General features: G+C 27.1%; 46 protein-coding genes, 4 tRNA genes and 1 pseudogene (2 of these 51 cut by a window edge). 22 read left to right on the top strand and 29 right to left on the bottom strand.

Annotated features, from left to right (window positions below):
- A protein-coding gene (gene lolA, locus VOI34_RS01910; protein ID WP_331828190.1) for an outer membrane lipoprotein chaperone LolA crosses the window boundary here: on the bottom strand, positions 1-143 show its 5' portion. 475 nt of this gene lie to the left of the window's left edge; the window shows 143 of its 618 coding nt (coding positions 1-143); the start codon lies at positions 141-143; the stop codon falls past the left edge of the window.
- A gap of 142 nt (positions 144-285) precedes the next feature.
- Positions 286-2,664, bottom strand: a complete 2,379-nt coding sequence (locus VOI34_RS03320; RefSeq protein ID WP_443092740.1) for a DNA translocase FtsK 4TM domain-containing protein — start codon at positions 2,662-2,664, stop codon at positions 286-288.
- Between the two features lie 520 nt (positions 2,665-3,184).
- Here VOI34_RS03320 and trxB point away from each other — a divergent pair.
- Both trxB and infA read left to right on the top strand, forming a co-directional pair.
- Positions 3,185-4,147, top strand: a complete 963-nt coding sequence (gene trxB, locus VOI34_RS01895; protein WP_331828189.1) for a thioredoxin-disulfide reductase — start codon at positions 3,185-3,187, stop codon at positions 4,145-4,147.
- 349 nt (positions 4,148-4,496) lie between these two features.
- The gene (gene infA / locus VOI34_RS01890) at positions 4,497-4,715 is read left to right on the top strand and encodes a translation initiation factor IF-1 (protein ID WP_331828188.1); all 219 of its coding nucleotides are present in this window, start codon (positions 4,497-4,499) and stop codon (positions 4,713-4,715) included.
- Between the two features lie 138 nt (positions 4,716-4,853).
- Here infA and VOI34_RS01885 read toward each other — a convergent pair whose 3' ends face one another.
- Positions 4,854-7,016 carry a TonB-dependent receptor domain-containing protein gene (locus tag VOI34_RS01885; RefSeq protein ID WP_331828187.1) on the bottom strand — a complete coding sequence of 721 codons (2,163 nt, stop codon included), beginning with the start codon at positions 7,014-7,016 and terminating at the stop codon, positions 4,854-4,856.
- Positions 7,017-7,666: 650 nt separating this feature from the next.
- Here VOI34_RS01885 and VOI34_RS01880 point away from each other — a divergent pair.
- The gene (locus VOI34_RS01880) at positions 7,667-8,302 is read left to right on the top strand and encodes a winged helix-turn-helix domain-containing protein (protein ID WP_331828186.1); all 636 of its coding nucleotides are present in this window, start codon (positions 7,667-7,669) and stop codon (positions 8,300-8,302) included.
- An 822-nt stretch (positions 8,303-9,124) separates the two neighbouring features.
- Here the strand turns inward: VOI34_RS01880 and VOI34_RS01875 are convergent.
- A complete protein-coding gene (locus VOI34_RS01875) occupies positions 9,125-9,769 on the bottom strand; it encodes a transglycosylase SLT domain-containing protein (RefSeq protein ID WP_331828185.1) in 645 nt (214 codons plus the stop codon).
- 379 nt (positions 9,770-10,148) lie between these two features.
- Positions 10,149-10,568: a manganese-binding transcriptional regulator MntR gene (gene mntR, locus VOI34_RS01870; RefSeq protein WP_331828184.1), complete on the bottom strand. Its 420-nt coding sequence runs from the start codon at positions 10,566-10,568 to the stop codon at positions 10,149-10,151.
- 795 nt (positions 10,569-11,363) lie between these two features.
- Between mntR and mnmA the strand changes: the two genes are divergently transcribed.
- Together mnmA and purB are read left to right on the top strand one after the other, a co-directional pair.
- Positions 11,364-12,524, top strand: coding sequence for a tRNA 2-thiouridine(34) synthase MnmA (gene mnmA, locus VOI34_RS01865; RefSeq protein ID WP_331828183.1), 1,161 nt, complete (start codon positions 11,364-11,366; stop codon positions 12,522-12,524).
- Positions 12,525-12,945: 421 nt separating this feature from the next.
- Positions 12,946-14,325 carry an adenylosuccinate lyase gene (gene purB, locus VOI34_RS01860; RefSeq protein WP_331828726.1) on the top strand — a complete coding sequence of 460 codons (1,380 nt, stop codon included), beginning with the start codon at positions 12,946-12,948 and terminating at the stop codon, positions 14,323-14,325.
- 96 nt (positions 14,326-14,421) lie between these two features.
- On the opposite strand, the gene VOI34_RS01855 is transcribed toward purB, so the two are convergent.
- The 17 genes from VOI34_RS01855 to rluC form a co-directional block, all read right to left on the bottom strand.
- Positions 14,422-14,547 (bottom strand): hypothetical protein, encoded by a 126-nt coding sequence (locus VOI34_RS01855; RefSeq protein ID WP_331828182.1) that lies wholly within the window; start codon positions 14,545-14,547, stop codon positions 14,422-14,424.
- A gap of 248 nt (positions 14,548-14,795) precedes the next feature.
- The gene (locus VOI34_RS01850) at positions 14,796-16,037 is read right to left on the bottom strand and encodes an ABC transporter permease (RefSeq protein ID WP_331828181.1); all 1,242 of its coding nucleotides are present in this window, start codon (positions 16,035-16,037) and stop codon (positions 14,796-14,798) included.
- A 27-nt stretch (positions 16,038-16,064) separates the two neighbouring features.
- Positions 16,065-16,748 carry a lipoprotein-releasing ABC transporter ATP-binding protein LolD gene (gene lolD, locus VOI34_RS01845; RefSeq protein ID WP_331828180.1) on the bottom strand — a complete coding sequence of 228 codons (684 nt, stop codon included), beginning with the start codon at positions 16,746-16,748 and terminating at the stop codon, positions 16,065-16,067.
- Positions 16,741-17,952, bottom strand: coding sequence for a lipoprotein-releasing ABC transporter permease subunit LolC (gene lolC / locus VOI34_RS01840; protein WP_331828725.1), 1,212 nt, complete (start codon positions 17,950-17,952; stop codon positions 16,741-16,743). The genes lolD and lolC overlap by 8 nt, the downstream gene beginning before the upstream one ends.
- Before the next feature lie 234 nt (positions 17,953-18,186).
- Positions 18,187-18,768, bottom strand: coding sequence for a penicillin-binding protein activator LpoB (locus VOI34_RS01835; protein WP_331828179.1), 582 nt, complete (start codon positions 18,766-18,768; stop codon positions 18,187-18,189).
- A gap of 170 nt (positions 18,769-18,938) precedes the next feature.
- Positions 18,939-19,295 (bottom strand): HIT domain-containing protein, encoded by a 357-nt coding sequence (locus tag VOI34_RS01830; RefSeq protein ID WP_331828178.1) that lies wholly within the window; start codon positions 19,293-19,295, stop codon positions 18,939-18,941.
- Between the two features lie 276 nt (positions 19,296-19,571).
- Entirely contained in the window at positions 19,572-20,354 is a 783-nt protein-coding gene (locus VOI34_RS01825; protein WP_331828724.1) for a YchF/TatD family DNA exonuclease, read from the bottom strand.
- Between the two features lie 4 nt (positions 20,355-20,358).
- The gene (locus VOI34_RS01820) at positions 20,359-21,375 is read right to left on the bottom strand and encodes a DNA polymerase III subunit delta' C-terminal domain-containing protein (RefSeq protein WP_331828177.1); all 1,017 of its coding nucleotides are present in this window, start codon (positions 21,373-21,375) and stop codon (positions 20,359-20,361) included.
- 9 nt (positions 21,376-21,384) lie between these two features.
- The gene (gene tmk / locus VOI34_RS01815) at positions 21,385-22,017 is read right to left on the bottom strand and encodes a dTMP kinase (RefSeq protein WP_331828176.1); all 633 of its coding nucleotides are present in this window, start codon (positions 22,015-22,017) and stop codon (positions 21,385-21,387) included.
- A 387-nt stretch (positions 22,018-22,404) separates the two neighbouring features.
- The gene (pabC, locus tag VOI34_RS01810) at positions 22,405-23,232 is read right to left on the bottom strand and encodes an aminodeoxychorismate lyase (protein WP_331828175.1); all 828 of its coding nucleotides are present in this window, start codon (positions 23,230-23,232) and stop codon (positions 22,405-22,407) included.
- A 630-nt stretch (positions 23,233-23,862) separates the two neighbouring features.
- The gene (gene acpP, locus VOI34_RS01805) at positions 23,863-24,102 is read right to left on the bottom strand and encodes an acyl carrier protein (RefSeq protein WP_331828174.1); all 240 of its coding nucleotides are present in this window, start codon (positions 24,100-24,102) and stop codon (positions 23,863-23,865) included.
- A 134-nt stretch (positions 24,103-24,236) separates the two neighbouring features.
- Complete coding sequence (gene fabG, locus VOI34_RS01800; protein WP_331828173.1) at positions 24,237-24,971, bottom strand: 3-oxoacyl-ACP reductase FabG; 735 nt, start codon at positions 24,969-24,971, stop codon at positions 24,237-24,239.
- 26 nt (positions 24,972-24,997) lie between these two features.
- A complete protein-coding gene (gene fabD / locus VOI34_RS01795; protein WP_331828172.1) occupies positions 24,998-25,939 on the bottom strand; it encodes an ACP S-malonyltransferase in 942 nt (313 codons plus the stop codon).
- 17 nt (positions 25,940-25,956) lie between these two features.
- The gene (locus VOI34_RS01790) at positions 25,957-26,910 is read right to left on the bottom strand and encodes a beta-ketoacyl-ACP synthase III (RefSeq protein WP_331828171.1); all 954 of its coding nucleotides are present in this window, start codon (positions 26,908-26,910) and stop codon (positions 25,957-25,959) included.
- A gap of 13 nt (positions 26,911-26,923) precedes the next feature.
- Positions 26,924-27,925 (bottom strand): phosphate acyltransferase PlsX, encoded by a 1,002-nt coding sequence (plsX, locus tag VOI34_RS01785; protein ID WP_443092753.1) that lies wholly within the window; start codon positions 27,923-27,925, stop codon positions 26,924-26,926.
- Positions 27,926-27,976: 51 nt separating this feature from the next.
- On the bottom strand, positions 27,977-28,147 hold the full coding sequence (gene rpmF, locus VOI34_RS01780; protein WP_331828169.1) for a 50S ribosomal protein L32: 171 nt from the start codon (positions 28,145-28,147) through the stop codon (positions 27,977-27,979).
- Between the two features lie 1,003 nt (positions 28,148-29,150).
- A complete protein-coding gene (gene rluC, locus VOI34_RS01775; protein WP_331828168.1) occupies positions 29,151-30,161 on the bottom strand; it encodes a 23S rRNA pseudouridine(955/2504/2580) synthase RluC in 1,011 nt (336 codons plus the stop codon).
- Between the two features lie 510 nt (positions 30,162-30,671).
- Between rluC and rne the strand changes: the two genes are divergently transcribed.
- From rne to VOI34_RS03315, 3 genes and pseudogenes are all read left to right on the top strand, one after another.
- On the top strand, positions 30,672-33,236 hold the full coding sequence (gene rne, locus VOI34_RS01770) for a ribonuclease E (RefSeq protein WP_331828167.1): 2,565 nt from the start codon (positions 30,672-30,674) through the stop codon (positions 33,234-33,236).
- Between the two features lie 318 nt (positions 33,237-33,554).
- Complete coding sequence (gene lpxL, locus VOI34_RS01765; RefSeq protein WP_331828166.1) at positions 33,555-34,478, top strand: LpxL/LpxP family Kdo(2)-lipid IV(A) lauroyl/palmitoleoyl acyltransferase; 924 nt, start codon at positions 33,555-33,557, stop codon at positions 34,476-34,478.
- Positions 34,479-34,868: 390 nt separating this feature from the next.
- Positions 34,869-35,811: pseudogene (locus VOI34_RS03315) on the top strand (L,D-transpeptidase family protein).
- Between the two features lie 156 nt (positions 35,812-35,967).
- Here VOI34_RS03315 and VOI34_RS01750 read toward each other — a convergent pair.
- The 3 genes from VOI34_RS01750 to pgsA all read right to left on the bottom strand — a co-directional run bounded on the left by VOI34_RS01750 (position 35,968) and on the right by pgsA (position 36,860).
- Positions 35,968-36,049, bottom strand: a tRNA-Leu gene (locus VOI34_RS01750).
- Positions 36,050-36,063: 14 nt separating this feature from the next.
- Positions 36,064-36,134 (bottom strand) — tRNA-Cys (locus VOI34_RS01745).
- 171 nt (positions 36,135-36,305) lie between these two features.
- Positions 36,306-36,860, bottom strand: a complete 555-nt coding sequence (gene pgsA / locus VOI34_RS01740; protein WP_331828723.1) for a CDP-diacylglycerol--glycerol-3-phosphate 3-phosphatidyltransferase — start codon at positions 36,858-36,860, stop codon at positions 36,306-36,308.
- Between the two features lie 306 nt (positions 36,861-37,166).
- Here pgsA and VOI34_RS01735 point away from each other — a divergent pair.
- Positions 37,167-37,240, top strand: a tRNA-Lys gene (locus VOI34_RS01735).
- 300 nt (positions 37,241-37,540) lie between these two features.
- On the opposite strand, the gene VOI34_RS01730 is transcribed toward VOI34_RS01735, so the two are convergent.
- Positions 37,541-37,624 (bottom strand) — tRNA-Ser (locus tag VOI34_RS01730).
- Between the two features lie 370 nt (positions 37,625-37,994).
- Here VOI34_RS01730 and VOI34_RS01725 point away from each other — a divergent pair.
- The 5 genes from VOI34_RS01725 (at position 37,995) to VOI34_RS01705 (ending at position 43,134) form a co-directional block, all read left to right on the top strand.
- Positions 37,995-38,324 (top strand): TusE/DsrC/DsvC family sulfur relay protein, encoded by a 330-nt coding sequence (locus VOI34_RS01725; protein ID WP_331828163.1) that lies wholly within the window; start codon positions 37,995-37,997, stop codon positions 38,322-38,324.
- A 208-nt stretch (positions 38,325-38,532) separates the two neighbouring features.
- Positions 38,533-38,850 (top strand): heat shock protein HspQ, encoded by a 318-nt coding sequence (hspQ, locus tag VOI34_RS01720; RefSeq protein WP_331828162.1) that lies wholly within the window; start codon positions 38,533-38,535, stop codon positions 38,848-38,850.
- Between the two features lie 725 nt (positions 38,851-39,575).
- Positions 39,576-40,094 carry a bifunctional 3-hydroxydecanoyl-ACP dehydratase/trans-2-decenoyl-ACP isomerase gene (fabA, locus tag VOI34_RS01715; protein WP_331828161.1) on the top strand — a complete coding sequence of 173 codons (519 nt, stop codon included), beginning with the start codon at positions 39,576-39,578 and terminating at the stop codon, positions 40,092-40,094.
- Positions 40,095-40,294: 200 nt separating this feature from the next.
- Entirely contained in the window at positions 40,295-41,701 is a 1,407-nt protein-coding gene (asnS, locus tag VOI34_RS01710; protein ID WP_331828160.1) for an asparagine--tRNA ligase, read from the top strand.
- 218 nt (positions 41,702-41,919) lie between these two features.
- On the top strand, positions 41,920-43,134 hold the full coding sequence (locus tag VOI34_RS01705) for an amino acid aminotransferase (protein WP_331828159.1): 1,215 nt from the start codon (positions 41,920-41,922) through the stop codon (positions 43,132-43,134).
- 124 nt (positions 43,135-43,258) lie between these two features.
- Here the strand turns inward: VOI34_RS01705 and VOI34_RS01700 are convergent, their stop codons facing one another.
- The gene (locus tag VOI34_RS01700) at positions 43,259-43,906 is read right to left on the bottom strand and encodes an MBL fold metallo-hydrolase (protein ID WP_331828158.1); all 648 of its coding nucleotides are present in this window, start codon (positions 43,904-43,906) and stop codon (positions 43,259-43,261) included.
- Positions 43,907-44,135: 229 nt separating this feature from the next.
- Entirely contained in the window at positions 44,136-44,921 is a 786-nt protein-coding gene (locus tag VOI34_RS01695) for an enoyl-ACP reductase FabI (RefSeq protein ID WP_331828157.1), read from the bottom strand.
- A gap of 1,685 nt (positions 44,922-46,606) precedes the next feature.
- On the opposite strand from VOI34_RS01695, the gene ribA reads away from it, so the two are divergent.
- The 8 genes from ribA (at position 46,607) to VOI34_RS01655 (ending at position 57,391) form a co-directional block, all read left to right on the top strand.
- Positions 46,607-47,206, top strand: coding sequence for a GTP cyclohydrolase II (gene ribA, locus VOI34_RS01690; protein ID WP_331828156.1), 600 nt, complete (start codon positions 46,607-46,609; stop codon positions 47,204-47,206).
- Between the two features lie 2,554 nt (positions 47,207-49,760).
- Positions 49,761-51,326: an anthranilate synthase component 1 gene (locus VOI34_RS01685; RefSeq protein WP_331828155.1), complete on the top strand. Its 1,566-nt coding sequence runs from the start codon at positions 49,761-49,763 to the stop codon at positions 51,324-51,326.
- Positions 51,327-51,329: 3 nt separating this feature from the next.
- On the top strand, positions 51,330-51,932 hold the full coding sequence (locus VOI34_RS01680; RefSeq protein WP_331828154.1) for an aminodeoxychorismate/anthranilate synthase component II: 603 nt from the start codon (positions 51,330-51,332) through the stop codon (positions 51,930-51,932).
- Position 51,933: 1 nt separating this feature from the next.
- Positions 51,934-52,935, top strand: coding sequence for an anthranilate phosphoribosyltransferase (gene trpD / locus VOI34_RS01675; RefSeq protein WP_331828153.1), 1,002 nt, complete (start codon positions 51,934-51,936; stop codon positions 52,933-52,935).
- A 4-nt stretch (positions 52,936-52,939) separates the two neighbouring features.
- Positions 52,940-54,307: a bifunctional indole-3-glycerol-phosphate synthase TrpC/phosphoribosylanthranilate isomerase TrpF gene (gene trpCF / locus VOI34_RS01670; RefSeq protein ID WP_331828152.1), complete on the top strand. Its 1,368-nt coding sequence runs from the start codon at positions 52,940-52,942 to the stop codon at positions 54,305-54,307.
- Positions 54,308-54,353: 46 nt separating this feature from the next.
- Positions 54,354-55,544: a tryptophan synthase subunit beta gene (gene trpB, locus VOI34_RS01665; protein WP_331828151.1), complete on the top strand. Its 1,191-nt coding sequence runs from the start codon at positions 54,354-54,356 to the stop codon at positions 55,542-55,544.
- A 1-nt stretch (position 55,545) separates the two neighbouring features.
- Complete coding sequence (trpA, locus tag VOI34_RS01660) at positions 55,546-56,376, top strand: tryptophan synthase subunit alpha (protein ID WP_331828150.1); 831 nt, start codon at positions 55,546-55,548, stop codon at positions 56,374-56,376.
- Between the two features lie 277 nt (positions 56,377-56,653).
- Positions 56,654-57,391: a YciC family protein gene (locus VOI34_RS01655; protein ID WP_331828149.1), complete on the top strand. Its 738-nt coding sequence runs from the start codon at positions 56,654-56,656 to the stop codon at positions 57,389-57,391.
- A 159-nt stretch (positions 57,392-57,550) separates the two neighbouring features.
- Here the strand turns inward: VOI34_RS01655 and VOI34_RS01650 are convergent, their stop codons facing one another.
- Positions 57,551-57,671, bottom strand: the 3' portion of a protein-coding gene (locus VOI34_RS01650) for a TonB family protein (protein WP_331828148.1). The gene runs 491 nt beyond the window's last position; 121 of the gene's 612 nt are visible here — the last part of the coding sequence; the start codon falls outside the window, past its right edge; its stop codon occupies positions 57,551-57,553.

Genomic DNA, 57,671 nt, shown 5'->3' with positions numbered 1-57,671 from the left:
ATAACTTTTTGAGTAAACCGTGCATAAAAATCATTTATTTTTTTCAGACGATTTCTCAATGTAATAACAGATGTATCGTCAGCTATTGCTGAAATAATTACAGCAATACTTAAAAAAATGGCATATATTACTTGATTAATCATATTTAATTAAACATATATCCATGATTAATATACACTACGTATATTACAGCTATAATAACAACGACAACATGTATATGTTTACATACACTCATATAACAATTCTGAACGCGTAAAACATGGTCTTTTATTAGTATATCCAAAATTATAAATTAGCCGTCTGGCTTTTCCAAAAATTAGCTACCGCATATATTTCTTGATCTTCTATAAATGCACCATGCACTCGGGTAGGTACAGAGGAATTAGGTCCTAAATACAACATATCACCCATACCTAATAATGATTCTGATCCAGATTGACCAAGAATAGTATGAGAATCTATTTTGCTTGATACAGTAAAAGCTATACGTGCTGGAATATTTGCTTTAATTAATCCAGTAATCACATCTACTGACGGCCTTTGTGTTGCCAATATTACATGAATTCCAGCAGCACGAGCTTTTTGTGTTAAACGAATTACTAACTCTTCTACTTTTTTTGTTGTTACTATCAAATCTGAAAATTCATCTACAATAACTACAATATAAGGCAATTTTTCTAAAATATCAGAAAAAGTTACTGTTTTATCATTAATAAATTTGCTTGCAGTATCATGTTTCATATATTTTTTAGAATAAAACTGCTCTATACATTTATTATAATTTTCCAAATTCCGTACTCCAAGCATAGCCATCAGCTTATAACGGCGCTCCATTTCTTTTATACACCATTGTAACGCTTCATAAACTTCTTTCATATCAGTAATAACTTGCTTTAACAGATGAGGAATACCTGAATATATTGATAATTCTAAAATTTTAGGATCAATCATAATAAAACATACTTCTTCTGGCGTTGCCTTATATAAAATACTAACAATCATGGCATTAATTCCTACAGACTTACCTGATCCAGTAGTTCCAGCAACTAATAAATGGGGCATAGATTTCAAATCTACAATCAGAGGATGTCCAGATATATCTTTACCCAAAACTAACGGTAATGGAGTGTTAGTATTCCTAAATTGCTCTGAACTTATTATATCGCCTAGATATACTATACTACGCTTTTTATTAGGGATTTCTAATCCTACATATGGGGTACCAGGAATTACCTCTACCACCCTAACAGAAGCTGTATATAAAACACGTGCTAAATCACGTGACAAATTAGTAATTCTTGAAGATTTTATACCTGGTGATAAATTTAATTCAAATCGAGTAATTACTGGACCAGGAATAATATTAGCTACATTTGCTGTAATATGATATTCTGCTAATTTGGATTCCAGTAACTGAGAAATTTTTTTTAATTCCAATAAGTTCGTATTTTTTTTTGATTTAGATATAGTTAATAAATTTATATCCGGTAACATAAAAACTTTCTTATTATAACAAGACTTTCTCTGTGCCATTGGAGCCCTTGTATGCTTAAGTAAAGGTACACGTCGCATTGTGTCTTTATTAATAAACATAGGTGGTTTTATATTCTGATTATTTTTTATATCAACACGTGCCACACCCAAATCTTGTACCAATACAACGCTACTTTTTTCTCCTTTTTCTTCAATACAACACATTTTAAAATTATTAAAAACCTTCTTATTATATTTATTAATTCTTACAGAACAACTTTCTCGCGCAAAAAAAACACTATTCATATATTTTTTTATATAGTACTTGCACTTTGCTTTATTTATACATAATTTAGAGCAAGATAACAGATTCTCAATAAAATTAAAAATTTTTATAAATATTTTCATCAGTACAATATATTGTTTTTTGAAAAAATTATTTTTTATAATAGGATTAAACTGTTTAGTAGATCTATTAATATTTTCAGATACGTTAGGAATGATATGTATATTTAATAAATTATTTACCAATTTTTTTTTAAAGAAATTAGATTCTTGTATAGAAAAAACTGATGGATATACGCGCTTGTTAACACAAGATTGTCGATAATTAAGTTTATGTCTAAATTTTTCATCATAAAAAACCAATACTCTTAAATAAGCTACAAAAAAAGATAATTGATTTTTAATAGTTTTTACAATCATATTAAAAAATCGATTAAAAAAAACTATAAGATCAATAATTACGATCAAAAAAAGCAAAATAAAACTAATATGATAAGTTATTTTTTCGTAAGATAAAATAAAATCACATAATATACTTCCTATTATACCTCCAGAAGAAAAATAAAAAAGATCATCAATAATTAAATGAGTTAATCCACAACACACAAATAATAATATTAATATTCCTATTAATTTAAAAAAAAACTCAAAAATTGTATTACAATTTCCCTGTGCATAAACCTTGAAAATATAAAACAATATAAAAAATGGAATTATATAAGCTGGAACACCAAAAACAAAAAACAAAAAATCAGAAAGTTTTGCCCCTAATATACCTCCAAGATTATGTATTGGTCCATGCCACTTAATCTGTAACCATCCAGGGTCTGCCGGATCGAAACTAATTAATATGATAATTAAGTATAATAAAATTATACTTATACTAATGAATATAAAATTAATCACTAAAATATCTCTTCTTTTACTTAAGTATCCAATAATATATATTAATAGTGATCTGTATATATCTAATATTCTTATTGAATTTCAAAAATAATACTTTTAATTCGTATAAAAAATTTAACGTTTAATGTTATATATATATACATGATAATCTACTTAGATTATGAAAGAATAATTAGTTTACTACGTCATTTAAAACGCTATATACATATTTAACAAATATCAATATCTTAAATAAAATTAAAAATATTTTTAGTTTTTCATAAAAACTTGCTATATTGTATATATTATCTTATAATATGTTATACGGGTATATAAATTGAAAGTAGTGTCTTTATAACTTTTATTTACAACTTATTTAGAAAATTTAAATTATCTAACTACATATTAGTATCATTAATAACATACCCCTATATCAATAGGAAAGTTTAAATATTGATATTTAAAGTATTTTACTATACCACATACAATATAAGTAAAACAGCAATCAAGTAAAATTCGAGCACTATATAAGGTACATCACATGACAATAACTAAAAAACATTGCAAATTACTTATATTGGGAGCAGGTCCTGCTGGATATACCGCAGCTATCTATGCGGCACGGGCTAATTTAAATCCTGTACTAATCACTGGATTAGAGATAGGAGGACAACTAAATACTACTACAGATATAGAGAATTGGCCTGGAAATCCTAAAAATCTTACTGGACCTATATTAATGGATCGTATGAACACACATGCTGTTCATTTACACACCGAAATCATCCCTGATCATATCATTAAAGTAAATTTTAAAACATACCCTTTTTACTTATGTGGAAACATGTATGAATATACATGTGATGCATTAATCATAAGCACAGGAGGATCTGCTCGAAATCTTGACATTCCTTCTGAAGAAAAATATAGAGGTAAAGGTGTATCTTCATGTGCTACATGTGACGGGTTTTTTTTTAAAAAACAAATTGTCGCAGTTGTTGGCGGAGGCAATACAGCGGTAGAAGAAAGTTTATATTTATCCAATATTGCCGCTGAAGTTCATCTTATTCACCGTCGTGATCAGTTTAAGGCAGAAAAAATATTAATTAACAGGCTTATGAATAAAGTAAAAAATAATAATATTTTTTTACATCTCAATTATATTATTGAAGAAATATTAGGAGATGGTACAAATGTTACTGGGTTACGTTTAAAAAACGTAACCCCCCATCTAAATAAAAAACATACAATAACTGTCCAAGGTATATTCATTGCTATTGGTTATAATCCAAACACTGCTATATTTAGCGATCAGCTCGTATTAAAAAATGGATACATTCATGTGCAGTCTGGTACTAATGGAAACACAACTGCTACTTCTATCCCGGGAATATTTGCGGCAGGGGACGTAATGGATCACAACTATCGTCAAGCAATTACTGCTGCTGGCTCTGGTTGTATGGCCGCAATAGACGCTGAACGCTACTTATCTACTATTAATTAATTAGTATCAACTTTTTATAATTCTTAAAAACCATAATAAATAAGAATCATCACACAACCACATATATAAGTTTATTCACACTAAATTTTCATACAAGTAGTACATAAATAAAAAAGCAAAAATTCATACTAATACAAATTCTACTGTATATTTATATATCACTAAAATAGTGTCGTTATAATAGCATAATCACAGCAATAATGACATGATCAAAGAAAATACATAATAATAAAAACAACTATTTTTATAAATTTTTTAGAACTAAATTATTAATCACCGCATACTACTTTGATTAGCCGATATCTTGTGATAAAATTTCAAATTATCATTTAATTTAGCAGAGAATCTAATGACAAAAGAGGATAATTTCGAAATGCATGGTGTCGTATTGGATACTTTACCTAATACAATGTTTCGTGTAAAACTAGAAAACGGACACGTTATTATAGCGCATATTTCTGGAAAAATAAGAAAAAATTATATTCGAATACTAACAGGAGATAAAGTAACTGTTGAGCTTACACCATATGATTTGAGTAAAGGAAGAATCATTTTTCGCAGCAGGTAATAATAACATTACAAATTAACACTTTTCATGCATATTTAAAAATTAATTAACATAATTTATATATCTAAATTAGATAATTTTAGATATATATTCACTTAACCTTTATTAATATAAATTAAATTTCTTATCTATTTTAATTTATAGCGCCACCCCCAATTTCATCCACCAAATACGCCCTGGTTCATACATCAATGTTCCGGAAGGATATCCAATCCGTTTATGCACATATAAATTAAAATATTCCCTATAATTATGATTTAACAAATTATCTACACCAATACTAAATTTATAAAATTGAGAACTAGTCCATTCTAAATGTGTAGATAATACTCCAAATCCTGAAGAAATATTATTATAATTTGTGCGCGTATGCAATAACGTATTCTTAGCAGTAACAGGAGCTGAAGCAATAAATAAATTATTAAATTGTGGAAATGCAAATCTCCACAAAGCAGTGATGCTGTAACATCCCTTTATCCATTGACATGTTACTTTGCCTTCCAATGGAGGAATTTTAGGTAAAGAACAATTATCATCTACATTTATACCCCAAGACCATGACACATTACTTTCAGAACGCCAATGATCATTAAATTGATAATTTAATCCTACTTCAGTTCCGCATATCTTAGCATTAATATTTTTTGTATAATTAATACTACCATCATATGGTATATTATCATTATAATAACTACATAAAATAAAATCTCTAACATATCCAGCATAAGATGATATCCATCCACCTATTTGTAGATGTTGTAGATTCGCTCCTATATCTATCTGCACGACCTTCTCAGGTTTTAGTTCTAAAATATTTTCTACATTACTACTATTAATATTTCGACTAAATCTATTAGAAAATAATTCCCAATAATCAGGAAAACGAAAACTTGTTCCTACACCAACATAATACGATAATAATGGATTAACACTATCCTCATAGCGTATAAATCCCGCAGGATATGTAATACTATGTCGTTTATATTTAGAAAAATTATTAAAATTAACTACACTGTATTCCAGTCGAGTACCTCCAATAAATCTTTTACTTGACAACGAATTCGCAATTAATTCAGTAAATATACCAATATCTTGAGAAACAATATCTTTTTCCCAGTTAAAACTAGATTTTACATGTTCTCTATGTTTATTAACTTGTACATCTGCTCCACTATAACACTTAATATTATCCCATTGAGTTGTTGCAATACCCCGAGCACCCCATATTAATCGATCAACATTGTTTTCAGTATCATTGTTAAAACCACAACACTTTTTAAAAGATAATCCTGTAACACGAGGTATAGTATCAGCCATAATATGGCTTACATAATTATGCCAAGCTTGCAACTCAATTTTATCTAATTTTTTAATCATATCTGTAATTTCTATTTTCATTCCATAACTTTCTCTAGCAAAACATAATCCATCCATAGATCGAACAGCGTAATTTGCATTACCATTACCTTGCCCTAAACTAATCTCTAAATGTGTGCCTTCGCTTAAATTTAACGACAAAATTGCATCAGTATTCCATTTATACCATGCAGAATGTACTCTATGTTTATTGCCATCATAATAATCGTCTGATTGAGAAAGATTACCTATTAATCTAAGATAACCATATTTACTTCCCATAATACTGTCTACATTTTTATCTACTCTATTATTTGCTCCAATCATTATATTACTGCGTAATTTAATTTTTGATTTGTCAAAACGAGGATTATATCGTTCGAATTGTAATGTAGCTCCAGATGTTACAGGACCCCATAGCACTGTCTGTGGGCCCTTAATAACATTTAAAATATCAAAAGTTTCTGGAGAAATATAAGCACTAATAGGATCCATATGAGAAAAACAAGCACCAAGTATCTCACCATTATCCATTAAAATGCGTATTCGAGACCCAAACATCCCACGAAAAACTGGTTCATTATTAACTCCTCCGTTACGAATAACAGTAAACCCTGCAATATTTTTTAAATAATCCGCTGCATCAGTTACATATAATGATTGTAACGACCTTGCAGGAGAAGCAGTAAAAATCAATGGAGAATTTTTTAATGAGATAATAGTCATTATATCATTATGTATTTTTACTTGATGATATAATGTAGTTTTTTTTTGTATATCATCAGATATTGACATTAAAGTATCTTTAGATTTATTCCCAATAGATATATCATTTAAATTAGCTTGAGAGTTATTAAAAATAATCATAATCAAATCAAAACATATCAAAAACAACATTCTACAAATCAATGTTTTAAAACTATAGAAAAATGTGCTAGATTTCATATCTATACTCATAACTATTAAATGATTTTTGAAAATACTAATATAACAACTACAACATACATGTTAAAAATTAGCATTTTTCAATAAAATATCAGGTTATTCAATAATATAAACGACTTTAACTCAAACATATATCGCTAATTATACAAGTACATTACTCTAAATCACTTTAATTATCATAATACTTAAATAAATTATATATGCATATATAATTTATTTATATTAAAATACTATTTTAATATAAATAAACCTAAATACTTACTGTGTTACAATAGACTAAAATTTTAATGCATACATATTATTTAATTTAATATCAGAATCAACTAAACAACTTTTATATCGTCGATATATATATGACATATAATAATATCATATATATATTATTATTAAGCAATACACATTTACTAATGTACTAGATTTTTATAGCATGTTATTATATTATCTAAAGATAGATTATGAAAATGCCAAAAAATATGATCATGTTATTAACATTATGTTAACCACAAATTTTAATAATAAAATACTGTTTTATAATCTTTATATATGTTGTGTTAATTAAAGAATAAAAAATACTATTATTTTAGATTATATATATAAACAGCTGGCATAAACGTTGCTTAATCCATATACAGTTCATATGGAGTAACTAAATGAAATATGTCATTGAATCAACTATAATATTTAATACCGCAGAATATATTTTGACATCATTAACTGACTCTAACACATCAGTAAAATTATCTAATTCTGCAGGACGAGTGTTAGAAGAACTTATTAAACAACGAAATATTGATCCCAATACTCCAGTCACTCGGGACCATTTGTTTTCAATTGTATGGAGAACTTATGGACTTGAACCATCTAATGGAAACTTAAACCAACAAATTAGTTTAATACGAAAAACTTTAACCTATTTTGGATTAGATCCTTCATCTATTGTAACTATGCCTAAACGAGGTTTGAAACTAAACAGCCAATTAACTATAGAAAAAATAAATGAAGAAACCCCATGCATATCTTCTACTCTACATCAAACCATAGATAAAAATAATAACTTACCATCTTCTGCTTTACTAAATATAAAAACTCATATAAAATACATAATGACTCTCACAACAATAGTTGCAATCTTATTCAGTATCGGATTTGTTTATTTATATACCAAAAAAGATCATATTAAATTATATTGCTGCAAAGAAATAAATTCATGTAATATTTGTACTTTTCATGCAGAACCAGGATTAGATTGCGGTGGCTGTACTATTCAATGTACTGAAATTACATAATATAATCAGATATTAGTTAAGCAAGATAACTTACAAAAGTTTATATTCTACTATTACAATTTCAAATTCTAAGTTACTAATCAGTATACTAATAAATATACAAAACCCATAATATATTTTAATAACTACCTTTAATTATAAAACCATTGTATTCACTATTCACTAATTTTAATATTAAAATTAGTGAATATACCATTCTTATTTTTTAATCAAAACGACTATTTAATAAAAATTTCCATTTATACGCATCATGAAAATCAATCAAATTAAAGCCAATCCTCCCTTTTAGTTAAAATTTAAAAATATCAATATATAATTAATAATCATTATCACAACAATATTATTTTTTATAAAAGATTATGTTTCAAATATTTGATTAAAATAAACTAATCATGAAAAATTATACCATAAAATTACAATCTTTATAATTATTATAAATACGATTATATTTATAATAATTCTGACCATTAACGAAATATAATCTCCATACGAATAAGATTCAACCATAAATAAACTCAATATATATTACACATACGATATAAAAATCTTTATCGAAAGATAAATAATATATTTTTTATCTTATTTATCTAATTTATATAGTCCATTTATGTTCATAAACAATTTTAAATTACATAATGTAGAGTAACTTATTACTATATTTATAATACTATTGCATCCTGTATACTTTATAAACTAATATATGCTTCACGCGATCAAGTATCTATTTAAATTCTTTTTATTACTTAATTTGATAAGTAATTGCAGCAAAAATATATTGATATATATATATATATATAAATTTATAATAGATTATATCAATAATTAATCCTGACCAACATAAATAGAATTAACTTTAGATAAATAACGTTGTGCCTGAGCAGATGGATGATGGGATTGTATGTATTGGTAAAATTGATCTGGACTAAGCTTATTTATTTTTTCAATAGCATAACCACGATCAATAGCAAATATTTTTAACAATGCACTTAAACCATTTACATAAGCAACAATAACAGCATAACGTCTAGTTTTTGAATTAATAATACCTTCTAATTGTTTTTGTAATATAGACAAATAAGCAGTACCAAGATCAATATTGACTACAGCATTTTTTAATTCATGAATACTAGGCTCCCCCTTCCATCCTTTTAAACGATAAGCATCTCTTCCTGCAGTATCTGCTTTAAGCTGCATTAATCCAACAGCATTAGATTTACTAATTACAGTAGGATCATAATTAGATTCTACTTGAATAATAGCTTTCACTAAAGATGCATCTACTCCATAATTAATAGCGCAACGATGAATGCAATCATTATATATTGACGATGTAATTTCTTTAGAAGAATCAATTACTTTGCATCTTAAATTAGTATATGATGTACATGTACTATTGTCTTTATTATTGTGTTGTGTGCAAGTTGTTAGCAACAAAACAATAATTATATATATTATATATATCTTCATAATTTTATGATTTTTGCAATCAAAATATATATTTAATATATATATAATATTATGAAACAAGACAATATTTTATGTTTTAAAAATCTGTTTTCCTATAATTCCAAAATACATATAAACAGCCATACACAACATACATATGTATATATAAATAAACAATAATTCATTATCTATAACAAAATATGTAAAGTTAATACTTTACATATACAGCAGAAAACATCTCACTTATTAAAACCATAATACATCTGAAGATATATCTATATATTAAAATAAACGTAAATACTACATAATAACCACATATTTTAATAAATTTTAACCAACCGGCGCATATTGTACGATGAATAACTTAATCAAAAATACCTCGTATATGTATTATATTTAATTATTTATTACTAAATCGTTTAGAAAACTGCCTAAACGCCAATAATGTTTCATTGCTGACATGATGCTCAATACCTTCTGCATCTCTCTGAGCAGTTTTCTTATTAATACCCAAATCCATTAGAAAAGTTCTTACAATCTTATGTCGTATATGATTTTCATCAGCTAATCGTCTACCTTGTTCTGTTAATAATACCCTACGGTAACGTTTATGTTCAATTAATGAATAAGCAATTAATTTCTTTAACATTTTCGCTACTGTTGGTTGCGTTACTCCCAATCGCACAGCTAAATCTACTTGACGCGCTTCTCCGCATTCTTGGATTAAATCTGAAATCAACTCAATATAATCATCAATAAGCTCACGACGATGTGCTGCTCTAACTTGAATAAATCCTTGCGAATTATCTACTTTTTTCATAAAAATTTTAAATTACTGAGCAATATCTTTATATTATTTTAATTGTAACAAATATGTCATGCGATATTATAAATAATAAACCTTATCCACATAAGGTAGATACAATATATTTTCACAACATAACATTTTATCATTATGCTATTTTATATTCATACATAAACATAACTTACATTATAATACTTTATATATATGAAATAAATATATTAAATGATCTGTATATAATACATATAAAATATAACAACCATATAAACAAAATTAACCAACATAACAATTTGCCTGCACAAAAAATAAACTTAAATATTTTACTACACCATTAAATAAAAATTGTTTACGCTTATCTATAATCATTACATATATTTTTAACGACTAATTTCATTTAAAAATCACATAACTCTATCGTATTTTATCCATATAATTAATAAAAATAGCACCCAACTTGTACTAGCAAAATAAATAAATAAACTGATAGCATATACTTAAATAAAACTATCATTATCTGTAATAATATAAAAAATATTATGATATTTACATTTCATATAAATAAAAATATCTTTCTTATAAAAAATGTTTTTAAGTAATTTAAATCAAAAATAATATAAATTATTTAATATATTATTGCTAATATATATATTTATATCATCACATCTTTATAAATATAAAATTTGCCATATAGTAAAATTTATAATACTATCCATATAACTTTTATAATAAAAATGATTAAAAAATAATACATTTGTTTTAATGTTAAACTATTAATTACACAAATAATTTAGATTTTATCTAATCATAAATATCATGTTACATACCCATCGTAAAAAAAAAGTGATTATTGGTATGTCTGGAGGGGTAGATTCTTCTGTATCCGCATGGATATTACAACAACAAGGATATAAAGTAGAAGGATTATTTATGAAAAATTGGGAAGATGACGATAGCAATGAAAATTGCACATCAGCATCTGATTTAGCAGATACTTATTCTGTCTGTAATCATTTGGGTATATATTTACATACCATAAATTTTTCTAAAGAATATTGGGAAAGTGTATTTCAAGTATTTTTGAAAGAATATAAAATGGGTCGCACTCCTAATCCTGATATACTCTGCAATAAAGAAATTAAATTTAAATGTTTTTTAGAATTTGCACTTAAAGATTTAAACGCAGATTTTATTGCAACTGGACATTATGTACGCCGTATTGATACAAATCAAGGAACTTGTCTGATGCGTGGTTTAGACAAAAATAAAGACCAAAGCTATTTTCTATATACACTTAGTCATACACAACTTAAACAATGTTTGTTTCCTATAGGAACATTAAGTAAATCACAAGTTAGAAGAATCGCTAAGAAATTAAACTTAATTACAGCGAACAAAAAAGACTCTACTGGTATTTGTTTTATTGGTAAACGAAAATTTAGAAATTTTATTAGTAATTACATACCAATACAACCAGGAATTATAATTAATATAAACGGAGACAAAATTGGAACACATCAAGGAGTACCATTTTATACCTTAGGACAAAGAAAAGGATTAAATATAGGGGGGATCAAACAAGGAAATGGTAACCCATGGTACGTAATAGATAAGGACATAAAAAATAATACGTTAATTGCAGCACAAGAACACTATCATCCCCTTCTTATGTCTATTGAATTCATCACTGAACAAGTGCAATGGATAAAAAGAAACACGCTTAAATCACCGTTGTATTGTACAGTGAAAACTAGATACAGACAACCAGATGTCCAATGTCATATATATCCTATTTTTGACAATAACCTCAAAGTTGTTTTAAAAAATCCAGTGTCAGCTATTACACCGGGACAATCAGCAGTATTTTACTCACATGAAAATTGTTTAGGTGGCGGAATCATTGAAAAAACCACCCCTTATACTTACTTAAATTCTAAAAATTGTTATTCCCCAATAAAAATAAACAATATTAATTAAAAATATTAATTTAATATCATTAAACATATTAAATACTACTACAATTAAAAACAAGTAAATAACCATTTCACTTGATATTTAATTTCATTGTAAATGCATAAATTTTATAAATACTTCTAATATTTATTTAAAACTAAAATTATTTAAATACAAACAATAATAGCTCACTCATATAAATTTATTGACAATCGATCCTTATAATTATAATAAATTGTAATTTATTATAATTATTTTATACATTTTTAATATTAATGATAAAATTCATACAATTACTCATGATTATAAAAAATAAAGTGTTTCCATTGTAAATGGAAACAAAAGATCTATAAAATATACATGTTCTTTTTTATACAAAAATTAAATTTTTAAAAAATATAAATATAAGCCTTTCATTAGTTTAATTATAAAAGGAGGAAAAGTGATAAAATTATCACCTTTAACCGTAATATCGCCTATCGATGGTCGTTACTATAAACAAACTGATTCTTTACGTAATATTTTTAGTGAATTTAGTCTATTAAAATTTCGAGTACAAATTGAAATCCATTGGTTACAAAAACTAGCTTATACAACAACTATCCAAGAAATACCTCCTTTTACACAAATCGAACATGACTTTTTAAATAAATTAGTGGTTAATTTTAATATTGAAGACGCAGAACGTATTAAAGAAATAGAACAAATTATTCAGCATGATATCAAAGCAATAGAATATTTTTTAAAAGAAAAAATAAGTATATTACCTAATTTAAAAAAAATAAGCGAATTTATTCATTTTGCTTGTACTTCGGATGATATTAACAACCTCGCATATGGATTAATGCTTACTAATGCCAAAAAAACTATTATACTACCTATTTGGCAACAAATTATTGATGAAATTAAAAAAATGAGTCTTAATTATAAAGACATTCCTTTATTATCTAGAACTCATGGACAACCTGCTACTCCTTCTACTATCGGAAAAGAAATGGCTAATATTGCGTATCGATTAATACGCCAACATAATCAATTAAAATCAATAAAAATTTTAGGTAAAATGAATGGAGCTGTAGGGAATTATAATGCTCATACAATAGCATACCCAGAAATAAATTGGCGTAAATTTAGCAAAGAATTTGTTACATCTTTAGGAATTGAATATAATCCATATACAACACAAATAGAACCACATGATTATATTGCTGAATTATCTGACTGTATTACACGATTCAATACAATCCTGATAAATTTTAATAGAGATATATGGGGCTACATTTCGCTCAACTATTTCAAACAACACCATAACGGAATTTCAATTGGATCTTCTACTATGCCACACAAAATCAATCCTATAGACTTTGAAAATTCTGAAGGAAACTTAGGATTAGCAAATGCCATATTTAATCATTTTTCTGAAAAATTACCAATATCACGTTGGCAACGCGATTTAAGTGATTCTACTGTGTTAAGAAGCTTAGGAATGGCTATAGGATACGCTTTAATTGCCTATCATAGCGTATTAAAAGGAATAAAAACATTGATAGTTAATAAAGAATACATATTAAGTGAATTGAATAAGAATTGGCTAATATTAGGAGAAGCTATCCAAACAGTTATGAGACGATATAATATTCATAAATCTTATGAAGAAACTAAAAAATTTATCAGCAATACAGATATTAATCCTGAAAAAATAAAAAATTTTATTGCATCACTACCATTACCGACAACAGAAAAAATACGCTTACAAAAAATAACCCCAATTAATTATATAGGATTAGCAGCAGAAATGGCAAATGAAATTGACGGTATAACATAATTATGTTATACCGTCAATTTCATAAATCAATATTTTGTTACATAAACTTATATTAAGGTATACTGCCAAAAACAAAAAAATTAGTTATTTTATTATTTAATCTAATGCAGCTGTTGTATGTTTCCCTTCTATAGAAAAAATATGCAATGAAATAAAATAAAAAATTAAAACATTAATATCATAACTTACTCTTTCAATTAAATTATATTTCCAAAAAGACACAATCCACCATATGATATATATATATCATCATAATTTTCCATATATATATTGTTATTTTATAAAAATTCATTCAATTAATCATAAATAAAAACATTAAATGTTATTCAACACAATATATTTAAATTATTAAAATACATATGCTATTATCTGTAGTTAATGTTCATATTTTATTTATCACTCAACTATATCATTAAACAAACCATTCGAAACATTCTAATACTATAGACCACGATTGAAATTGTAATTTCTCATTTTAATATTTTAGATAAATCAACTTTTTTTGTTTTTAAAACCGCATACCAACTAGTGACTACCCCAAGTAATAATGTTATACCCAAAACTGATAATACATCCCACCCATTTAATTTAACAGGTAAGAAATTAATAAAATAGATTCCTTTCGATAAAATCTTATTTCCTAATAAATCGTTACAAATTGTAATTAAATTTGTTAAGTTAACAGAAGTAAAAACACCTAACCCAGTTCCTACAACACCAGAAATAATATAAATAATTAATCCATACCAAAAAAATACTCGTCGAATTAAAATATTTTGACCTCCTAATGCATAAATTAGGGCAATATCATAATTTTTATCTTTTATTGATAAAACGAGCGTAGCGATTACATTAAAACAAGAGATACTCATTATTAATATTGTTGATAAATATACAATTACACGAACCATTTGAATATCTCTATAAATATACCCATAAGTATCCATCCAGCTTCTCACATAAACCTGATGATTAAGCATTATTTTTTCAATTTTACGTGCTATATTATCAGCAGAAAAAATATCATTAATTTTAATAGCTATTCCTGTAATGTCCGACGTTTTATGATATAAATGTTGTATATCTAATAAAGACATTACAGCAATATTACTATCTAATTGACTATTCAAATTTAATATACCAGCTACTTGTAAACGAATTCTTTTAGATGATAATAATTTATTATCCATACGAAAATTATGAGCAATTAAAATAGTAATCCAATCACCTACCTTAGTTCCTAGTGAATCTGATATACCTTTACCTAAAATAATCTGTCCCGTATTTTCATAAAAATATTTCCAAGAAAAATCTTTCTCTATAAAATATAATAATGTATTTTCATCTATTTTTTTAGTTAAATCTACGCTTCTAACATAAACCACATGCCATTTATTATTAAATTCGATAACTCCAGAAAAATTAATATAAGGATTTGCACAAATAATTTCTGGCATTTGACGAATACGCTTCAAAACCGTCAACCAATCGATGAATGATGCACCTACTGGCTCAATTTCTACATGCGGAACAACCGCCAAAAATCGATGACTTAATTCATATTTAAACCCATTAATTACGCTTAATGCAATTATAGATATTGCTATTCCTATAGTAATACTAATAATAGCAATTAAAGACACTAAGGATATTAAAATATTATTATTCGAACCTCGATGAAATTTTAAAGCAATTTGTAAAGATAATATCATTTCAAACAGTTACCTAAACAAATTATCCTATGTCAATATTATCTGACCATCAGATATCGTTAATATTCTATGACATTTCTTAGCTAAAACTAAATCATGGGTTGCAATTAAAAAAGTTGTTCCATAATGCATATTTAATGTTTTTAGTAATTGAAAAATATTACTCGAATTTTTTTCGTCTAAATTGCCAGTTGGTTCATCAGCCAATACTAAAGCTGGATTATTTATTATAGCTCGAGCTACAGCTGCTCTCTGACTTTCCCCTCCAGATAACTCATTCGGAAAAAAATGAATACGATTTTCTAAACCAACTAATTTTAATATATACTGTGCTTTATTTTTTGCTTGACTAAATCCAATACCTCCAATCAACAATGGCATTGCTACATTTTCTAAAATATCAAAATCTAATAATAAATGATGAAATTGATAAATAAAACCTAAACGTTTATTGCGTATCATAGCACATGCATTATCAGACAATTTATGTAATGCATACCCTTCAAAAAATATCTCACCTGCAGTTGGTTTATCTAATCCTCCAAGTAAATGCAACAATGTACTTTTACCAGATCCAGATATCCCTACAACAGCAATCATCTCATTAGGTTGTATACTTAAAGTAATGCGATTCAACACTTTAATTACAAAATTAGCACGACGATAATATTTCGTTAATTGGGTACAATATAACAATGGAATATCAACCATGGCGCAAAATCTTTGCAGGAGGAATAGAAGCTGCCCGCCATGATGGATACAACGTAGCTAACAAGACTATAACAAACGTTATAAACACGATACCTAAAATTTGACAATATTTTATTTCTACGGGTAATTGTGCAGTATCTGGCAATATTTTAAAAAACAATAATATTTGATTTAATTTACTAGATAACAATAATCCTAATCCTATGCCAAATATAATACCTAAAATACCATTACTAAATCCCTGAATCATAAAAAGCAGCACAATCTGTCGGCGAGTAAAACCATATGTTTGTAGCACTGCAATTTCTATCTGTCTGTCTAATATTAATAACACTAAAAAAGAAATAACATTAAAACCTGCTGCTATTATGATTAAAACTAATAACAAAGACATTATATTTTTTTCTATTTTCATCGCTTGAAATAAAGATCCTTTATACTCTCTCCAGTCCCTCCACACCCAATCTTTATATAATTTAGGACAATTATTATAATAATTATGCAGTAAAAATGGTTCATGTAACCACAAACGCCACCCAGTAACGCATTGTGCTGGATAACGCATTAACACAGAAGCATCAGACTGATGTATTAATACTTGATAAGAATCAACTTCACTAGTTGTAATATAAACATCTAATACTGTAAATAGTCGTTGACTAGGAATATAACCAATAGGAGTAATCTGCATAACAGAAGGAATAATTAAACGAATTTGATCATTTATATGTACTTCAAGTTGTTTTGCTAAAGCTGATCCAATAATGATATAATATTTTCCTGGAATTAACTGATTTATATGTTTATTGATTAAATACAAATATAATGGTTCAAAATGATTTGGATCAATCCCTAGCATGACTCCAAATGATGCTTTTCTGGAACTTTGCAATATCACATTGGATGTTACCAACGGTTTTATACAGATTATTTTATGTTGTAATTGATGTAAAACTAATTTTGGATTATGCTCAATGTGAACATATCCTTTTTCAGTAGTAAGCAATACGTGAGGTATAAAATTAAGAAGATTTTGTTTTATATCACGCTCACAACCATTCATAACTGACAACACAGTTATCATTGCCATTACGCCTAACATAATAGCAATACTAGAAATCCAATAAATATTTCGGCCAAACTTATCTACCGATTTTCCCAAAATATAACGTAAAGCAATGAACAGTACAACTGGTCGATATATCAAAATTTGCTGTTGTACCTCATAAACATATCAAATAATATATTTTTAAATTCTTATATATCTGCAACATTTACCATTAAATACACATATTGACTATACAACAAATATAGTCATTTTTTAAATTTAGTAATTGAATCTTTTCCATAAGACCATATCTTTAAACCTTTTATAATCTTTAAGTATCACCTTTATAATACTATTGAAATCTATATTCATATCTTATCTTATCTTATCTTATGCAGAGCCACTGACAACTCTCAAAATCTCACCAGTTTTAACCGATATTAATTGTAATTCTAAATTTGGTTTTTCTGAGTTTCCATAAGCAATACCATATAGAATATAATTTGCTTGTAAATAATTTGCAATTTTTATAGAAAAATTATAAGTGTTTCTATTATCTTCTGGAAATACGCCCAACTCTCTATACACAGAATATAATGTTCCTATATCGATAACATTATATTTTTTAGTATTTTCTATAATACATTTAATTAATATATTCGTGACATTACTAGTCTGGAAAATACCATTGGTGTTATTCTTTACTATATTTACTAACAATACACTACCACATTCGATATTATCAAAAAAAAATGCATTCTGCAGCATATTTAATAAAATTGGTTTCCAATGAATTAAGTTAATTTGAGATGGTACTGATAATGCAGGCTTCGTATTATGCGTAGACATACTATCATGATTGCATAAACCAATACAATGTACAGAAATTATACTAATCACTAAACATATCATCTTTTTTTCATAAGCAAAATATGTATTTTTATTGATAACAAATTTAATATTATTTTTCATAATAATTTTATCTAAAAATATAAATTTTTATTAGATGCATGATTATATTATCCTCTACACATCAATAATCATATATTTTAATTCTTACAAAAAATAAAAAATTAACTGTTATTAAAAAATAGATTAAATTAAAAATTAAATTTAATTAAACTATAATATAATATATTATCCTATTGCTTTTTCTGTAATAAAGGACCTAAAGGCTCTCCTCCTAACAAATGCATATGAAGATGATAAATTTCTTGACCAGAATGATGATTACAATTGACTATTAAACGATAACCTGAAGAATGTATATTCTTTTGCTTAGCAATTTTTGCTGCTACTACAAATAATCTACCTAATGTTATTTCATCATTAGTAGAGACATGATTAACAGTAGGAATTACTATATTAGGAACAATTAATACATGAACAGGGGCCTTAGGATTTAAATCATAAAATGCAGTCACTAATTCATCTTGATATAAAAGATCAACTTTAATTTTCTTCTTAATAATGTTTATAAAAATATTGTCTTTTTTCACGATTTATCCTATTAAATAAAAAATTATATAAATACTATAATAATTTTTTGACCATATCAGCTAACATCTTACCCTTTACATAACAAAATGAAAATATTATATCTACTTTTAGACTAATAAATATTGTATTATATTTATAATTGTATAATAAATTAATTACGATATTAATTATATCATATTTAATATGATATAATTACTTTGCGCTAATGCTCATAATAATATGACACTGATAATCCATCTGTAATATCCATTTAATATATTAATATTATTCTTATATCACAGGTGAAACAAGGTTCGAAAATTAACTGTAGTAATAAACGCTAATTCATCCATATTAATATTCTTTATAAGTGCTATATAATTGGCAATTTCATATATATAAGCTGGCTGATTTTCTTGCCCTCTATAAGGAACGGGAGTGAGATAAGGAGAATCAGTTTCTAACAATATACGATCAGAAGGTACATATTTAATTACTTCTTGAATCATATAAGATTTATTAAATGTTACCATTCCAGAAAAAGATATATAAAAATTAAGATTTAATAACAATCTTGCAGTATCTATATCTTCATTAAAACAATGTAACACGCCGCCACACTCTTCTGCTGATTCCGCACGTAAAATAGCGACAGTATCCTTACAAGAAGCACGACTATGTACAATAACTGGTTTCTTTGCTGCTCTAGCAACACGAATATGTTCCCGAAATGCTTCTTTTTGTTTTTTTTTGTTATCTAATTTTAATTTATGATAATAATCTAATCCAGTTTCACCTATAGCTACTACATTTCTTCTAGAAGATAAAATATATAATCTTTCTCTATCAAAATTATTAGAATAATGTATATAAGTAGGATGTACTCCACAAGAAAATACAACGTCATTTCTGTATCCAATTAACTCAACCATACTATTATAATCTGACATAGCAATACTAACTGATAAAACTAGCTTTACTCCTCTTTTTTTAGCTTTATTCAATACATCTGAAACATCTTTGTGAATATTTTGATAATTTAATTGATTCAAATGACAATGAGAATCTACTAAAAACATAATGTCATATACTCCATACATGGAAACAAGATTCAACAATATCTTGTTGCCAATTTAACAACCGATAGGTCAGTAATAATTCACGATCAATATTAGTAAATTTCTGAAAATAACACAACAATGCTAACCATTGTTGCAATTGACGGCTTAAAGACGAAACACTCCAGTAATCTGCAATAATAGTAATTAATTCTATTTGATCTAAATTTATTATAAATCGTTGATTTATTCCTTGCTTCCATTTTAATGCATCCGCAAGTACAGTAATAAACCAATACAAATATGTATTGTTCCGACAGGTATTCAAAAATGGTACAAGTTTTAAAAAATCTTTATTTATAATAGTATAATATATGGATTTACATAATTCTAATCGGTGCGTCCACATCCCTAATTTAAACATAGCTTCCGCTTCTATGGGAGCGCCGTTGCATAAGCGTAATGCACATTGTGCCAATAAAATATCATTTATCCCTTCCTGTTGTTTCATTAACCACTGTAATCCAAGTGATTCCTTTGGAGGTATAATTGACCATTTCATACATCGACTCAAAAATGTTGATGGTATTCTCATGTAATCTCGAGTTTTAAAAAAAAAATAAGTATTTATTGGAGGTTCATCGAGTATTTTAAGCAACACATTAATAGACTGATCAGTTAAATATTCCACATACTTTATAAATATAATTTTTACTTTACTTTGATAAGCATGATGATATACAGAATTGATACAAGCACGCATGATATCAACGCCTATAGTTTGAGTATTATTTTCCGGATTTATTTGATAATAATCAGGATGATGCCCTATATTCATTAATTTGCAATTATGGCACATGTTGCAGTGTCGAATCTCTAGAGGATTAGAGCAACTTAACCATCGCGAAATAGCATAAATTAAAGTATCTTCCCCATTATCCCATTTAGCATTTAAAAGTAATGCATGATGTCCTCTATTTTTTCGATAAGAACTCAATATTTTACTATAAACAATATTCAACCAGGGATACCATCTCATCATAACTTGCTCTTAGAGTTTATTAACCCACCAATCTAAATATCTGTAAATAACAGCAGAAACTTTTTCTAAACTTTGAGAAGCATCAATCATGATAATATTTTTTTTTTCAGAAGCTAACTTTTTATAACGAGAACGCACACGAGCAAAAAAACTTAAAGGTTCTTGTTCAAGACAATCTAATATTATTCTATTCTTTATTCGAGATACACTTAACTCTGGAGAAATATCAAGATAAAATGTTAAATCCGGATACAATATACTCGTAACTTTATCAGATAAAGCCTGTAATAACAGCATATCTACTCCCCTACCGCCTCCTTGATATGCCTGAGAAGACAAATCATATCTATCCCCAATTACCCAATAACCCCTAGACAAAGCTGGTTTAATAACATTTTTTACTAACTGAAATCGTGCAGCATATATCATCAATAATTCTGATATACTATCAATGGGATCGCTTATAGGTCCACCATATTTAATTAATACACGCAAAAAATCTGAAACTGGTGTACCCCCTGGTTCACGAGTAGTAATAACATTTATTATACCACATTTATTTAGGTATTGAATTATTCGATAAATAACAGTAGTTTTTCCAGATCCATCCAATCCTTCAATTACAATAAATTTATTACCCACTTCATACCTTATATAAAAATTATTAATGCCATAATTTAATTATTCATTAAAATTATAAAAATTTATATATTTACTATAACAAATATCAAAATATATAACCTTTATACTTCCTATAACTATAAGCATTGTATATATACATATAAATTCAAAAACAATAAAACTTAATTCTTACAAGAAGAAATTAATAATAATAATAATAATTAATAAATATTTATACAGTATATTAGCAAAATATCATGTCTAATGACATTAGACACATATCTTTAATAAAAATTCTTATAAAGAAAATTCAATCATTATTTTTTCATCAGATTATTAAAAACAATTCTATCTTTAACAAAAATCATGAAACATTTCATACATATAATTTATAAAAAATAATAAATGTTATTGAATTTTATTATTTGTAATATAAGATTGCAACAAATGAAATAATGTCTTATCTGAATAAAAGCAATCATCAATTGAGTTAACTGATGCTAATGGCAATAAAGCATTTGTAATAAATACTTCATTTGCATTTTTTAAATACTCAGGGCCAACTGTCACTGTTCGTATACAATATCCTAATTCTGGCAGCAATCTTAATACTATCTGACGCATAATTCCATTAACACCAGCATAATGTATAGAAGGAGTAAATACTTGATAGTTATACCTCCAAAAAATATTAGAACTACAACATTCTACAACATTGCCATCAGTATCTAAAACTAATGCTTCATCAATTTCTTTGTTTTTACTTATCCAAATAGAAATCATAACTTGTTCCAATCTATTAAGATGCTTAATTCCTGATAAAAAAGTATTCCGCGCTAACCGAACAATACTTGTTCTCATACAAATCCCAGAATCAACCCATCGCATATAATATTTAGGTAATCGACCGATGTAAATTATACGTAATGGTTCAATATCATCTTTGCATTTATATCCATGTAATCTATTATTATCACGTCTGATAATTATTACTTTGATGACATTATATGCAACACTAAAAGAAGCTGCTTGTAACATTTCTTTGTATAAAAGATTATAATTGAAATTTTCAAACATCAACCTTTTTGCCGAAAAAATCAATCGATCCATATGAAAATCCAAAAACTCTATTTCCCTATTTCGTAATCTAGCAGTCGTAAAAAATCCATCTCCAAAATGCAAAGCCCGATTATTTAATGATACTGTTTTTTTTAAAATTCCATTAACCCAATACATTATTATCTCAATTTATCAGCGATAAATAACATTTGACGTATCTTATTAATACAACAAATACCGAACAGTTGTTCCTTAACTCTATACAACAATGATAATACAACATTATTTTTTAATACATATTGCAATATATTTATAATATTCAATCGACATAATCATTATTCTTAATATAACATTTATAATTAGAAAATTAATATCTTATTACCCTCGACTTCTAAATATATAAGTTTTATTATAATCTAATTATTTATAATTCTTGCGATATATTACAGTCTTATAATTAAAAATTAACATCAATATTAACAATATTATCAATAGTACCAATTTTTTAAATCACTATCTCTTAATTCTCATATGTTATTAATATCAAATATTATATTGTAATCACCTTATTTATATAAACAATCTATCAATTTACTAAAAATAATTTTTATATTATTAAAACTTTATTATGTATACAATTAATTTTAACATAGATAAAACTAATAACTCATATAGTCAATTCGTGGATACATTAATAATAATTTATCCGAAATTAAATTTAATTCCTCTTATAGTTATCAATATAATTTACTAAAAAATACTTATGCACTAACGTAAGTAAAATATCATACCTTATAGTTAATCATTTTATTTTTGATGACTATTACTAATAAAGTCTATTGCTGCTTGAACAGTTGTAATTTTTTCAGCCTCTTCGTCTGGAATTTCAGTGTCAAATTCTTCCTCTAATGCCATAACCAATTCAACAGTATCAAGAGAATCAGCTCCAAGATCATCAACAAATGAAGCATGATTCACGACCTCTTCTTTTTTAACCCCCAATTGTTCAGCAATAATTGTTTTTACTTTTTCTTCTATAGTATTCATACTCTTCATTTTCCTATCAAATTGTGCTTATACGATAGTTCTCAAAAAATATAAAAAACATCGTACCACTTATAGCAATTTAAAAATTATACTTTCTCTCTTAAATTTTTAATAAATACATCACATAACACTAATTATCCCATATACATCCCTCCATTAACATGTATTGTTTGTCCAGTAATATACTCTGAATAATCAGAAGCAAAAAACATTACAGCATAAGCCACATCTTTAGGCTCTCCAAAACGATTAATTGGTATTTTCGACAAAATATCATTTTTCTGTTTATCAGTGAATTTTTTCACCATATCTGTACAAATAAATCCTGGTGATATCAAGTTAACTGTAATACCTCTAGAAGCAACTTCACGAGCTAAAGATTTTGTAAATCCAATTAATCCAGACTTAGCAGCTGAATAATTTACTTGTCCGGCATTACCCATAATACCTACTACGGAACCAATGTTGATGATTCTACCATAACGTTTTTTTATCATCGATTTTATTACCAATTTAGACATACGATATACAGCAGTCAAATTTACATCAATAACAGATTGCCATTCATTATCTCTCATATGTAACAAAATATTATCCTGAACGATACCAGCATTATTTACTAAAATATCAACATTTCCAAATTCTTGGTGCATCTTTTTCGCAAAAATATCAATAGAATATTTATCAGTAACATCTAATTCCATCCCTTTCCCCTTACTCCCTAAATACGTGTTAATATCTTTAACACCCAACTCACTAGTTGCAGTACCTATTACAGTAGCTCCATATTTTGCAAACATTTCAATAATAATGCGACCAATACCACGACGAGCACCAGTTACTAAGACAATTTTTTCATTAAAAGTCATCTTACATGTACTCCTATACAAACATATTAATTCCAATTAATTTTCATTGCTTCTGACAAAGAAACCGGATCATTTACTGACAAACTAAACTCATTATTAACAGTACTACGTATCAGTCCAGTTAATATTTTTCCAGGGCCCATTTCTAAAAATTTTTTAATTTTTCGATGTATACAATATTGCATGACCTCACGCCAACGCACTGGAGTATATAATTGTCGTATTAATGCTCTACGAATAGCTCTTGGTTCCTGCTCAATACATACATCAGTGCTATTTAACACCGGTATACTAGGAGTATATATAGTTATTTTTTCTAATTCTTTTCTGAACTTTTTAGCCATTGGTTTCATTAATGCACAATGTGCTGGGACACTAATCGGAAGTGAAAATATATGTTTCGCTCCTGCATTTTTACAAAATAAATTAACACGATCCACTGCTTCTTTATGCCCAGAAATAACTACATGACCAGGGGCATTAAAACCAGCAAGAGAGACAATTTGATCTTGTTGTGCTGCTTTGCAAAACTCAAAAACAACATCATCATGTAAGCCAATAATTACAGACATGGCTCCCCGTCCATGCGGGACCACTTCTTGCATCAACATACCACGTATCATTACTAATCTAACTCCAGAACATAAATCCATGCCTCCCGCACATACTAAAGCAGAATACTCCCCTAAACTATGACCTGCCATTAATTTTGGCATACAACCTCCCTGTTGTTTCCATATTCTCCAAACAGCTACTGAAGCTGTTAGAATAGCTGGTTGTGCTCGATAAGTTTTATTTAGTTCTGTAAAAGGTCCATACTGTACTAATTTCCATATATCATAACCTAAAACTTCTGATACTTCAGAAAAAGTCTCTTCTACTAACGAGTAATGAGCTGCCATAGTTTTTAACATTCCTACCCTTTGACTCGCTTGTCCTGGAAATACTATAGCTAATAATTTATTCATAATATTTCTCTCTTGTATTAAAATCGTAATAACGCCGAACCCCAAGTAAACCCAGCTCCAAACGCTTCTAATAATACTAATTGGCCTGATTTAATACGACCATCACGAACAGCTTCATCCAAAGCTAAGGGAACAGAAGCTGCAGATGTATTTCCATGTCTATCAAGTGTAACTACTACTTTTTTCATATCCATATCTAATCGTTTAGCAGTAGCAGAAATAATTCGTAAATTAGCCTGATGAGGCACTAACCAATCTAACTCATCTTGATGTAAATTATTAATATTAAGAGTTTCATCAATAACACGTGCTAAAACAGAAACAGCTATTTTAAATACTTTATTTCCAGACATTGTTAAATAATTAGATATAGTCGGATTCTTTCTATTATAATTGGGAAGAGTTAATAAATCTCCATGATATCCATCTGCGTGTAAATGAGTAGAAATAATGCCTGGTGTTTTGGAGCGACCAAGTATTACTGCACCTGCTCCATCACCAAATAAAATTAATGTCCCACGATCTCTAGGATCTAAAGTGTGACTTAAAGTGTCTGATCCTATAACTAAAGCATAATCCACACTTCCACTTTTAATATATTGATCTGCTACGCCTAGCGCATAAACAAATCCAGAGCAAGCCGCTGACAAATCAAAAGCAATAGTATCTCGTATATGTAAATCGCGTTGAATTTGACATGCTGAACTAGGAAATGCATGACTAGAAGAAGTGGTCGCGACAATAATAATACCTATCTTATCAGCATGTATGCAAGACATATCTAAAGCTCGTTTAGCAGCAAAATAACCCATTTTAGCTACAGTTTCGTCAGAACTAGAAATACGACGTTCTTGAATGCCAGTACGAGCAACAATCCATTCATGCGATGTATCTACCATTTTTTCTAAAACAACGTTAGATCTAATGTGTTGAGGTAAATAACTCCCTGTTCCAAGGATTCTAGTAAACATGTATATTTAATTATTATTTTTTAGATAATACTGTACTTAATCGAGCAAAGATCCTTTCTGGAATTTTTCGTTCTACAGCATGAATTGCTTGCGCAATAGCAGCAGTAAATGCACGTTGATTAGCCGCACCGTGGCTTTTTATTACCGTATTACGTAAGCCTATCAAATAAGCACCATTATACCGATCAGGATGAAATTGACTAAATTTATTAAACAGATATTTACTTATCCAAAAAGTAATACTTTGCATAAACCAATTCAAATTATTTTCCTTGTCTGATGGTTGCAATGTTGATAAAATAACTCTTATAACTCCTTCCATAGTCTTTAAAGTAATATTACCAACAAAGCCATCACAAACTAAAACATCTGTTTTGCCTATTAATAAATCATTTGCTTCGATATAACCAACATAATGAATTGATGAAATGGTGTGTAATATCTCTGAAGCATGACGAATATTGTCTAATCCTTTAGTTTCTTCTGATCCAATATTTAATAACGCTACTCTTGGATTACTCACGCCCAAAATTTGTTCTGATAACACCGAACCCATAATTGCAAATTGTACTAACATTTCACCATCACATGAAATATTAGCACCTAAATCTAAAATAACGGTTTTTCCTTGTTTTTGGTGGGGCAGTAATGTTGTTAAAGCAGGACGTTCAATGCCATTGATAGACTTAAGAACTAATTTAGATAAACCCATAAGCGCTCCTGTGTTACCTGCACTCACGCAAGCCTGAGCACGACCTGACTTAATAAGTTCTAAAGCTACACGCATCGAAGTATCTTTACTTACTCTAATTGCCTGAGCAGGCCTAACATCTCCACCTATTACCAATTTTGCTGGAATAACAGTTAATCTCTCAACACATGCAGACCTTGATGCTGATAAAATGGGCAAGATTACATCAGGATTTCCAACAAGCAATACTTCAAGTTTTGGATATAAAGACAATGCTTGTAATGAAGCAGGTACCGTCACAACAGGACCAAAATCACCACCCATTGCATCTAATGCAAGAACTACATTTTGCGGCTGTATATCATTGTTCAAAAATCACTTCTCAATCATTTTTTTTCCGCGATAAAATCCATTAAAAGTAATATAATGGCGTCGATGTATTTCTCCAGATATTCGATCTACTGATATAGTAGCTGGACACAATGCATTATGAGAACGACGCATTCCTCTTGTAGAACGAGTAGATTTATTTTGCTGTACAGCCATATTACACTCTCCTTTTATTTTAATATTATTTTGTTATCTAAATGACTAGTATAATATTAATTAAATCGACCAAACAATTAAAGTACACGTTTATTTAATTAAATATAATATATTTTTCAAATTAATAATATTTTTCTAATTTTTACTCTATAAAACATTTTTACTATAAATATACTTTATTTGATATTTAATCAGTCCACAAATATTAACCTATCTATATTACTTTTTATGCAATCACAAGAAATTCTATCACTTTTATTTAAATTAAATAAAAGTGATAGAATTATCACATATACATATATAAGTTATATATAAATCATAACTTGTCATTATACTATTAACATTATCATAATGATGTATTATTTCTGTCTTAATTTTATAAACTTACTAGGCTTCTCACAGTAAGAATCCAGAGCTAAAAATCAGCATCAATACCACGCCTTAGTACTATTAATCATATTAATATATCACCTTAATAACAAAATTAAATAATATATCTAATAAAACTCAACTGTCTAGATAAACTTCATCCTATATATAGGATTACATAGCTATATCCTGAATATATATATATATATATATATAAATTTTTATTTATAGTAATTTATAATTAAAACCATTAAACACATATATTATTCACAATCTATTCAAATAATCAGTTAACTTTTATTTTTTAAGATAAAGTCATCTAAACATTGTTTAAATAATATTAACTTACAAAACAACTGATTATATAATTAATATAAAACCTATTATTTAATAATATTAAAATTTGCCCTGTTATAAACTATGTAATTAATTCAATATCTTTGTTAATTATATTTTTTATGATATAACAATAATCTTAAAATTATTTAAGAAATAATATATAATACATATTATTTCTTAATATAAGATTAATCACGTCAAAATATAAAATAGCAAAAATAACGATATTTTCCTTTTAATTTTATGATGTGCATAACTTATTTCATCAAGTCAATAATACACAATTTTTTAATTATTAATTATTGTTTATATTTTTTACAATACTTTCTAACGAACAATTAGATCTAGTTGTAATTAATTTTCTCAAAAAAAATAAGCAATTGTAAAATAGTTGGTCTAATGGCGCATATACATAGAAATTTTCCCTTGTATTTGGATGCGTAAAACACAACATAGAAGCGTGTAAAAATAATCGATTAAATCCAAATTGTTTAAATTGAATATTAGATTTATAATCACCATACACACTATCTCCTACAATAGGATGATTCGAATATTTAGTATGTTTTCTAATTTGATGTGTACGTCCGGTAATAGGTTTAATTACCAGCAACGTTGCTATTCCTTCAAATTGTTCTTTAATTTTAAAATGAGTCGTAGATAATTTTCCTTTTTCTGAACTTCTATAAACAATCTTATTGTCCAATAAAATAGATTTTTTAAACAACGGCTCAGATATTATCTTTACGTTTATATCCCACTTTCCATGTACCAAAGCTAAATATTCTTTCTTCATATTTTTTACACGTAACTGTTCATGTAAAAATACCAAAGAAGTGCGGGTTTTAGCCACTAATAATACACCAGAAGTTTCTCGATCTAAACGATGAACTAATTCTAAAAACTGATCCTTAGGACGTAATGCTCGTAATCCCTCAATTATACCAAACTTAAGCCCACTTCCTCCATGCACAGCAATGCCAGTTGGCTTGTTAAGTGCTAATAAATAATCATCTTCATAAATTATGATATTTTGTAAGAATTCAATTTCTTTCATATATTTTATATCAAATCCATTTGAATGTATCCTTCTTACTGGAGGAATTCGTAATACATCTCCTATTTTTAATTTATATTGAAATTTAATTCTTTTTTTATTAATACGTACTGCGCCAGTTCGTATAATCCTATAAATCATAGATTTAGGGACTACTTTAAAATAAGTATTCAAAAAATTATCAATTCTTTGACCAGAAAAATTTGAAGAAATTATAATAAAATGCGTATGAATATCATGTTCTTTCATAAGAAACCATGGTAATTACGTAATTGTTTGAATATAATAACAAAATAGAAGAAATAACAATTATAGCCAACTAAAACAGGCTAAACTAAATAATAAATAAACAAAACTAGTATAGTTAAATATTTAAAAAATTAATAATTTTTAAATATTTAACTATACTTTTACATATATATATAAATTATTATTTTTTAATTTGTTATCAAACATAGCTATTGACTCGTATAATTATAATACAATTACTTATAAATAACATATTACAGAAATTACACATGATAAACATCATCATAAATAATGTTATGTAAATGTAATAATCTATCAATAACTAATATTATAGTTTGCATAAATACATAGTTATTCATAATACCAAAGACCTTATAAATAAAATAATTATATATTTAAGTTATCACTGCAAACCTATTGAATATCAAATTTACAATAATACTGAAAACTATTAAATATTTAAATTAAAATATCTACATTTCAATATATCAACATTGAGTAAAAATTATAATGAAAAGAATGTTAATTAACGCTACTCAACAAGAAGAATTACGAGTAGCATTAGTAGATGGACAGCGATTATACGACCTAGATATTGAAACAATAGGTCATGAACAAAAAAAAGCAAATATTTATAAAGGTAAAATTATTCGTATAGAACCGAGTTTAGAAGCAGTATTTGTGGATTATGGAGCTGAACGACACGGATTTCTTCCGATAAGAGAAATTACTCGTGAGTATTTTCTTTATTCATCATCTTCTTATAATAAGTTTAATATTAAAGAAATTTTATACGAAGGACAAGAACTGCTTGTACAAGTAGACAAAGAAGAAAGAGGAAATAAAGGCGCTGCACTAACTACTTTTATTAGTTTAGCAGGAAGTTACTTAGTGCTTATGCCAAATAGTCCTAAATCTGGCGGAATCTCAAGACGCATTGAAGGTAATGATCGTGTAGAATTAAAAGAAACTTTATCTACTTTAAATTTACCTGAAGGAATGAGTTTAATTATTCGTACTGCTGGAGTAGGAAAATCTATTGAAGCATTAGAATGGGATTTAACTTCTCTCTTACAGCATTGGGAAACTATTCAAGATACTGCAGCTAATCAACTAGCTCCTTTTTTAATTCATCAAGACAGTAACGTTATCGTACGTGCATTTCGAGATTATTTACGGCCAGACATAGGAGAAATTTTAATTGATAATCCTAAAATTTTAAATGTAGCCAAAGAACACCTAATTTCTTTAGGTCGTTCAGACTTCGCTAAAAAAATAAAATCATATAACGGAGATATTCCTTTATTTAGTCATTATCAAATAGAATCTCAAATAGAATCAGCATTCCAGCGTGAAGTACGGTTGTTGTCTGGAGGATCAATTGTTATTGATACCACTGAAGCTTTAACAGCAATCGATATTAATTCTTCGCGTTCTACTAAAGGATTAGATATTGAAGATACAGCTTTTAATACTAATTTAGAAGCAACTGATGAAATAGCACGTCAGTTACGTCTTCGTGATGTAGCTGGCTTAATTGTTATAGATTTTATAGATATGATCTCAATTCAACATCAACGGGAAATTGAAAATAACTTAAAAATAGCAGTACATCAGGATCGTGCTCGCATTCAGATAGGACGTATTTCTAAATTTGGTTTATTAGAATTATCTAGACAACGACTAAGCACATCATTAGGAGAATCAAGTCATTATATTTGCCCACGTTGTAGTGGCACAGGTAGTATTCGTGATAATGAATCTTTATCCTTATCCATTTTACGTTTAATTGAAGAAGAAGCGCTAAAAAACAATACCTATGAAGTACACGCTATCGTTCCGGTAGTTATCGCCTCGTATTTGCTTAATGAGAAGCGAAAAGCTATTAGCGATATAGAACAACGACAAAAAGGAGTACGAGCTATTATAGTTCCTTATGAACACATGAAAACTCCAAATTATGAGGTACGACGTATACGCAAAGGAGAAATAAATAATAAACCAAGTTATTTATTAGCAACAAACCAAAATCACGAAACAATTCAATCATCAGGAGAAACAGCGTCTTCAATTTACACTTATAATTCAGAAAAACCACAACTAAAAACAGATATCGTTCCAAATTTAACATCTGCTTGCAATAAAATTTTCCGTTATAAAAATTATACGCTGCAATCTAAATCAGAAAAAAGAATTCCATGGCTTAATAATATTATAAATTATTTAAATAAAAAAATTTGTTCATGTATTAGCGATAATATAAAACAAAAATTGTTAAGAATAATAAAAAAATGTATCAGTTGGATATATATTAAAGCTATATATAAAAAAAAACCATCCCAAAATTTAAATTATAATTATAAATTACGTCAAAACTCTTATTCTAAATATATTAATAACAATAATAAAAAAAATTACAACCATAACATACAAAATACAACTAACTTAAGTAATAATAAAAAAATAAAAAATTACCTCGATAAAAACAATGACAATATGATATCTCTATCAAAATTTATTAAAAATACCAACAAAACTAAATTTAGTCCTGATTATCCTAATCAGGAATCATCCATTAAAAAAATAATAAACAAAATATCTGAACAAAAATGTAAAAAAAGGCATAAACAGGATATTGAACATAAAAACTTAAAAAAAATAAACGATTTAGAACCTTGGATATGGTTAAAAACACATCAATTTAAATCTCCCTTGAATATAATAACAAACAGAGAATCAACGCCTATAAACATAAACCATTATAAAACACATGATATACTACATTCCCATATTTTTGAAAAAAAAACCACGGCTACTAAACTAAATACTAACCTTATTGAAAATATTAAAACTATTAACAATACTATGATACACTATCCATATGTCGATCATCATGTTATTACACATTCTAATAAAATAAATCACCAAGAAAAAGAAAAAAACAACTATAGTTATCCACGATTTATTCGTCGATTACGTCGTTCTTCTCGTCATTTTCGTATAAATCTCAAACAACGCTTACAACAACGGCAGGCTAAAAATGATCCTAAAAAATACAATAATGCTATTAAATGATAGCGAAATAACTTCTGAAAATTAATTTATATCTAATTATCTTTCATATGATTAAATAACATTTAAATCTCAAAAGATTAATTTTTAATTTTTTATAAAATAAACTTATATGATATACATAAGTCAGATAGTATTACCACAAATTAACAAAAACGATTAATTAACACAAATATTGCTTTTTTACATAAATACATTTATAAAGCTAATTTTTATATCTAAAAATTATATAGATTTCTATTAGATAATGTAGTAAACACAATTTATTTATAAATATAACACTTATACATTTATATATTCATTTGATAAAATTAATTGCACATGAAGAAGCTTCCAGTTTTTAATTATTCTTTTTTGCACCCACGATTTTGGTTAATTTGGTTAGGAATAGGAACATTATATATTTTAGTACTGCTTCCCTACCCTATAATACACTATCTTGGCACTAGAATTGGTCGTATTACAAAATATTTTATGCTAAATCGCATGCGTATAATTCGCCGAAATTTAGAACTCTGTTTTCCTAATTTACCAAATCAAGAGCAAAAAGATTTATTCAACAAAAATTGTGAATCAATAGGCATGGGAATATTCGAAACTGGAATGGCTTGGTTTTGGTCAGAACATAGAATTAAACGTTGGTTTAAAATTAATGGACTAAAAAATATAATACAAGCACAACAAAAAAATAAAGGTATATTACTAATTGGAATGCATTTTTTTACTTTAGAATTAGGGGCTCGAATTTTGGGTATAATAAATCCAGGCATTGGTGTTTATCGTCCCAACAATAATCCGTTATTAGATTGGCTACAAACTAAGGGGAGATTAAGATCTAATAAAATGATGTTAGATCGCGCTAATATTAAAGGCATGATTAAAGCCTTAAAAAATGGTGAAATTGTTTGGTATGCACCGGACCATGATTATGGATATAAAAATAGTGTATTTGTTCCCTTATTCGCAGTATCAAATGCTGCAAGTACAATCGGGACCTATATACTCACAAAAATAGCTAAACCTGCAATTGTTCCTTTTGTAGCACGTAGATTACCTAATGTTATCGGATATGAATTATTAATTTTACCAAACAAACAAGACGAAATACCTATAGAAACAAATATTGACATGATCAAATATATTAATAAAGTCGTCGAACAAGTAATTCTATTAGCTCCTGATCAATATATGTGGCTACATCGTAGATTTAAAACCCGTCCACCTGGAGAACCTTCTTTATATTAATTCACAAAATAAAAAACTATATAAAAATAAAAATTATTTTAAATATCAACGGATAATTGCAGAAATTATATATATATATTATTAAAATAAAAGCAACAAAAATAGATATCAAAAATAACGCTCATATTCACTAAAAATCAATAGCATAATATAATCTTCAAAAATGCTTTTATTCAATTAAAAATAATTTTAAGAATTAATAAATAAAATTATTGCTTATATTATTAGCATTGACTATAATTTTATTACATGATGAAAATACATTATTTTAATGTGCATTAATGTTAAACTTTTTTTGAAGACTATTAAAAAATAAATTTACGATAATAAATATTATCGCATACTAAATACAATTAGAAATATAGATTTCCACAAGTAACACAAATATTTATGAATATAAAAGTATATTTTTATAATGTAATATTTATCTTTATAGGATTGAGTTATTATCTTGCTTATGCCACTGTTTATACATTACCTGAAAATAATAATAGACTAATTGGAGAGAATATAGAAATTTTTACGCCTAAAAATAACATACACCCTCTCGAATTTTTTTCCGAACAATTTCAAGTAGGAATTAGCAACATGTTGGAAGCTAATCCAGATGTTGACGTATATCTGCCAAATTCAGAAAAGAAATTAATAATCCCACATCAATTAATTTTACCAAATACGCCCCATGTAGGTATCGTTATTAATAGCGCTGAAATGCGATTATATTATTATCCTGAAAATAGCAATACTGTCGTTATATTACCAATTGCTATTGGAACAATCAAAAACGCAACACCATATTACTGGATAACTTCAATAAAATATAAAAAAAAACCCAGTTTGGATCCCTACCAAGAATATGCGTGATGAATACATCAAGCGTGGAGAAGTGCTACCTACAATATTTCCAGCAGGATCTAATAACCCAATGGGGCTGTATGCTTTATACTTAGGTAAAAACTATGCAATTCATGGAACTAATAGTAACTTTGGAATTGGACTCAGAGTAACTCGCGGTTGTATTAGATTACGTCCTAAAGATATTGAATTTCTTTTTAAAATAGTACCTGTAGGTACTAGAGTACAATTCATTAATGAACCTATAAAAACCACTGTTGAAGCAAACGGTATGCAATATCTTGAAATACACAATCCTTTATCTCATGATAATAAAGAAGAAAATCATTTAAATACATTAGTGATAGCACGCTTAAATAAAAAAATACAATCTATATTAGTTAATGATTCGAATGTAGATTATGAAGTAGTTAATGAAGCATTAAAAAATCGTTCCGGTATACCAATAAATATTACACGCAAACTTATCAAAAGCTAAAAAATAAACAAAAATCACAATAATTACCCATGTTATAAATTTATATATAACATCTCGTATCAAGATACATTAACAACAACTAATGATTAGTTTATGTAATAAAACTATTTTCAATATTCAAATAATTTTTATTACACACTCACTGTTTTAAAACACTACCCGGGACGAGACTCGAACTCGTACAGCTAAAGCCGAGGGATTTTAAGTCCCTTGTGTCTACCAATTCCACCACCCGGGCTATTCAAAAATAAAAAGCGCGCCTCGGGATTGAACCGAGCTACACGGATTTGCAATCCGCTGCATAACCACTCTGCCAACGCGCTACATAAAATACACACAAAACAAATATATGATATATAATCATATTATAAGTCGATTTAACACATTAATTAATACATTTATATACTGATAAACTTTATGATAATTTGATGTATCACATACTGATAAACCAAATATTTAGTTATTTTATATCTCAAAATCATAACATTATATAATCAACAACTACATAAGTTATGCCACGCATAATATAAATAAGCACACATAGACCAAAACGTTAATAAAACCGAAATATATAACGCGATAACTCCTGTAATCACTATCCATTCATAAGGACTCCACAGTAATGCGGTTAAGGCTGACATTTGTATACATGTTTTAATTTTACTAATCCAAGACACTTCAATTCCATTACTACTACTACCAATTCCCGCTACCCATTCACGCAATGCTAATATAATAACTTCACGAATAATTATACTAGAAGCTGGTAATGTAACCCACCACACATGAAAATGCTCAGCTATTAAAACAAGTGCTGCAATTATCATCACTTTATCTGCTACTGGATCTAAAAATTTACCAAAACTAGTAGTTTGTTTCCAACGACGAGCTAGAAATCCATCAAACCAATCTGTCATAGCTGCAACAAAAAATGTAACAGTGCATACCATCGGTGCCCAACTCATGGGTAAATAAAATAGCATTGTAAACAATGGTGCCACAACAACTCGAAATAAAGTAAGATATGTTGGTATATTAATAAAATCCATAATGCTTATCATAACTAATTTTAATGTAATTACAATATTATTAACCTTTAAAACTGGCTACTATCAAATACGTACAATAATATATTATATTTCAAACAATATATAATATATTATTACAGCAGTTATTACCATACACATAGTTTCTATTATATTATGTAAAAACACAAATAAATCAAATCATCTAAAAATGCCTAAAAATCACTATTTTACATAATAATCATTATTATAATTTTAAAAATGATCAATACTCAAAACTAGAATTTTAATTCTAGTATGCTACTATATAGCATATAGTATAAAGTAATCGGGTCGTTAGCTCAATATGGCAGAGCAGTTGACTCTTAATCAATTGGTTGTAGGTTCAAATCCTACACGGCCCAATAAGATATTTAACATTTCTTTATGCTGTGATGTGTACGTGATTAGATTGTATAACCTTTAGTCGTAGTATATATATATATATAAAATATACCGCTATCGCGGTAATTAATATCATAACGTGTATCTTCTGATAGACTCCCTTAAGTTCACTATAAAATTTGCTCTAATTCTTACTATAAAATGATTGATGTAGCATACATAGCTAATATCATTGGTATTAGAATCAAATATAAAAATATGATCTTTACATCAATCATTTTATAAAATATTTGTTGAACATAATGATTAATAAAATCTTTCGGAGGAGTAGAGATTCGAACTCTAGAATGTTTTTCACTACCGATTTTCAAGACCGGCGCCTTAAGCCACTCGGCCACTCCTCCAAAAAAATTAAAATAACAAAATTAGTTCTATCAAACCCTTAATAGTACAACATCTATACTTTTATATAGCATATAATGTATATGATCAAAATCATTAGTCTTATATTCAATTAATACTGAATATTAAAAAATAATACCTATAAATAATAGAACCACATTTAGTTGCATGATTTAAAAGTAATATTAAGTATATATTAAACTTAATATATAAGATATATTTAATGATAAAATTACATAAAGTTTACCTATATTAAAATATACATGTTAATAAAGAATATTTATTCTATTCATATTTAAATTTAAATATTAACTTATTTTCTGAGAATTATTACTTAACAATAATAACAATTAAATAATTTAGGAGAAATTTGTGAAATACAGCCAAATAAATGCTAGCATTAATGAGCAAGGCTATTTGATACATGTCGAAGACTGGAATGAAGACATTGCTATTTACTTAGCTAAACTAGAAGGCATTACACTGAATACAATACATTGGGAAATTATATATTTCGTACGAAAATTCTACATGGAATTCAACGCGTTACCAAAAATCAGAATATTAATTAATGCTATAGCACTTAAATATGGTAAAGAAAAAGGAAATAGCCAATTTCTTATTCGATTATTTCCAAAAGGGTCTGCAGCTCAAAAAATTGCAAAAATTTCAGGTCTTCCTAAACCCATTAAATGCTTATAGTATAACAAATACTATGTCGAATTTAGGATAAATTGTTTTATTTAAAAATTTTAATATTTAAAATAAAACCTATTACACTTATTTAAGACTAAATAACAAAAATAATTCTTTATTTATATTTAATCTACTTAATAATAATTTACCCTTGATTTTATTATATCGCCCCATATCTATTATCTCTGATAAACAATATTTTACAGGAGATTATATGATAACTAGTAAATTTGGAATCGGACAACAAGTTCGACATAAGTTGTTGGGATATTTGGGAGTAGTCATAGATATAGATCCAGAATATTCTCTTGAAAAACCAACTTTAGATGAAATTACAAAAAACGACACTTTACGTAAATCTCCATGGTATCATGTTGTGATGGAAGATGAAAACGGAAAACCTATGCACACTTATTTAGCAGAAGTTCAATTAGGATATGAAAATACCCATATACACCCAGAGCAAAGCACTTTAGATGAACTTTCTGCATCCATTCGTTTGCAACTTCAAACGCCCCGACTAAGAAATTGAATGCTCATACATTATATAACCTACATATAATAATGAATATTATTAAGATACATACATAATCATTCTACACCATATTAATTATTCCACGATATGTTCCGCATACTACTACAAATGGTTTACCATAATAAACTCTAATTTTGTAATATCTATCCCATCTGTTACTCAGTATTAAATTCAATAAATAGCACAATGATTAACTATAATTAAAATATATAATCTAACTAATCATTCCTATAGTTTTATAAATTATAAACTCCTTATTTTATATATATTAATTACCGCCTTAAATATTAAACCACTAACTATTATATTAAATTTTAGTAAATAATGATCACGTTAAATAATAAATGAATTCTATTATCATCACTGATAATGATATATTTTATTATATTCTATATTTAATAGATATATTTTCTACGCATAATATATATTAAACTTAATTATACCTTTTTAAATAAATGATTGTATATTTAATAAACAATAATATTTCTAGACTAAAATAAATATAATAGAATTAATTTATAAACATTTATGTAAAACTCCAAATTTCATTAAACCATAATAATTTAAAATTTTTGTTTTAGTAAAAAATTTTTCATTATCTAATAAAACAACTATATATTATAAAATAACTGTTTTCACCGTAGGGTGTATCCACATTTTAACAATTGTTACATTTTATTATCTTTAATATAAGAAGATATATACATAGAATGAGATATACTATGATTAATAAGCGTGAATCATATACAAAGGAAGATCTATTAGCTTCTAGCAGAGGTGAGCTATTTGGCAAAAATGGACCTACACTGCCAGCTCCTAATATGCTTATGATGGATCGAGTAATAAAAATGACTAAAAATGGAGGAAATTATAATAAAGGATTTATAGAAGCAGAATTAGATATTCAATCAGATATGTGGTTTTTTAATTGTCATTTCATAAAAGACCCAGTTATGCCGGGATGTTTAGGGTTAGATGCTATGTGGCAGTTAGTAGGGTTCTACCTTGGGTGGCTTGGAGGAGAGGGAAAAGGCCGTGCTTTAGGGGTAAAAGAAGTTAAGTTTACTGGTCAAATTTTGCCTACATCTAAAAAAGTTACTTATCTTATTCATTTCCGTAGAATTATTAACAGAAAACTAACTATGGGTATGGCTGATGGTGAAGTATTATGTGATGGAAAAATAATTTATACCGCAACTGACTTAAAAGTTGGATTATTCAAAAAAAATACAATATTCTGATGTATGTAAAAGTATATCAGAATATTGAATTAAATTTTAACAATTATTTATACTGAAGACACAAATATATCTTAAAAATTATATAAATCATATCTCGTAATATCTTTAATCAATTAAAACATATAACGATATGTGTTTTAATTTTAAATTATAAATAACACAGCAATATTATTAGTTTAAAAAATTTGGAGGATTATAGTATGAATGTAGTATCAGTAGCAGATATATTGTACGGTTATATATCAAAAAATACTGAAGTTACTATACAGGGTTGGATTCGAACCCGGCGTGATTCTAAAGCTAAAATTTCCTTTCTTGATATCTACGATGGTTCTTGCATAGACCCACTACAAATAATTGCATACAATAATTTATATAATTATAAAAACGAAATATTACATTTGACTAGTGGTTGCTCAGTTACAATTGATGGGATCGTATCCGAATCCATTGGGACGAAGCAACGTGTTGAAGTAATTGCAAAAAATATTAAAATACTAGGATGGATAGAAAACCCTGGCACTTACCCAATAACAGCTAAAAACCACACTATGAAGTATCTACGTGAAGTTTCTCATCTAAGACCACGTACCAATATAATTGGAGCCGTTGCACGCATCAGACACACATTATCACAGGCTATCCATAACTTTATGCACAAGCAAGGATTTATATGGGTTCCTACCCCTATAATTACCGCATACGATACCGAAGGAAATGGAAAAATGTTCTGTGTTTCTACTTCAAAGAGTCAGAAAGTTTTATATAATTCAAAAGAAAAAACGAATACTTATGACGCCCATAATTTCTTTGGTAAAGAAGCTTTTTTAACAGTATCAGGTCAATTAAATGCTGAAGCCTATGCTTGTGCATTATCAAAAGTATACACTTTTGGTCCAACTTTTAGAGCAGAATATTCCAATACCAATCGTCATTTATCAGAATTTTGGATGATAGAACCAGAAGCAGCATTTATGACTTTAGATGATATTATTGTTTTAGCAGAATCTTTACTTAAAGATATCATCGTAATACTCCTTAAAGAACGTTCCGATGATATAAAATATTTTATCGATAAAATAGATAAGAATATTATTACCCGATTAGAAAATTTCACTAATATTAAATTTAACTGTATAGAGTATACTGAGGCAATAAAATTATTAAAAATATCTAATAAACAATTTAATATTCCAGTACATTGGGGAATAGATTTATTCTCTGAACATGAAAAATATTTATCAGAAGAATATTTTAAATCTCCCGTAATAGTAAAAAATTATCCAAAAAATATCAAAGCTTTCTACATGCGTTTAAATGATGATAACCAAACTGTAGCATCTATGGATATTTTAGTACCTGGAATTGGAGAAATAATTGGAGGTTCACAGAGAGAAGAAAGGTTATCATCATTAGATCAAAGATTACAAGAGAACAATTTAACACAAGAAAATTATTGGTGGTATCGTGATTTAAGACGATACGGAACAGTACCTCACTCAGGATTCGGACTAGGTTTTGAAAGATTAATGATATATGTTACAGGAATAAAAAATATCAGAGATGTTATCCCTTTTCCTAGAGCGCCAAAAAATATTAATTTTTAATAATACTTATATTTATATAAATTTACATAAATAAAATAGATGTTATTAAAATATTAGAAAGATAAATAATCTATAATAAATAATAGATATCTAAAACTATAGAATTCATTATATTTCGCATTTTAATTAAAAAATGTAATATTAATAGTTGGAAAAAAATAATAGTTTTGATATAAATAGGGAATCCTGCATAATTACAACGAATGTGGACGTACGTTATGTTTAAATCTATTACAATGGCACCTGCCGATCCAATTCTTGGTTTATCAGAAATTTACGATGCTGACAAACGAAAACACAAAATAAATCTAGGTATAGGCGTATACATTGATAAAATTAAAAATACTCCTGTTTTAGCTAGCGTTAAACAAGCTGAAGAATGGTTATTAAAACATGAAACCACTAAAAATTATCTCAGCATAGAAGGCATGCATTCCTTTAATACAGCTACTCAGTGTTTATTATTTGGAGTAAATGATGATGATAATAATAGCTCTGTTATTTCAAAAGAACGCATAAGAACCGTTCAAGCACCTGGAGGGACTGGTGCATTACGTATAGCAGCTGAATTTATAGTAAAAAATACTAAATCCAAACGCATATGGATAAGCTCTCCCAGTTGGGTAAATCATAAAAATATTTTTCTCGCCGCAGGATTGGAAATATGTACCTATCCTTATTATAATAATATAACTCATTCACTAAATTTTGATGAATTATATTCAAGTTTAAAAAATGTTAAACCTAATGATGTGGTATTATTTCATTGTTGCTGCCATAATCCTACAGGTATCGATCCTAACATTGAACAATGGAATATTCTATCAGAATTATCGGAAAAAAACGGATGGCTGCCTTTATTTGATCTAGCTTATCAGGGATTTTCCCGTGGATTGAAAGAAGATATCGCAGGATTATATGTTTTCTGTAAAAAAAATGCAGAATTGATAGTATGCAATTCTTATTCAAAAAATTTCGGATTATATAATGAAAGAATAGGAGCATGTACTATAATAACTAACAATAACGATGATTCAAATCGAGTGTTAAGTCAATTGCGTGTCATCATTCGCGGTAATTACTCTAACCCACCAGCTCATGGTGCATCTATTGTTTCTTTAATATTAAACAATAAAAACTTGCGCGATATATGGGAAGAAGAACTAAAAAATATGCGAGAACATATTAATTATATGCGAAAATTATTTTTTAATACTTTAAAAAATAATAATGAAAATATAGACTTCAGTTTTATTAAAAACCAATGTGGAATGTTTTCTTTTATAGGATTAAATGAAAATCAAGTAATGAAATTACGAAATAAATTCGGAGTATACCTAGTAGGTGCTGGTAGAATTAATTTAGCTGGATTATCAAATGATAATATTGTTTATGTATGTAGATCTATTATTAAAACTCTGAATGAAATGTAACTATATCTAAATAAAAAACCTATAATTTAATAGACAAAATATTTGTAAATACTAAGATCTATTTTATGCGCATACTATATATTGTGGCTATTGCTATATTATACTGTAACGAAATAAATCTTATCTATCGTATAATACCTACAAAAGTATTATTTAAACGCTCGTGCCCAATCGTAGATTGGGCACCATGACCCGGTAAAAAGGTAATGTCATCTCCCAATAAAAATAATTTGTTCTTGATAGAATTAATTAAAGTTTTAATGTCCCCCCCTGGCAAATCTGTGCGACCAATATTTTCTTTAAATAATACATCCCCCATAATTATAAATTTCTGTATTTTGTTCCAGTATACTACATGACCTGGAGAATGCCCAGGGCAATGCAACACATTAAAAATTTCATACCCTACTTGTACCATATCACCATCTTTTAACCAAAAATCTGGAACAACTGTAACAGTATTATTAGGAACATCCACACCCAACATATTACATTGAAGAACTAAACTATCCAACAATATCTGATCAGCTTTGTTTGGTCCTATTATTGGAACACTATAATATTCCTTTAATTCAACCGCGCTACCTACATGATCAATATGGCCGTGAGTTAATAAAATTTTAACTATCTTTACATCTAAATTATTCACCTCTGATCGTATTTTATTAGTGTCTCCTCCAGGATCTACCAAAGCCGCTTCATGTGTTATTTCACACCAAATTATCGAACAATTTTGATTAAAAGAAGTAACTGGTATAATATGATATTGCATATTTTTATATATCCTATTATTATTTACGGATCTCTAGCATTAAAAATTGTTAAATATTTTTAATGCTATTTATTAAAAATTTAAAATTTATACTATATTCTAATGCAAAACGCCATAACCTAAAACTCTTTACAAATAATAACTTCATATACATTCTTCTTATAAAAAAAATTATATATATATATATATGAAGATTTCATTCAAGACAATCCACCATTATTTATATAAGTCATTTTTCATCACCTATAGCGGAAACAATATTAAACCCACCATCAACATAAATTATTTCCCCAGTAATTCCAGATGATAAATTAGAACACAAAAATGCCGCAACATTTCCAATTTCTTCTATAGAAATATTACGACGCATAGGTGATTGCCTCTGAAAGGATGATAACATCTTTTTAAAATTCTTAATACCAGAAGAAGCTAAAGTACGCACAGGCCCACAAGAAATAGCATTAACACGAATTCCTTCTGGTCCCATAGCATTAGCCATATAACGAGTATTAGCTTCTAACGAAGCTTTAACTAATCCCATTACATTATAATTAGGTATAGCACGCATAGATCCCAAATAAGTCAACGTAACTAAAGATGCTTTATCATTTAACATATTTCTACATGCTTTAGCTATTCCCACAAAACTATAAGAACCGATACTATGAGATAACGCAAAACCTTCACGAGTAACAGTATCAATATAATCACCTTGCAACTGTTCAGTAGGAGCAAATGCTATCGCATGAACAAACCCATCAAAAGTTAACCATTTTTTTTTCAATTCAATAAATAATTGATCTATATAAAAATCCTCAGATACATCACATGGTAATATAATATCAGAACCAAAATTTTTAGACAAATCTTGTACTCTTAATTTTAATTTATTGGTATGATAAGTAAAAGCTAATTCGGCTCCTTCTCTATATAAAGCCTGAGCAATACCATAGGCTATTGAGCGATGACTAGCCATTCCAGTAATTAAAATCCGTTTATTACTAAGTAACGCCATACTTGCATCTCCAAACTATAACAGTTTATTGTAATAACAATTAAAATATGTTCAATACAAAAATCATTTAAAATTAATCTAACAACCATTGTTTTACTTTATACAATTATTTTTACTCTTAATTATATAAATTAAGCATTGAAATATTTATAAAAAATTAAAAAACGCTACTATTATAGCGATATAAAACTAAATATGTATAAATATTTGTATAATTGAATACACAACATTAAAAAATATTAAAATATTTCCATCATAAAAAATTAAATAGACCATATAACTTAATCATAAACAACTCTAATTTTCAAAAAATGTAGTATGATTAAATATATTAAAATTTATTCGTTATTATTGTAATTATGTTTGAATCATTTACTTTTATCTAAATACATTAATTTATAAAATATCTTCTAAAAATCCTATATTTAAATAAATGATTAAATCACACTATAACTGATAATTAAAGTTTAAAATACTCCATGTACACTAATCAATTTATTCACCAAAATTTAACTAACTACATTAGATTTATTTTCTAACCAACTGCCTATACTAACTGACACATGAAATATATTATTGATATACGTAATTATACTACGTCTCTACATATATCAATTCATAATATATTTTATAACTATCGTAGTGTTACACAACTAGCCACAGTTGTTAAATAATTTATAACAACTTTGCTATCATTATTAAAAATTATTTTTTTTTGAAATCATTATATATATAATATATATACAACATCTTTATTCTATTTGTTTATATAAATCTCATAATAAATTATCTAATAATAAAATATTATCGAATATTGTTATCATTTTATTCGTATAATTAAATGTATATTTAATATCTGTACAGTTATATTTAATTTATTTTATAAAAATATAAAAATTAATAATTTTATTTATTTATCTTTTACAATTTTTATACGTTTATATCTTATAATAATAATAATAAGATATAAAACACAAAAATAAAATATTAAAAATTATGATCGTATCATATAATTGAAATGTAAATATTATCTGTTTTCACTGATTACTACACTAATTTATATATCAAAACAAAATTAAAATACATATGATATACTGTAGGTATTAATAATATTTACTCTTATTAAAAATATAATTAAATATCAAAGTATTTATTTTAATCTACAGTTAAAAGCTGCAACTAAAACTAAAAATAAATACCAATTATTACGTATTACTTATATATATATTAAAAAAATTTATCCTAAATTAACAGTCTATAATAAATATTCATAAGTTCTATTCAGAATATTCCATTATTATAATTTTATAATTTATAAAAAGATATTAATATTTATAATTGTATAATATAATTTTTATTGTTTAATTAATACTATCTTTTACATATAGTTTTAACAAAAATCACTGACAATAAAATATTCATATCAATTTATAGATATTTTATATAAATAAAACAATATGATGTTTATCATAATAAACTTTAGTAATTACACGTATCCATAATACCATTATCATATACACTGAATGATTCATTTTTAACTAAAAATATATTGTACTACAAATAACCATAATACAGATATCATATAATATGACATATTTTTTCACTTTGATACGACTGCTAAGAAACCATCTATTCTTTAATAAAAAACAAATATTATTGATTACATCTTTAAAGAGGTAACAAATATGCGACTTAAGCGTGTAACAGAAGCAAAATTACCAACAATTTGGGGCAATTTTTTAGTAGTAGGATTTGAAGAAAAATTCACCGGACATAATCATGTCGCATTAATATACGGAGATATCACTGGATCAGATCCAGTATTAACACGAATACATTCTGAATGCTTAACAGGTGACGCCTTATTTAGTTCACGCTGTGACTGTGGATTTCAATTAAAAACAGCATTACATTGTATTACAGAAGAAAAACGTGGTATTTTAATCTATCATCGGCAAGAAGGACGCAACATAGGATTGTTAAATAAAATTCGTGCGTATGCATTACAAGATAGCGGAGCTGACACAGTAGAAGCAAACCAATGTCTAGGATTTGCTCCTGATGAGCGAGACTTCACTATTTGTGCAGATATTTTAAAATTATTATGCGTAAAAAAAATACGTATTTTAACAAATAATCCAAAAAAAGTAGAAATTTTAAATACATCATGTATTAACATCACAGAACGAATTCCGTTAATAGTAGGAAGAAACCCAGAAAATTCTAGATATTTAGATACTAAAGCATCTAAATTAGGACACTTATTAATAACTAATCAGAAATAAGAAAACTCAATACAATTAAATATTAATTATTATATAGTGTTATCAAAATAAGCTAAACTAGCCCCATCATAGTATATTATTTATATCAATTCATACATGAATTGATATAAATAATATACTATAACCATAGAAAATATAATTGTGTATTTACATTGCTCATATTGACACACTACATTTCAAAAAACTGTTAAATTATACTTAATAATTCCAAAAATTTACCTATTTTAATAGACATGAATAATCTATTATTATAAACTATTTATGTTTTTAATATTTAATTTAATTCCTTATATAAAAATTATTTCCTTTCATCTACATAAAATTAATCAAAAAATCTTGGTTCTATAATTTTTAAAATTTATCAAATAAAATATTAATTATTCAAATTTAATCAATATACGATTAAATACTTATTGCCTTTTATTCATAAAATAAATAAATTATATTCTCCCCATATCAATCTACATTGATTACACTTTTTATATGTAAAAATTTAATGAAAAATTAATCTTTAAAAAAATTTTTTTAATTATAAATTCTATTTATAATACTAAACTATCAATTAACCATGTCTAAAATTAGACCAAAATATATGCAATTATACTAACAATATATATTATATATTGTTAGTATAGGGTTAAATTATATTGATTAATTATAAAAACTTTCATAATTAACTTTTTTAATTTTATACTGCTTAAGACACATACAACCCAATTTAAAATAAGTAATATTACAAATATAAACTTTTAAATAATAAATTAATCAATATTTTTAAAAATATTTATTGATATAATTAACGCCCAATGTATCTAGCGATAGCTAATGGCATCATACATACCTTAATATAAGCATAACCTCTATCATTAACCGATCTTACACTCTACTCTACTAAAATAAATGAAATAAAGTTCCATATATCATGGAGCTTTATTTTTATATTTAAACGCAATGATTATATATTTACATTTCGTTTCATTTATCTAATAAAATATAAATTCTTTACTATATTACATATATATACTACATAATTTTATCTGAAAAATATATTCAATACTATAAAAATAATCTACACTTTAATTAATATCTTAGAATACTCAATAAATCCAACACGACTCCATTCCAAAATAGATACTTATTCCACACATCTACTGAAATTACTCATTAAAATAAAAATAAAAGACATTTTATCTATAATAACCCCTATTAATCAATACATATCTCAAACACCATAATGACTTCTAATAGCTTATTTTGTTATGTAAAATAAGTATTGTATCCCATATTTGATGTACCATCAACTTTGTTTATTTTAAATCAACGTATTTGTCATATATTTCTATACAAATGATCTACATTTAAAAACTAACAAATCATAAACAATCTATAATAATTAATGGCGATAATTATTATAGATTGTTTATGATTATTATTATTAATCATTATTTTATATAACTAATTTAGAATACCTCATATTTTCAATAAATACATCACACCTGTAATATATATTCTTAATATTCAAAAAAATTACTTTTAAATGAAGTAATAATTAACATTTGTTAAAAAAAATTTATCTATCAACTCTCCATAAATTTTCGCATACATATAAGAAAAAATAAAAACAAACATATTAATTTCATTTTTTCAATATAAAATATAATTTTTTCAAACTGTATTTAATTATATACTTAATTTGAATTAAATATATAAATATACAACTATTTCATAATTAGACTCAATCCCAAAATTTAGATAAACATGTAACAATCTAAAATTTGTTAAATATATATATATATATATATATATAAATTAAATTTAATCACACTCATAAAGACTTTTATTGAATTTTAATTAACTATTATTATACCTCTTTATAATTATATAAACATTATTTAATTAATACTAAACTTATAAAAAATAAAAATAAAATTATAATACCTATTTATTAATGCTTTATTTTAGTATTTATTCACTTCTTAGTTATACCATTAACTAAAACAGAACTATATAATATTTAGTTCAAAATTAAATAATAATTACAACTCAATTTATACAAAACCAAAAAATAACAATGATTTATATACAACATAGACTTACATAATCGAAAATATATATAGTATAAGTAGAAATTTTCATATGTTTATGATTTTTTATTTCAATATTTTTATGAAATGTAATAATATGTATTATTAAAATAATTCAACATAATTTCGTATTTATGTTTATCAAAATAATTATACTATAAACAAAACCACAACATATAATTACTTACTGTAATAATACATAAACAATTATATTCAATAAGTAGTTTTTTCTATCTTTAAAATTATTGTTATTTGACATTTAAAAAAAAGATAGTGATACTAAGATAAATCGTATTCATATCTTTATAAAGTAGATACTTAATCATATTAAGACAAAACTGAATATTCTGCTTACCTAACCATTTAATAGCAATTAAACAGTTATTTAAAACATTTAATATGCTTGAAAATATTTCAATCAAACCGTTAATATATATGAGGTCTTAATAAATAACTGGAACAATTAAATAATGGAATTTCAAAAAATTCATATAGAATGTTTAAATATTCAAGTACGCTACCATTCCAATCCTACGGCGGTCTTTAACCAATTATGTAATAACCGTAATTCGACATTATTATTAGAATCATCAGAAATTAACAAAAAACATAACATAGAAAGCATGATGATTATTGATAGCGCCTTACGTATTACCGCCTACGGGGCAAATGTCACCATACAAGCTCTCACTAAAAATGGTGCAAGTTTACTCCCATTACTAGGGAGAACTTTCCCAGTACAAGTAAAAATTAACAAAACTATTGATAAAATAAAATTGATATTCCCTCCAATACAAACAATGATCGATGAAGATACACGTTTGCGATCAATTTCAATATTTGACTGTTTACGATCATTATTAATGATAACACAACCACTTAAAAATATTCCTAAAGCCATATTTTTAGGCGGCTTATTTTCTTATGATTTAATATCTTGTTTTGAATCTTTTCCTAAATTAATTAATACTTCTTATGCATGTCCAGACTACTGTTTCTACTTAGCTGAAACATTATTAATTTTTGATCATCAACAACATACTGCTTCATTGCAAAGTACTTTATTTAGTTCAAACACTTTAGAAAAAAATAGATTAAAAACTAGAATGAATCAATTAAAAACCCAACTCAACCAAACACCTCAAACTATTCCATATCAAAAAGTACACAATATGACACTACACTGTAATCCAAGCGACGAAAAATATAAACAAATTATACGTAAAATAAAACGAGCTATACGTCAAGGAGAAATTTTACAAGCTGTTCCTTCACGACGTTTTTTTCTTCCATGCCCCTCACCATTAGCAGCATACCATATATTAAAAGCTAACAACCCCAGTCCTTACATGTTTTTTATGCAAGACATGATATTTACACTTTTTGGAGCTTCTCCAGAAAGTTCTTTAAAATATAATGCAGATACTCGACAAATTGAAATCTATCCCATTGCTGGGACACGAGCTAGAACTTATCATATTGACGGATCATTAGATACAGATTCAGATAACCGAATAGAATTAGAGATGCGACTAAATCATAAAGAATTATCAGAACATTTAATGTTAGTAGATTTAGCAAGAAATGATCTAGCACGTGTCTGCAAAGCGGGTAGTCGGTATGTAGCTGATTTATTAAAAGTAGATAGATATTCTTTTGTTATGCATCTAGTGTCGAGAGTTGTAGGTGAATTACGCCATGATCTTGATGTATTACATGCCTATCGGGCATGTATGAATATGGGTACATTAACTGGAGCACCTAAAATTCGAGCTATGCAACTTATTTACGAAGTAGAAGGTACGCGTCGTAATACTTATGGTGGCGCTATTGGGTACTTAACTGGTTCTGGAAGTTTAGATACATGCATTATTATACGATCGGCTTATGTTACAAATCAAATAGCTACAGTGCAAGCAGGCGCTGGCGTAGTGATAGATTCCATACCTCAATCAGAGGCAGACGAAAGTCGTAATAAAGCACGAGCTGTTTTACGCGCCATTGCTATAGCACATGCTTCCAAGGAGCTATTTTAACAAATGAGCAACATAGTATTACTAGATAACATTGACTCATTCACGTATAATTTAGTAGATCAGTTACGTAACGACGGACACAAAGTATTGGTGTATGCTAATCAATTACCAATATCAATAATTATAAATACTCTATCGAATATGATAAACCCAATTTTGATGTTATCACCAGGCCCTGGATCACCCAATAAAGCTGGGTGCATGACTCAGTTAATAAAACAACTAATTAGACAAATCCCAATTATCGGAATTTGTCTGGGATATCAAGCTATCATAGAATTTTATGGAGGGCGTATATCTCAATCAAAAAAAATTTTTCATGGAAAATCCTCTTTAATATACCATGATAATTTAGCTATGTTTTCTAATATACCAAATCCCTTTCTAGTAGGACGATACCACTCACTAATAGGTAATTATATACCAAATAATTTAAAAATTAATGCCTATTACAACAAGAATATAGCAATGGCAGTACGTAATGATTCTGATCGAATTTGTGGATTTCAATTTCATCCTGAATCTATCTTAACTACTCACGGCACACAACTCATTAAGCAAACTATTACTTGGGCAAAATATTCATCGCAAGGAAGAAATAAATAATATGCAAAATATCCTAGAAACTTTATATCGAGGTCAGAACATCAACCAAGAGCAAAGTGAAAAACTATTTCATAATATAATAACAGAAAAATTATCTTCTATACAAATAGCATCTGCACTGATTAGCATGAAAACACGTGGAGAAACATCTGAAGAAATCATAGGCGCTGTAAATATATTATTAACTCATGCTAAACCTTTCCCACGTCCAAATAACTTATTTGCAGATATCACAGGAACTGGAGGAGATAACAGTAATACTATTAATATTTCTACAGCAAGTGCTATTGTTGCTTCAACTTGCGGCGCAAAAATTATTAAACACGGCAATTGCAGTATATCTAGTCTAACAGGATCAATGGATTTTTTAGAAAAATATAATTTACATATAAAAAATGATGTGCAACAATCACGTAAAAATTTTGACGAACTAGGTATATGTTTTTTATATGCTCCTCAATACTACGAAGTATTATCTCGCATAATGCCTATACGCAAACAATTAAAAACTCCCACACTATTTAATATAGTAGGGCCATTAATTAATCCATCTAAGCCTTCATTGACACTAATTGGTGTATACAAAAAAGAATTATTATCACCTATGATTCAAGTGCTGCAACTACTTAAATATGATCACGCAATAGTAGTACATTGTGGAGGAATAGATGAAGTAGGATTGCATGCCCCTACTCATATAGCAGAACTACACAATAATACAATAAATAACTATGTTTTAACAGCATCAGATTTTGGATTAGACTCCTACCCAATAGAAACACTATGCTGCCATTCAAGAAACCAAGCTCATGAATATATGATTAATTTACTAAGAGGAAAAGGAGAACCTGCACATTCTTCTGTAATAGCAGCCAATGTAGCATTATTATTAAAATTATTTGGATATGATAATTTACGTGCTAACACACGATTAGCTCTAGACAAAATACACCATGGTATTCCTTACGCTCGTTTGTTATCTTTATCAAAAAATAGGATATAAAATCATGCAACACACAATACTCGATGAAATTTTATCATATAAAAAAATATGGATAACTAAACAAAAAAAACAACACCCGTTACATACTTTAAAAAATAAAATACAAATAAGCAATCGTAATTTTTATCACGCCGTATCTAATAAAAAAAAAACAGTATTTATATTAGAATGTAAGAAAGCATCCCCTTCTAAAGGTATTATCTGTAATAATTTCAATCCTATCCAAATAGCCCAAACTTATAAAAAATATTCTTCAGTTATTTCAGTACTAACTGACGATAAATATTTTCATGGAAATTTTGATGTTTTATACCAAATGAGTGAAATTGTAGAGCAACCAATATTATGTAAAGACTTTTTTATTTCAGAATGGCAAATCTATTTTGCACGATTACATCAAGCTGATGCCATTTTATTAATGCTATCAATTTTAGATGATGCAACTTATAAAAAATTAGCTAAAATAGCTCATACGTTATGTATGGGTATATTGACAGAAATAGTAAACGAAAATGAATTAAAACGCGCTAAATATTTAGGGGCTAAAGTTATTGGTATAAATAATCGTAATCTACATGATCTTTCCATTGATCTAAATCGTACTATCACTCTCAGTAAAAATATACCCAATACAATAACAATAATTAGCGAATCTGGGATTAATAATTATTGTCAAATCAGAAAGCTTAGACAATATGTCGATGGATTTTTAATCGGGACAACATTAATGTCTCAACCACGCATTGATACAGCGGTAAAAAAATTAATTTTAGGAGAAAATAAAATATGTGGGCTAACACGAGTTAGCGATGCATATATTATTAATAAGTTAGGAGCGATATATGGAGGATTAATTTTTATTTCTACTTCACTTCGCTATATTAATATCATTACTGCACAACATATTATTTCCAACGTAAAAAATTTAAGTTATGTTGGTGTCTTTCGTAATGCTACTATTTCTTATATTATCAATATAGTAAACATATTAAACCTATCAGCAGTACAACTACATGGAACAGAAAATCAGGACTATATTAATATTTTACGAAAACAACTACCGATTACATGTCATATATGGAAAAGTATTAATATGAACCATAGACCTTTATTGTCGTGTAATATACTAAACGTGGACCGCTATTTGGTAGATAATGGCGGAGGTAGTGGACAAACTTTTGATTGGTCACTTCTTTCTAATATGCAACTAGAAAAAGTAATTTTAGCAGGAGGATTAACAATAAGTAATTGTACAAAAGCAGCACGTATAGGTTGTCTAGGTTTAGATTTTAATTCCGGAGTTGAAATTAGACCAGGCATCAAAAATCATAATAAGCTTATAAAAATATTTCAAATACTAAGCTCTTATTAAACAATCAATATATTTAAAATAATTAAAGGAACCAAATACAATTAATATGATAAAATTACAGTCTTATTTTGGTGAATTTGGAGGTATGTATGTACCACAAATTCTAATACCAGCTCTTGCTCAATTAGAGGAAGCATTTATATCAGCTCAAAATGATCCTGATTTTCAAAAAGAAATTAAATATCTTTTAAATCATTATGCCGGTCGACCCACCCCTTTAACATTATGTAGAAACTTAACAAAAGGAACTCGCGCTAAACTTTATTTAAAACGTGAAGACTTATTACATGGAGGATCTCATAAAACTAACCAAGTATTAGGACAAGCTTTATTAGCTAAACGTATGTGCAAAAAAGAAATAATTGCTGAAACTGGTGCTGGACAACATGGGGTCGCTGTCTCTATTGCAGCGTCTCTTTTAGGATTAAAGTGTCGTATTTATATGGGATCTAAAGATATAAAACGTCAAGAACTCAATGTCTTAAGAATGCAATTAATGGGTACACAAGTGATCCCAGTGCATCATGGATCTGGAACCTTAAAAGATGCTTGTAACGAAGCTATACGAGAATGGTCTAAAACTTACGAATACACTCATTATATGCTCGGTACAGCTGCTGGCCCTCATCCTTTTCCCACAATTGTTAGAGAATTTCAACGTATTATTGGAAAAGAAACATACAAACAAATACAAATACATGAACAGTGTTTACCAGATTCAATTATTGCTTGCGTAGGAGGAGGATCTAATGCTATCGGAATATTTTCTGATTTTATTGATATACCATCAGTACAGTTGTTAGGCGTAGAAGCTGGAGGTTTAGGAACAAATACTAAATATCATGGCGCTACTCTACAACATGGAAACATAGGAATTTATTTTGGTATGAAAACCTCAATCCTACAGTCTTCAGATGGACAAATAAAAAATTCCTATTCTATTTCTGCTGGGCTCGATTTCCCATCTGTTGGACCAGAACACGTTTACCTAAAACAAACTGGTCGAGTGAAATATGTATCTGTTAATGATATAGAAGCTATAGCAGCTTTTAAGCAATTATCTGCTCATGAAGGAATAATCCCAGCCCTAGAATCCGCTCACGCTTTAGCGCATGCGCTAAAAATAATTCAAAAACAACCAAATAAAACTCAAATTTTAGTAGTTAATTTATCTGGACGCGGAGATAAAGATATTTATACAGTCAATAATGTATTACAAAAACAAAAAGAGACATAAAATGGATCGTTACCAAGAACTATTTACACGTTTAAATCAAAATAAATCAGGAGCATTTGTACCTTTTATTACTGTAGGGGATCCAAATGCTATTTCTTTTATGCATATTATAGATACATTAATTGAATCAGGTTCTGATGCATTAGAACTAGGCATACCATTTTCTGATCCTATATCAGATGGACCTATAATACAAAAAAGCATAGCACGAGCATTCAAATCAAGTATAAATTTTTCACGTTGTTTTATCATATTACGAAATATTCGTAATAAATATCCAAATTTGCCTATCGGGCTATTAATCTATGCAAATTTAGTTTTTAAAAATGGAATAAATAATTTCTATTCACATTGCGCAGATCTAGATATAGATTCTGTGCTAATTCCTGATCTTCCTATAGAAGAAAGCCTACCATTTTATAAAGCTGCCATACAACATAAAATAGCACATATTTTTATTTGTCCACCTAATGCTACTGAAGAATTAATACATAACATTACAAGACAAGGATGCGGATATATCTATTTAGTATCCCGTCCCGGAGTAACTGGGATTGAAATTAATAAAAAAACAATGAACACTACTGTTTTACAGAATTTAATTCAATATATTCAAAAACAAGAAAAAAAAATACCTATCTTACAAGGTTTTGGTATACATACACCACTGCAGGCTCAAGAATCATTATCATTAGGCACCTCTGGAATTATTTCCGGTTCTGAAATTGCAAGAATTATTGAAGAAAATATATCTAATCTAGAATTAGCGCTAAAACAATTAAAAAAATTAGTGCGTCTAATGAAAATATCTATGTGTTTTTATAAGAATTAAATGTACATATGAGATGTACATTTAATTCTTATAAAAACAAGCACTTAACATCAATTAACACATGTTATTACATAACATTACTAATATAGTATAATAACAACAATATTAAATGAACTATATGAAATATAAAACATCAAAATAAAAATGCTCAGTTTATTATAAACTATTAATACTACTAAAGATTATAAAATAACTTAATTATGTCTCATTAATTTCATTTCAAAAAATATGATTTTTTTATATTTAAAAATATTTTTGGAGAAAAATTATAGAAACTATGATAATTAAATTATCTCGAGATGTATTCCATTTTATTCATAATTATTGTACTGATATTACAATATTAATATTGATTACAACATTAATTCAAGTTTGTTTAGATTATGTTTTGTTGCCAAAACAAGAAGAACTTATATTCATGAATAATTTTATTGGAATAGGATTACGCAACGTAATCAAAGAGTTATCAGCAGATCAGCAATACATTTTATTCAAATTATCTGCTGCTAATGGTATTTCTAAAATGTTGAGTAGTACCTTTTTATTCGGAAGTATACTAACTATGTTACATCTAATATCTACCACTAACAAAAATAATCAACATTTAAACATAGGAAATATTATTACATCAACAATATTAATCTTTCCAAAATTTTTATTATTAATTTTTTATACCACATTATTTGTACAATTAGGGCTTATGACAGCAATTATTCCAGGTATTTTATTAGCTATTATTATAAGTCTAACTCCAGTGATAATCATTACTGATAATTTACCTATTATGGAATCCATATGCCTTAGTATAAAGATCAGTTCTCGTAATTTCCATTTAATTACACCACCAATATTACTATGGTTTTTGATTAAAACAATGTTGATATTAATTTTATTCCATCATTACGATTATTGGATATGCATTACCAAAATTTTAGTAAATAGCCTTAGTAATGCATTATCTGTAATTATTTTGATATATCTATATCGTTTATACATGCTCGTTAAACTAACATAAATTATCATGTTCATAAAAATGATAACAATTAAATATTATTAATTTTTAATTTAAAAATCTCGTCCTATAGATATATAGTTACAAATCGACTCAATTTAAATCACTATTTTATTCCATGTAAAAACATACAAATATACTAACTATATAACCATTATAATGTCAATCACTAAAATTTTTACTAGAATTTAAACAAAATTTAAAAGTAATAATTAAATCTTTTTCTGGTTTATTATTCTCATATACCCAACGACGCATAGTCGATCTAATGCTTTCTTCAAAC

Origin of the sequence: Candidatus Blochmannia sp. SNP, assembly GCF_036549215.1 — a bacterium.
Taxonomy (GTDB): Bacteria; Pseudomonadota; Gammaproteobacteria; order Enterobacterales; family Enterobacteriaceae; genus Blochmanniella.
Note: the sequence above shows the minus strand (reverse complement) of the source record. Positions and strands in the feature narration are given on the sequence as shown.

Coding starts and splice junctions, on each gene's coding strand:
- rpmF (WP_331828169.1), bottom strand. CDS start 28,147: ATGGCTGTACAGCAAAATAAATCTACTCGTTCTACAAGAGGAATGCGT.
- rluC (WP_331828168.1), bottom strand. CDS start 30,161: ATGAAAGAACATGATATTCATACGCATTTTATTATAATTTCTTCAAAT.
- lolD (WP_331828180.1), bottom strand. CDS start 16,748: ATGGTTGATATTCCATTGTTATATTGTACCCAATTAACGAAATATTAT.
- fabG (WP_331828173.1), bottom strand. CDS start 24,971: ATGACTTTTAATGAAAAAATTGTCTTAGTAACTGGTGCTCGTCGTGGT.
- VOI34_RS01695 (WP_331828157.1), bottom strand. CDS start 44,921: ATGGCGTTACTTAGTAATAAACGGATTTTAATTACTGGAATGGCTAGT.
- trpA (WP_331828150.1), top strand. CDS start 55,546: ATGGATCGTTACCAAGAACTATTTACACGTTTAAATCAAAATAAATCA.
- VOI34_RS01680 (WP_331828154.1), top strand. CDS start 51,330: ATGAGCAACATAGTATTACTAGATAACATTGACTCATTCACGTATAAT.
- infA (WP_331828188.1), top strand. CDS start 4,497: ATGACAAAAGAGGATAATTTCGAAATGCATGGTGTCGTATTGGATACT.
- VOI34_RS01820 (WP_331828177.1), bottom strand. CDS start 21,375: ATGATGAGATGGTATCCCTGGTTGAATATTGTTTATAGTAAAATATTG.
- lpxL (WP_331828166.1), top strand. CDS start 33,555: ATGAAGAAGCTTCCAGTTTTTAATTATTCTTTTTTGCACCCACGATTT.
- VOI34_RS01880 (WP_331828186.1), top strand. CDS start 7,667: ATGAAATATGTCATTGAATCAACTATAATATTTAATACCGCAGAATAT.
- acpP (WP_331828174.1), bottom strand. CDS start 24,102: ATGAATACTATAGAAGAAAAAGTAAAAACAATTATTGCTGAACAATTG.
- pgsA (WP_331828723.1), bottom strand. CDS start 36,860: ATGGATTTTATTAATATACCAACATATCTTACTTTATTTCGAGTTGTT.
- VOI34_RS01705 (WP_331828159.1), top strand. CDS start 41,920: ATGTTTAAATCTATTACAATGGCACCTGCCGATCCAATTCTTGGTTTA.
- trxB (WP_331828189.1), top strand. CDS start 3,185: ATGACAATAACTAAAAAACATTGCAAATTACTTATATTGGGAGCAGGT.
- mnmA (WP_331828183.1), top strand. CDS start 11,364: ATGTTACATACCCATCGTAAAAAAAAAGTGATTATTGGTATGTCTGGA.
- asnS (WP_331828160.1), top strand. CDS start 40,295: ATGAATGTAGTATCAGTAGCAGATATATTGTACGGTTATATATCAAAA.
- VOI34_RS01825 (WP_331828724.1), bottom strand. CDS start 20,354: ATGTTTTTAGTAGATTCTCATTGTCATTTGAATCAATTAAATTATCAA.
- trpD (WP_331828153.1), top strand. CDS start 51,934: ATGCAAAATATCCTAGAAACTTTATATCGAGGTCAGAACATCAACCAA.
- fabA (WP_331828161.1), top strand. CDS start 39,576: ATGATTAATAAGCGTGAATCATATACAAAGGAAGATCTATTAGCTTCT.
- VOI34_RS01685 (WP_331828155.1), top strand. CDS start 49,761: ATGGAATTTCAAAAAATTCATATAGAATGTTTAAATATTCAAGTACGC.
- rne (WP_331828167.1), top strand. CDS start 30,672: ATGAAAAGAATGTTAATTAACGCTACTCAACAAGAAGAATTACGAGTA.
- trpB (WP_331828151.1), top strand. CDS start 54,354: ATGATAAAATTACAGTCTTATTTTGGTGAATTTGGAGGTATGTATGTA.
- mntR (WP_331828184.1), bottom strand. CDS start 10,568: ATGAAAAAAGTAGATAATTCGCAAGGATTTATTCAAGTTAGAGCAGCA.
- VOI34_RS01790 (WP_331828171.1), bottom strand. CDS start 26,910: ATGTTTACTAGAATCCTTGGAACAGGGAGTTATTTACCTCAACACATT.
- trpCF (WP_331828152.1), top strand. CDS start 52,940: ATGCAACACACAATACTCGATGAAATTTTATCATATAAAAAAATATGG.
- hspQ (WP_331828162.1), top strand. CDS start 38,533: ATGATAACTAGTAAATTTGGAATCGGACAACAAGTTCGACATAAGTTG.
- plsX (WP_443092753.1), bottom strand. CDS start 27,925: ATGGGTGGTGATTTTGGTCCTGTTGTGACGGTACCTGCTTCATTACAA.
- VOI34_RS01700 (WP_331828158.1), bottom strand. CDS start 43,906: ATGCAATATCATATTATACCAGTTACTTCTTTTAATCAAAATTGTTCG.
- pabC (WP_331828175.1), bottom strand. CDS start 23,232: ATGTATTGGGTTAATGGAATTTTAAAAAAAACAGTATCATTAAATAAT.
- VOI34_RS01885 (WP_331828187.1), bottom strand. CDS start 7,016: ATGAAATCTAGCACATTTTTCTATAGTTTTAAAACATTGATTTGTAGA.
- fabD (WP_331828172.1), bottom strand. CDS start 25,939: ATGAATAAATTATTAGCTATAGTATTTCCAGGACAAGCGAGTCAAAGG.
- VOI34_RS01835 (WP_331828179.1), bottom strand. CDS start 18,768: ATGAAAAATAATATTAAATTTGTTATCAATAAAAATACATATTTTGCT.
- VOI34_RS01655 (WP_331828149.1), top strand. CDS start 56,654: ATGATAATTAAATTATCTCGAGATGTATTCCATTTTATTCATAATTAT.
- ribA (WP_331828156.1), top strand. CDS start 46,607: ATGCGACTTAAGCGTGTAACAGAAGCAAAATTACCAACAATTTGGGGC.
- VOI34_RS01875 (WP_331828185.1), bottom strand. CDS start 9,769: ATGAAGATATATATAATATATATAATTATTGTTTTGTTGCTAACAACT.
- VOI34_RS01850 (WP_331828181.1), bottom strand. CDS start 16,037: ATGATATTATCTTTACAAATTGCTTTAAAATTTCATCGAGGTTCGAAT.